This is a genomic window from Clostridium sp. AF27-2AA, from assembly GCF_003478505.1.
GTDB lineage: Bacteria > Bacillota > Clostridia > Lachnospirales > Lachnospiraceae > Brotaphodocola.
On the sequence record NZ_QUFI01000025.1, the window covers coordinates 1 to 44,897 of the forward strand.

The window sequence follows — 44,897 nt, forward strand, 5'->3', positions numbered from 1 at the left end:
GGCTTCGGACCTATATTGGTATTGCTCTTAAATTTTTATTATGCTGTATGGAACAGTTTTTCTGTCGGTATCTGCACCAGCAGCACCGCTGCAAACACAAGCACGCAACCGAACAGTTCCCGTCCGGAAAGCTTCTGCCCCAGGAGCATCCAGCCTGCCAGGACGGAAAATACAGATTCCAGGCTCAACAGCAGGGAGGCCACAGTCGGATCCACGCCGTTCTGAGCTACGACCTGCAGGGTGTAGCCGACGCCGCAGGACATCACGCCCGCGTACAGGATCGGTGCTGCTGCCGCAATGACAGCAGACATAGACGGGTGCTCAAAAAGCAGCATCAGCACGCTTGCAATCACACCTGCGGTAAAGAACTGCACGCAGGAAATCACCACACCATCTGCCTTCGGGGAAAAATGGTCGATCACCAGGATATGTACCGAAAATACCACGGAACACATCAGCACCAGCCGGTCTCCTGCTCCGATGGAAAAGGACTCCGTGATACATAAGAAATACATGCCCACTGCCGCGATCACCGCGCTGATCCAGATGTTGATGCCGATCTTTTTCTTTAAGAACAGCCCCATAAACGGTACGATAATGATATAAAGGGTTGTGATAAATCCTGCCTTTCCCACCGTGGTCTGAGCAATGCCAAACTGCTGCAGGCAGCTTGCCAGGCAGAGTATACATCCGCAGCAAATGCCGCCGATAATACCCATGCGGGTCTGCTCTTTCTTTTCTTTCTCAGACAAGGTCTGCCATGCGCTGTCTTTTCTGCCATGCAGGAAATAAATACACGGAATCAGAACCGCGCCACCAAGAATAAACCTGCAGGTATTAAACGTAAAGGCTCCTACATAATTCAGTCCCTCACTCTGAGCCACAAAGGCCACGCCCCATACCAGGGCCGCAAGGAGCAGCATACAGCTGTGCCTTGCCGATTTTTTTGTATTCGCTTCCACTCTCTTTTGTCCTCAACTTTCTACTGCCGTTCAGAAAACTCCTGACTGTAACTGCAGCCACTTTTTCATCCTCACTGATCTACATAAGCTCCGAAACCACTGCTCTGTGCCTCCGTTCCATCTGGATAGACCCACAGTGCTTCCACGCCATCCTGCGCTTCCACAAAAGCCATTCCCGTCTCCGGATCCATATTAAAGACCGCTGTGGACAGAGCGTCTGCCCTGGCGCTGTCATTACAGAGGATGGTAACAGAATCGTATGTGTTTTCCGGCATCAGGGTATCCTGATCAATGATGTGATGATACCGCACGCCGTCCACCTCATAATACCGCTGATATGTCCCGCTGGTAACCAGACAGGTATCGGTAAGCTTTAGTACATGCAGATAAGCCTTCGCCGCGCTGGTATCCGGGTTCTGTACTCCCACACGCCATGGCTTGCCGTCCGCCTTTGTACCAATGGTTTCCACATTGCCGCCAAGACTCAGGAGTGCCGAGGTCACCCCCGCTTCTTTCAGTTTCTCAGCCAGACATTTCGTGGCGTAGCCCTTTGCGATAGCTCCGACATCAAGGCTCATGTCCTCATCCGGCAGATAAACTGTGGACGCCTCTTCATCAATCTGCACCTCATCCAGATTTACATGCTCTGCCGCTCTCTGAAGTTCCTGCTGGCCAGGCACCTGCGCCCGGGATGGATTTTCGATTCCTGCCTCCCGGTAGTCATGCCAGACAGAGAGTACACTTCCCATGGCCACATTAATTTTTCCACCTGTTTCCTCATATTCCTGTCTGGAAAACTCCAGAAGCCTGATGATCTCCGGATCTACCGTGACCGGGGCAATCCCGGCGTTGTCGTTGATGGTTTTAATGTTATTTACACCATCATAATTATCGTAAATATCAAACAACTCATGATATTTCTCCATGGTATCTTCTGCCAGATGCTTATATTCCGCAAACTGTTCCTCACTCTCCGCGCAGATTGTAATGCTGGTAATGGTATCAAAATAATCCAGATACTGCGCGTCATAGGCAGTCAGCTTCGCACCGCTTCCGGCACAGCCAGACAGTAAAAATGCGGAAGCCACTGTCAGAAAAATGGCTTTTTTTGTATTCATAATTCACCTGTTTCTTTTCCTGTTTTGCACATACCCGTTAATCATAGCACAAAAAAAGAATGTTGGAAACCCAGCATTCTTTTTTCGTTATACCGCGATAACCCGCTTTTACAGTTTTTCCATCAGTTCCTTCAGATGCGCTGTCAGCTTTGTATTCTCTGCATAATCTACCGGACAGTCAATGATGACCGGCACGTTCTGCTCAAACGCCTTTTTCAGCGTTGGCACCAGATCTTCCGCTTTCGTGATGCGGTAACCGATGGCCCCCATGCTTTCCGCAAACTTCACAAAATCCGGATTTGTGAAATCTACACAGCAGCTCTTTCCGTACTGATCCATCTGCTTCCACTTGATCAGTCCATAACTGGAATCGTTAAAGACCAGCGTAACAAATGGCGTTTTTGCCCGCAGCGCCGTCTCAAATTCCTGACAGTTCATCATAAATCCGCCATCTCCGCACACTGCCAAAATCTTCTTTTCCGGATGAACCAGTTTCGCGCCGATAGCTCCCGGCACGGAGATTCCCATGGTTGCGAAACCATTGGAAATGATGCAGGTATTCGGCTCATAGCAGTTATAATGACGCGCGATCCACATCTTGTGGGCACCTACATCCGAAATCACAATGTCTTCCCGTCCCATGACCTTGCGCACATCGTTTAAGATCCGCTGTGGCTTCATAGGAAAGGAAGCATCGGATGCGTAAGACTCATGCTCTGCCACCATCATTTTCTTAAGTTCCAGGGCCCGCTCCGGCTCCTGGCGTCTGGAGGTTCTTCTTCCGATCTGTACCAGGGCATCGGCGATGTCACCCACCACTTCTACCTCTGGCTGATACAGCTTATTAATGTGGGCCGGGCGCATATCCACATGGACAATATCAATTTTTCCCTCCGGATTCCACTTGGCCGGCGCATACTCCACAATATCATAACCTACCGCAATCACCAGATCAGCCTCTTCCATAATCTTATTCTGGTAATCCTTCTGCGGGATGCCGATGGTCCACATGGAATACGGATTATCAAACGGGATTACGCCTTTTGCCATCATCGTATTGATCACCGGAATCTTCAGCTTGGTGGCAAACTCTGTCAGTTCCTTTGCGGCATGGCCCCGCACTACGCCGCTTCCTGCCAGAATAACCGGATTCTTTGCCTGGAAAATCATGCCTGCCGCATCCTGCACGGTGTCAAGCTCCGCATACTCCTTCGGCGCGATTTTCTTTCGCAGCGGCTTTTCTCCCTCTGAAACCGGCATTTTCGCCACATTTACCGGCATATCAATGTGTGTGGCTCCCGGCTTCTCACTCTCTGCGTATTTGAATGCCAGACGCACGATCTCACCTACCGTATCCGGACGCACCACCATCTTGGTCCGTTTTGTAATCGGTTCAAACATCTTGGTCAGATCCAGAAACTGATGTCCGGTAATATGCATCCGCTCGGTTCCCACCTGTCCGGTAATTGCTACCAGCGGTGCTCCATCACTGTCCGCGTCCGCTACACCGGTTACCAGATTGGTTGCGCCAGGGCCAAGTGTTGCCAGGCACACACCTGCCTTTCCAGTCAGTCTTCCATATACATCGGCCATAAAAGCAGCGCCCTGCTCATGCCGCGTAGTGATAAATTTGATAGGGGACCTGTCAATGGCATTCATAACCGCCAGATTCTCTTCTCCCGGGATTCCAAATATGTATTCCACGCCCTCTTCCTGCAGACATTCCACCAGTAAATCTGCCGCGTTTCTCTGCTTTATTTCTTCTTTCTGCTGTTTTTCCATGATGACATCCTCCTGTTCGTTCACCTGCACATGCTTCTATCTGTCCTCTCGTGCCGGCATCCGCATTCTGGCATTGTCTGAATCAAGTTCTCTGCCTTTATGATTCTGTAATATAATCCTACTTTTTCACAATTACAATCACCATTTTTATTACTCACCTCACAATCATTTTATTGTAATCGCCGCATTTTTTCACTTTTGAAAGTAATTTTCGAACAAAATAAAGTGACGGTCCTCTGCCCGGAAAAAATCAAGCAGAAAAACCGTCACTTTCAAAGAATCTGGCATTTTATATTTTTACTTTTTTACAAATCCGACGGAAGTCAGGAAGCGGCCAAATGCTTCCCGGCCCTCTGGTGTGCACTTGTATACACCCGCATCCTCCAGAACACGGGCAAATACCTTTCCGACCTCTTCTTTTAGGATGCCATCCACATTTTCCTTCGTGATGGATGCGTAATGATGCTTAAACTCATCTACCCAGTCCGCATGCTTTGCGAGCATCTCATCCGCACGGATGTCTTTTCCTTCCACAATCGCATCAGCCAGCTTTGACAGCTCATCCTTTAAGCGGGACGGAAGCACAGCAAGACCCATAACTTCAATCAGGCCAATGTTTTCTTTCTTAATATGATGCAGTTCCTGATGTGGATGATAGACCCCAAGCGGGAACTCTTCTGTGGTAATGTTATTGCGCAGCACCAGATCCAGCTCATAGCAGGCTCCATTTTTACGCGCGATCGGCGTAATGGTGTTGTGCGGCTCTCCATCTGTCTCCGCATAGATGAAAGCTGCCTCATCCGTATAACTGCGCCATGCAGTCAGCACCTTCTCGCCCAGGTCAATCAGGCGGTCCGAATTTTCACCGCGCAGACGTAACACCGACATCGGCCAGTGAACAATGCCTGCTTCCACGTCTTCAAAGCCCGGCATGGTAAATTTCTGCTCCATTTCAGCCTTCGCCATGGCAAAGGTATAGTGACCGCCCTGGAAATGGTCATGGCTTAAGATAGAACCGCCCACGATCGGCAGATCCGCATTAGACCCAAGGAAATAGTGCGGGAACTGTTTTACAAAATCAAACAGCTTCACAAAAGCGGAGCGGTCGATTTTCATCGGTGTATGCTGTCCGTTGAAGACGATGCAGTGCTCATTATAATATACATACGGAGAATACTGGAAGCCCCAGCGACTCTCATTCACCGTAATGCGGATAATGCGGTGGTTGTTTCTTGCCGGATGGTTCAGGCGGCCTGCATAGCCTTCATTCTCCATACAGAGCAGGCATTTGGGGTATCCGCTCTGCTTTGCCAGCTTCGCTGCCGCAATGGCCTTTGGATCCTTCTCCGGCTTAGATAAGTTGATGGTGATATCCAGATCTCCGTAAGGTGTACTGGTCACCCACTTCTGATCCTTGCATACCCGGTATCTGCGAATGTAATCGGAATCCTGGCTCAGTTTGTAGAAATAGCTGGTAGCAGCCTCCGGACCGCCCTCCTGATAACGGGTCCAGAAAACATGCTCGACCTCAGACGGCCGCGGCATCAGGCAGTTCATCAGCTTCGCATCGAACAGATCACGATAGGCAATGCTGTTTTCAATAATGCCCTGCTCACAGGCATAATCCAGAAGCTCTTTTAAAATATCTTCCAGATTTCCAGTTCCCACCGTATCCTGCGGCTCCTCATACTCTTCCAGTTTTAATGCCTCCAGAATCTGATTCGTTGCGTAAATACGGTCCGTCTCTGTGATCAGCCCTGTTTCCAGGCCATACTGCACCAGTTTCTTGATTGCTGTGTAAACCATAAACATCCTCCCCGTTCCCCATGTTTTCTGTGTTTTCATAAACATTTTCGCTGCCATCCCCACATGTTTTTACATGCTTCTGGTTCCCGCAGCTTCTGTTTTCAGTATAGTAGCTTTCCATAGAAAATTCCATAGAATAATCTTTGCCATATCTACAAATTTTTGCGGGACTACCGCCAGGTATCGGTCCACTACCGGCGCAGTCCCCGGATGACCGGCGCGATTCGCTCAGTCACCAGGCCGCCCAGCAGGCCAATGACTCCGCCCGTAATCACTCCAGCTATCAGAAGCACCGGCAGATAAGAAAACACCCCCGCAGTACCTGTAATCCAGGCCGCCATAGAAAGCTGGCCGATATTGTGGAACACACCACCTAAAATACTGACTCCGGTCTTCTCAAACCAGTCCATCCGTTTCATAAGCGCCATGACCGCAAGGCTTAAAGCACCTCCTGCCAGCGCGTACAGCATACTGCCCGGATTGCTGAAGGTAAAGCCCACCATCACAATGCGAACAAGCCCGACTATCATGGTTCCGGCTGCTCCCACCGTGTAGAGCCCTACCACATTCACCAGATTCGCAAGTCCCAGCTTAATACCCGGAACCGGAACAGGAAGCGGAATCAGCGCCTCTACGTAACTGAATATAAAAGCCAGAGCGATTAAAAGACCATACTGCGCAATTTTCCCGGCACTGCTGCGTCCATTGCCGTTCTGGCTGTTTTCCCTTTCTCTCAATTTGACATCTCCCCGCATCTATGCTATAGTTTCGATGCTGTTCACACGTTGTACAGACAGCAATCTTATTATAACATCAACCCCATATTTTAGAAAGAGGTGCTTCCATGACAAAAAAGAAGCGGGAAGTGATTTTGATTCTGGTTCTTCTGCTGGCAGCAGCCGCGGGATTTCTGGTCAACCAGACTATGCATAAAAAACCGGCCGCACAGGTAGAAATCACAGTAGACGGAAAACTTGTCCAGACCCTGGACTTAAACAAAAATGCCGATCTCATCATAGACGGCGTAAACGGCGGCACTAACCATCTGATCATTCAGGACGGCACAGCATGGATCAGCGAAGCCTCCTGTCCCGACAAAGTATGCGTGCACCAGGGAAAGGTTTCCTTAAACGGAGAGCTCATCGTCTGCCTCCCCAACCGCGTAATCGCCAAAATTGTGGCACCAGAACCATAATATAACAATTTAAAAGCAATAGCAATAAAGGTCCGAAGCCGGTAATCCCGGCATACCGCTGCGCAAAATATGGGTATTGTATTCGGACGATGCAGCTGACAGATGTTTGCGGATAGTCAGACAAGATGTCTGCCTCCCTCAAACAACAGTCGCTGCATAGCCGGACACGTATATCCATATTTATGCTCCGCGGAATGCCGGGATAACCGGCTTCTACTGTATTGGCCCCGCTATGAGAGAAATAAAATCAGCCAGAACGGTATGGATAAAAGCCATGATTTCCAGCTTTTACCAGTACCATTCTGGCTGTGTTTTTTATTACCGTAGAATAGCAGGAAAGCAGAAGCAGGCCGGGGCGGTAGCCCGCGTAGCATAAATAAAAGTGCAATGTGTCCGGCTATGTGGCGACTGACGTTTTCGGGAGGCGGACGGTCAGTCCGACTATCCGTAAACGGCTGTCAGCCACATCGTCCGAACACAGCACTTCTATTTTGCGCAGCGGGCTACCGCCCCGGCCTGCTTCGGACCTTTCGTAATTATTCTTAAATTTTTAGAGATATGACTTGAGTGCTTCTACTTTGTCAAGCTTCTCCCATGGCAGTTCTACGTCGGTGCGTCCGAAGTGGCCGTATGCTGCGGTCTGCTTGTAGATCGGACGGCGCAGGTCAAGCATCTTGATGATGCCAGCCGGTCTTAAGTCGAAGTTTTCACGGATCATCTCAACCAGCTTCTCGTTGGAAAGCTTTCCGGTTCCGAAGGTGTCTACCATGATGGAAGTCGGATGTGCTACGCCGATTGCGTAGGAAAGCTGAATCTCACACTTGTCAGCCAGTCCTGCTGCAACGATATTCTTTGCAACGTAACGTGCTGCGTAAGCTGCGGAACGGTCAACCTTGGTGCAGTCCTTACCGGAGAATGCTCCGCCGCCGTGACGAGCGTAACCGCCGTAGGTGTCTACGATAATCTTACGTCCGGTCAGGCCGCTGTCACCGTGCGGTCCGCCGATTACGAAACGTCCGGTCGGATTGATGAAGAACTTGGTCTCTGCGTCAACCATCTCTGCCGGAAGGATCTCATCGAATACATACTTCTTGATGTCTGCGTGAATCTGCTCCTGGGTTACTTCCTCATCGTGCTGGGTAGAAAGAACGACTGCATCCAGACGCTTCGGCTTGCCGTTCTCATCATACTCTACGGTAACCTGAGTCTTTCCATCCGGACGAAGATAACGAAGTGTGCCATCCTTACGGACCCTGGTGAGCTGACGTGCCAGCTTGTGTGCCAGCGCAATCGGGTACGGCATGTACTCCTCGGTTTCATTGGTTGCGAAACCGAACATCATACCCTGGTCACCTGCGCCGATAGCGTCCAGTGCGTCATCGTCCATAGTGTTCTCTTTTTTCTCCAGCGCTGTATCTACGCCAAGGGCAATATCCTTGGACTGCTCGTCCAGAGCTACGATTACGCCGCAGGTATCGCAGTCAAAACCATATTTCGCGCGGTCATAGCCAATCTCACGTACGGTCTCGCGCACGATTTTCTGAATATCTACATAGGCATTGGTGGTGATCTCACCCATAACCATAACCAGGCCGGTGGTGGTGCAGGTCTCGCATGCAACGCGGCTCATCGGGTCTTTTTCCATCAGCGCATCCAGGATCGCGTCAGAAATTGCGTCGCACATCTTATCCGGATGTCCCTCAGTAACGGACTCGGAAGTAAACAGTAACTTTTCCATGAAAATCCTCCTTAGAATAATAGTAAAATGAAACATAAAGAAAAGTCCGTAGCAACGCCGCGGACTTGATTTCTGATTCAATCAAATCCTCTTATTGCTCGATTTCTCGCTCAGGTTGGCACCTTCCGCACGCTCCTGCCAATGGCATTTCGTGAGGGGTTGCCGTGACTTCACAGATCCTTTGTATCTCCATCACTCTGAATAAGGGATTACGCACTTTTCAGTTGTTGGTTACAGCAGTCATCGCGTGACTGCGTGTCATATCTTAACAGATTCAGTATGCACTGTCAAGGACTTTTGTGGGATCCTTACACAAATATCGCGTAAATGAGAAAAGATCGACTGAAAAAGCCAAAAAGGAGCCCGCCTGAGCGGACTCCCTGAATTTTTATTCCGTATCCTGGATTAACGGGTCTTGCCCTTTACCCATATGCCGGATTCGTTTACATAGTAGCCATCTGGTGTCCAGGTATTGGTCACCATGTTGCCGTTGGTCAAATCGCAGTAGTAGTAGTTGCCGTCTCCTGCCTGAACCCAGCCGGTGCGCATATAGCCTACGCTGTCAAAGCAGTACCACTGGTTGTTGATCTGCAGCCAGCCGTTAGTCGGATAACTGCCGTCCGCATAACGATACCACCAGCCTACGCTGTCTTTGATCCAGGATGCCTGCTGGCTGTTACCAGGAGCATTGGTGGTACTTCCAGAGGAATTGGTGGTGCTGTTGTAGTTGCCTGCCTTGATGTTTGCAAGCATTTCATCATCTACATAGATGTAATCAGACTCGTACCAGTCACCCTTCTTGCTGTTGCTGTTTACGGCACGTACCTTAAAGTAATACTCACCCTCTCTGGTGATGCTGGATGCGAAGTTGTAATACTCGTTGCTGGTGCTCACTGCGCTTCCTACCGAGCTGCTGCCGCGGTATAAGCGAACCTGATAGCTCACTGCGCCTGAGGTGGTTTCCCAGGTTGCGATCGGTGAATTCTCATTCTGCCAGGTTACATCATCAATCTCCATGGTGCCTTCCAGATCATCTAACTTCACAGTAATGATCAGGGTGGAGCTGGAATCTTCTCTTCTGGAGGAAACGTAGGTTGCCTTGTCACCCTTTAAGGTTACCTTTGCCTTGCTCATGGAGGTGAAATAATAATCACCATCTGCTTCCAGAGTAATCTCGACTCTCGGAACATCTCCGTCTACCCACTCGCCATCATCATTCACGATGTCCACGTCAGTAACATCATAGTTGCTTCCGTTCGCGCTTGCGGTTACGCTTCCACCGCTGTCACCTACTGAGATATCAGAATCAATGGTGATGCTCACGCTTGTAATCTTGCTGCGGCTCTCTGCTGCCAGGGCAGTTCCCGTTGCCAGTGCTGCCAGCAATGCGGCGCCGATCATGCCGGCCAGTCCTTTTTTCCATAACTTCATACTTGTTCCTCCTTTTACTGTTCTTCTCATTGTGGTCCGTACAGCGCACGAACTGTAATCCTTTTTGATTAATTACAGGATATCGGAAAAACGTGTACAGTTTGTGTCCAGAACATGACGAATTTCCTACAGAATTTAACGATTTGTTTACAATTCTTATCAATATTCTGAATTTTATTGTGTCTGTTTTAAGAAACGGCTCAACCGGTCTTTAAGCGGAACTTCTGCGCTTCTTTTTCGGAATCCACCATCTCAATGGCTGCGCCAAGTGACTGGAGTTTTTCCTCGAATTTCTCATATCCACGCTGGATATAGCCGATTTCATCTACTACCGTGTAGCCTTGCGCGGATAAACCGGCAAGCACCAGAGCCGCGCCCGCACGCAGATCCGGAGACTCGACACGGGCTCCGGTAAAGCCCTTCACGCCGTCAATCACGGCCACGTTGCCCTCTACCTTAATGCTGCCGCCCATGCGGGCCAGCTCGTCCACGTATTTAAAACGGTTTTCAAAAATACTCTCGGTGATCATGCTGGTGCCCTCTGCCAGAGCCAGAGTCACGGCCATCTGCGGCTGCATATCGGTCGGGAAGCCCGGATACGGCAGTGTCTTAATATTCGTGGAACACTGCTTCGGTCTGCCTACCACACGCACCTCGTCATCTCCCTCAATAACCTCACAGCCAATCTCGATCAGCTTTGCGGAGATGGCCTCCAGATGTTTGGGAATCACATTCTTTACGGTAATATCCCCCCGGGTCACAGCTGCGGCACACATGAACGTGCCTGCCTCAATCTGATCCGGAATGATGGAGTAGTCGGTTCCGTGCAGGGTTCTTACACCACGGATGCGGATGACATCGGTACCGGCTCCCTTGATATTGGCTCCCATGCTGTTTAAGAAGTTTGCCACATCGACCACATGCGGTTCCTTGGCCGCGTTCTCAATGATGGTCATGCCCTCTGCCATGGCCGCTGCCATCATGATGTTGATGGTTGCGCCGACAGAAACCATATCCAGATAAATGTGCGCGCCCACCAGGTCAATGGCATGGGCATGGACAGCTCCGCACTCAATCTCAATCTTGGCTCCCAGAGCGCGGAAGCCTTTCAGATGCTGGTCAATCGGTCTGCTGCCAATATCGCAGCCGCCCGGAAGCGGTACCTGCGCACTCTTATATTTGCCAAGCAGCGCGCCAATAAAATAATAGGAAGCACGAATGCGGCGGATGTATTCATCATCTACTGCGACCTCGCGAATGGTAGAACCGTTAATCTTTACGGTATGACGGTCCACGCGGTCCACCCGTGCGCCAATTTCCTGGATTGCCTCCAGAAGGACGTTGATATCACGCACGTCTGGAAGATTTTCAATGATCACATCGTCATCTGTCATAATGGAAGCGGCCAGAATGCCGAGCGCGGCGTTCTTTGCTCCACTGATCACAACATCTCCAACCAGCGGACTGCCGCCTTTCATAATATACTGATTCATTACACACCTCTATATCAAAAGTAAACCTTTACGATTCTATTAAATCTTTATGATTATACCACAGATTCTGATTTTGTAAAGGGAAACTACGGCAGGCTCACTGCGCAGATAAAGTCATTTCCCCGCGCACGGAAAAACTCTGTGCTGTCATTTAAACCGGCCTTGTAAAGTTCCCCCGTCTGCGGATCAAACACCGTAACATTATACTGATCAAAGCCGCAGAGAATCAGGTACTGTCCCTCCCCGGTGTATGCAGCCACCGGAATGCCCTGATCGATAAAGTACAGCATCTGAGCCAGGCTGCTGCCCCGCGCGTTGAGAACCACCAGTCCCTCGTTCGGATACACCGTGCTCTCCGCAAAGGTTTCCAGATGACGCGCCAGTGGAGCAAACGCAGACTGCGGATCCCGGATATTGCGGATGTTTCCACGCTTCACACGATTCCAGAGCATGTTGCGGTCCTTATCTGTCACAAAACCCATCTGGTCGTAGGCGAGCTGCAATGCCTCCGAGAAGTCGGTCGTCACCTTCAGCAAATGTCCGCTTCCATAGGCATAAAATTCCATATCAGAAAGCTGATAATTGGATTTCAGCTCCAGGCGGTCCGACTGTTCATAGCTCACCCGCTTCGGAGCAAAGATTCGAATGCTCCGTCCATTTTTAATTTCTTCCTCCAGCTGGACAAAATATACTCGCTCCTTTTCCGGTGAAGCAAACCAGCCAATGCCGTCCAGTTTGCCATTTCCAAGATCCGCATTACAGACGATGGTATCCTCCGGACTGTCCGCATAATGGTTTGGACCGGTTTTCATGACACGCTTTAAATGAATCCGGCTCTCATCCACCGTAACCTCGGAAATGTAGTAGCCATTTTTCTCATAGCTGGTTTCCTCCTGCATCTGGTCATTGATGATGCGGATACTATACATAGGAAGATTTTCGGTCCGTCCATTGACCAGCCAGATGTCATCTGCCCGCGCCATACCGTATACCAGATCACGGCCTACAAAACCGAGTGTACGGACATATTCCCCGTCTCCGGCCCGGATTTCCCGGTTTTCACCGGTCTCCAGGTCCATCAGATGCAGCACTCCGGACTCATAGATGGTGCCTTCCTGCCATGCGATACGCTTTTTATCACTGCTGACCGCAAAGGTTCCTTCCGCCAGAGAGTCTGCCACCACCATATTCTCACGGCTGTTCATGTCAATGCCATAAATTGCGTGATCTACATACAGATACAGCATTCCTCCTGCAGTCTGGCAGGTCAGGCGGTCAAGGTCCGCCTCCAGCTGCTCATAGGAATCGGAATACGGAATGAAATAGCGCTCCTCCAGCGCATTTTCAGATGCCGTATAGTGATATCCGGCAATTCCATTCTCTCCCTCGTGATTTCCACGGTTCATATAGCCATATACAAGAAAATCCATATCCCCGTCATCTTCTACAGAAAGAATTCTGGTATCATGGTGGTCATAATTGCTGCGCACATCCGCGCTGTCATCATCCCGGAAGGAAAAGACTTTTACGGCGCGCCGGTCCGCCGGGTCATAGCTCCATAAGTCCCGGTTCACCCGGTATGCAAGAACCTTTCCACCCGCGCTCTTTACCAGCTCCACACGGTCATCTCCGGTAATGCCTAACAGGATTCTCTTTCCGGAATATTCACTGCGGTCCCCGGAGAAGATCTGGTTCACGGTACGGTCATACTGCATCATATAAATGCGCAGTTCATTCCATTTCATGGTAAAGTCTTCCTCTACCTCATAGATTTCCGTGCCGCCCTCTCCCTGGCGCTTTGCCTGATAGGAAAGTTGGATGCCACACATGACACCGTCCAGCTCCTTTAAGTGGATTTCCACATTTGCCTCTGGCTGCATGTCAAGTTTTCCCCAGGTCAGTTGGGAAAAGCTGGAATGAATGGAGGTATGTCCAAAGGTGCTGTTATCCTCAGACGGGCTGGTCTCCAGATATGTGGTCAGGCTTCTTGCCTGCTCATAGTCAAAGGTCTTCATGGAAAAATCCGCCGCCAGGTCCACCATGGCACGGGCGTTGTCTGCGGCATCCGTCCACAGAATGCGGGTGTAATAATAGACCGGTCCGAAATTTTCAGTATCCAGCTGGATTTTCAGCTGATATTCCCGCTCTTTTGTCAGCAGGTTCTGGATTGGGAGTACGGCAAGGATTCCATCGTCCGTCTGCCACCAGTCTGAAACCTCAGTCCGTTCCACCAGCCGTTCCCGGTCCATGCTGCGCACTTCATAGCTGATCCCGGTAACCGTTCCTTCTGTAATACGCACGGTAAGTGCCCGGTCCTCCGGCAGGATGGTCAGCGTTTCCCCTGCCGCTGTCGTATTCATCTCCTGACGATATCCGTAGAGCCGGTTCATATCCCGGTCCAGCATCTGTACCGTAACGCTGGGAAGAGAAGCTGCTTCCATGTCCATATATACGGCCTGGTCCTGGCCGCTGTTCCACCGGTTATTCGCGAAAAAAAAGACGCCCAGCGCCGCCGCGAATACCCCGGATAAAATTGCAATTCGTTTTACAATGTGATTCATATCCTGATTCTTTCCTTATTTTTTATTTATCATAAATATTCTACCCTGTTTTCTTCTTCCCTACAAGGAAATGTTTTCTTAAATTTCGCTTGCTATCCTTCTTCGTATCCCTTATAATAAAATTACACTTCCAATCAATTCATAATAAAAATCTGTAATTCATAACATTCTATTTTTTCCATTTTTATTATGTCCCCAATTTTTATAACACAGTTTATTCCGGCGCATTTTATATTTCAGCGGAGGTATTTTATGGTATACGAAACTTTTCTTGAAACAGTGACAAACAAACTGCAGGAGGCATTGGGTGATTCTTATCAGTTTACGCTTCGGCCTCTCCCCAAAAACAACGGTGTCACCCTGGACGGACTGACGATTCAGAGCCCGGGCTGCTCTGTTGCCCCTACGATTTATCTGAACCCCTACTACGAACAGTACCGGCACGGAACCGATATTTCTGAGATCGTGCACGATATTTTGCGGCTCTATCGCGCAACCCCGTCTCCATCTGCCCTGAGAGCCGACTCTCTGGAACATTTTTCCGATCTGCGTTCCCGCATCATGTTCCGGATGATCCACACTGCCTCCAATCAAGTACTCTTAAAAGATGTGCCCCATCTTCCCTACCTCGACCTCTCCATCGTCTTTTTCATTTCCCTGGAACGCAATGAATCCGGCCAGATGACCGCCCTTATCCATCATGAACATATCCGGCGCTGGAATGTGACCGTACAGGACTTATGGGAAGCCGCCAGCCACAACACTCCGCTGGAATACCCCGCACAGATTCAGAGTATGACAGATCTGCTTCAGGAGATTGCCCGGAAAAACATGGGAGAACACTATGACCCGGAGCTCATCGATGAACTGCTGGACTCAGATGAAGCGTCTCCGCTTTACGTGCTCAGTAACAGCAACGGTCTGTATGGTGCCAGCTGCATGATCTACCAGAACGTACTGAAGGACTTCGCAGACCGCATTCAGGCAGATCTCATTCTTCTGCCCTCCAGCGTCCACGAAGTCCTTCTGACTCCGAATCTTCCGGAAACCTCTTATGAAGCACTCAGTTCCATGGTCACTTCCATCAACCGTCAGGAGGTATCCCCGGAGGAACAGCTTTCCAACCAGGTCTACCTTTTTTCCCGCAAAGAAGGGAAGTTAAAAATCGTATCCACCGCACCGGAACTGGTGGGCGCGTCGGCACTTTCCTAAAAAATTCTGCTTCCAATCTGATAGATCAGTACTGCAAAACACCAGGCAAGAGCAATCTGAAACAGAACCATTTGCATCGTGAATTTTAATGACTTTGTTTCGCGCCGGATGGTTCCCACTGCAGCCACGCACGGAGAATACAAAAGACAGAATACTAACAGCGCATAGGCATTTGCCATGCCAAACCCTGCAATCCCCAGAACCCTGGAAAGCTCTGCCATGCCCGCCGCAGAGTTGATGTTGCTGATGCCGTAAAGCACGGAAAAGCTGGATACCACCACCTCTTTTGCGGACAAACCGGAAATCAAAGCCACCGCGATCTGCCAGGTACCAAGACCTGCCGGTCTTAATACCGGAACCAGAATACGTCCGATGGCTGCCGCAAAGCTCTGGGTCACGTCTGTCTCATAACCATGAACACCAAAGTTTAAGACAAACCAGAGTACAATGGATGCCACAAAAATAGTGGTGCCGGCCTTAGTCAGATAATCCTTCACCTTGTCCCACACATAGATGGTCACGGTTCTGGCATTCGGTGTCTTGTATTCCGGAAGCTCGATCAGCAGCGTGTCCTCGTCCTTATTCTTTTCTCGTTTATGCAGGATAAACGCAATGGTAATCGCCACAATGAGTCCGATCACATACAGGGAATAAGCCGCCAGCATAGCATGCTCTTTAAAAAACATCTCCGAAAAAAGTACATAAATCGGAAGTCTTGCAGAGCAGGACATGAACGGTGTAATGAGAATGGTGCGGCGGCGGTCCCGCTCGGTTGCCAGCGCACGGGATGCCATGACCGCCGGAACCGTACAGCCAAAGCCCAGAAGCATCGGCAGAAAAGCCTTTCCGGAGAGCCCCACACGGCCCATGATCTCATTCATAACATAGGCAACTCTGGCCATGTATCCGCTGTCTTCCAGGAACGCCAGAGCCAGAAACAGGATAAAGATGTTCGGCAGGAAGGTTAAAATGCCGCCTACACCTGCTACGATTCCGTCTACTACCAGGGAAATCAGCCAGTCAGATGCCTGCACATGCTGCATAGCCGCAAGCACCGCTCCGGAAAGCCATTCCAGGCCGGTTTCAAAGTATCCCTTCAGGAAATCTCCCACCGTGAAGGTCAGGAAGAACACCAGCGCCATAATGCCCAGAAAGATCGGTACACCAAACACCGGATGCGTCAGCCAGGAATCGATGCGGTCTGTGGATGCCGACTTTTCCTCGCGTCCCATCATGCATTCTTCCATAACTTCTTCTATATAATTGTATTTCTCATTGATGATGTCTTTTTCATAATTTTTTTCCGCAATATGACTGATATCCACCGGATGATCCTTCATGACTTCCGGGTCCTGCTCCAGAAGCTTAACCGCATGCCAGCGCATATTTTCCATTTCGCCGTATTTTGCCCTCAGGATCACCTCGATCTGGCGGATCTTCTCTTCCAGCGCATCATCATAACGCACCACAACGCCCTGCGGTCCTTCCTCATAGTGATGGACCACCGCGTGCATCAGCACATCCAGACCGGTGCGCTTTCTCGCGGAAACCGGTACCACCGGGATTCCGCCCAGCATCTCCGGCAAACGGTGCAGATCAATCTCCATTCCCCGCTCTTCTACAATATCCATCATATTCAGTGCCAGGATGACCGGTTTTTTCAGTTCCAGCAGCTGCAGAGTCAGATAAAGATTCCGTTCCAGGGAAGATGCATCAACTACGTTAATGATCACATCCACCTCGCCGTCCTCAATGCAGCGCCTTGTCACGATTTCCTCAATGGTATAGGAGGTCAGGCTGTAAATACCCGGAAGGTCAATGACCTTGATGGATCTCCCTTTATAACTGGTGCGGCCCTCTACACGCTCGACTGTCACACCCGGCCAGTTTGCAACCTTTAAGTTTGCGCCGGTAAAGGCGTTAAACAGGGTTGTTTTTCCACAGTTCGGGTTGCCCACAAAGCCGACTCGGATTTCCCGCTGGCTCTGTCCGGTTTGCTTCTTTTCCGGCTTCATACCGCCCGCCTGTTCCTGTGCCTGCTCCATCTGCATGTTTTTCTCAGCCATGGTTCTGCACCTCCATCTCCGAAATCTCAATGCCGTCACTGATTCGTTTGCCCACAGCCAGCCTGGTTCCGCGCACCTTAAAAATCACGGAGCCGCTTCCTTTCTTATTTAAAAGAGTCACAGGAGTCATGTTATTAACCCCCAGTGCCTCCAGACGTCTGGTAATCGTCTCATTCACTGCCACACTTTCCACCCGGTATGTGCGGCCGATGATGCCTTCATTTAGCTTCATAGATATTCTCCTTCTAGTTAGCAGTTCATAACTCGTGTAAAAAAAATATACCCTTATTGAGAATATTTGTCAATAAGGGTATATTTTTATCGAACTATCTGTTTTTTCAGGATTCCAGATCCAGTAATGCTTTTTTTACCTCCAGCATCCGGTCACGCAGCACGGCCGCTTCCTCGAAGTTTAACTCGGCTGCCGCCTGGTGCATCTTCCTCTGGATTTCCTTCACCAGCTTGTTCAGTTCTTTTTCGCTCATGGATTCCAGATCCTTTTCGTCCGCGGACGGCGCTTTCTCTGCCGCCTTGGAAATCGCGATCAGGTCACGCACTGCCTTTTTGATGGTGGTCGGCGTAATGCCATGTTCCTCGTTGTAGGCCCGCTGAATCTGACGGCGGCGGTTCGTCTCATCAATAGCCACCCGCATAGAATCGGTAATGGTATCCGCGTACATGATGACATGGCCCTCAGAATTTCGGGCCGCACGGCCAATTGTCTGGATCAGGGAAGTCTCTGAACGCAGGAAGCCTTCTTTATCTGCATCCAGAATCGCCACCAGCGTGATCTCCGGGATATCCAGGCCTTCTCGCAGCAGGTTGATGCCTACCAGCACATCGAACACATCCAGGCGCATGTCGCGGATGATTTCCGCGCGCTCCAGCGTATCAATGTCGGAATGCAGGTACTTGACCCGGATACCGATTTCTTTCATGTAATCCGTCAGATCTTCTGCCATCCGCTTAGTCAGCGTTGTGATCAGTACCTTGTGATGGCCTGCCACTTCTTTGTTGACCGCACTCACAAGATCATCAATCTGGCCTTCCACCGGACGGACCGAAATCTCCGGATCCAGAAGACCGGTCGGGCGGATGATCTGCTCGGCACGCAGAAGCTCATGGTCTGCCTCATAAGGCCCCGGCGTTGCCGATACAAACATCATCTGGTCAATCTTGCTCTCAAACTCGGTAAAGTTTAACGGACGGTTGTCTAATGCGGACGGAAGCCGGAAGCCATAATCCACCAACGTAGTCTTGCGGGAGCGGTCACCCGCATACATGCCGCGTACCTGCGGCAGCGTGATATGGGACTCATCCACAATGATCAGAAAATCATCCGGGAAATAGTCGATCAGCGTCCACGGCGGCTCTCCGGGCTTTCCGAAGTTTAAGTGGCGGGAATAGTTCTCAATGCCGGAACAAAAGCCAGTCTCCCGCATCATCTCCACATCAAAGTTGGTACGCTCGGAAATACGCTGCGCCTCCAGCAGCTTATCTTCACTCTTAAAAAAAGTCACCCGCTCCTTTAGCTCTTCCAGAATATTTTCTGTGGCAAGCTGCATCTTCTCCTTCGGCACGACATAATGAGAAGCCGGAAAAATAGCAATGTGATTTAACTGCAGCTTTGCCTCGCCGGTCAGCGTGTCAATCTCCATTATGCGGTCAATCTCGTCTCCGAAAAACTCCACCCGGTAGGCCACACTGTCAGAATAGGCCGGAAAAATCTCCAGGACATCTCCCCGCACCCGGAAGGTACCGCGGTGAAAGTCCATGTCATTGCGGGCATACTGAATATCGATCAGCTTGTGAATCACCTCATCTCGGTCCTTCTCCATGCCCGGACGAAGAGAAATGACCATCTCCTGATAATCGATCGGAGAGCCCAGACCATAAATGCAGGAAACCGAAGCCACTATGATCACATCCTTCCGCTCGGAAAGAGCTGCCGTAGCGGAGTGGCGAAGCTTATCAATCTCGTCATTGATGGCGGAATCTTTCTCAATATAGGTGTTCGTGGATGGCACATAGGCCTCCGGTTGGTAATAATCATAATAGGAGACAAAATATTCTACGGCATTTTCCGGAAAAAATTCCTTCATCTCCCCGTAAAGCTGTGCCGCCAGCGTTTTGTTGTGGGCAATGATCAGAGTAGGCTTGTTCAGTGCCTGAATGACATTGGCCATGGTAAAGGTCTTACCGGAACCGGTAACTCCAAGCAGCGTCTCAAACTGATTGCCCTCCCGGAAGCCCTCCACAAGTTCGGCAATGGCCTGGGGCTGGTCACCGGTTGGGGCGTATTCAGATACTAGTTTAAAATGGTCCATAATGATTCCTCCGAAATCATAGCTACAGATAATAAATAGGACATTGACCGAAACGGCCTTCCTCAACCTACTATAGCACATGGGCAATAAAAAGTATAGCATTTGCGAACGCACGTTCTTCCTAATATTGTATATCTATTCTCAAAACACCATCTGTACCTCTTCATTTCTGTGACATTGTCTGGAAATACAAAACAATTTCCATTTTTCTTAATAATTTGATAAGGATTTTCATATTTTTTTATTTTTTAAACACAATTTGGTCACATTTTTCCTTTATAGTATGTGTTTGTTCGAGGGGAATCCCGGACAGAGGAGGAAAAAATTATGATGAAGAAAGTATTTAACAAATCCATGATCGCTGTTGCAGCTGCTGCTATGGTAGCTATGGGAATCACCGCTTGCGGCGGAACCAAAGAGGAGACCACTGCTGCAGAGACTACTGTAGCTGAGACCACTGTTGCAGAGACTACCGTTGAGGAGTCCACCGAGGCTGAGGAATCTTCCGAGGAAGCAAAAGAAGAGTCTGTTGAGTCCGAGGATGCATCTGAGGCTGAGGAGTCTTCCGAGGAGGCTGAGGAGTCCTCTGACGAGGCTGAGTCCACCGAGGAAGCAGCTGAGGAAACCACTGCTGCAAACTAATCTGCAGACAGCATCATCTTTCACATAAGAAAATACCGAATGAACACAAAAACCGGCAGACCAGTTTTCACAACTGATCTGCCGGTTTTTATATTAGTCTACCGCAAAACGTTTCAGTGCTTCTATGTAATGCATGGCAAATTTTCCCGGCACCACCTGTTTATGCGTGATATATCCGATTTCCATATAATCATCTGCCTCCAGCGGCACCGCTACAATGTCCCTGCCATTCAGGGTTTCATTGATCACACCACTGCAGATGGTGTAGCCATTTAAGCCGATCAGCAAGTTAAACAATGTTGCCCGGTCACAGACCCGGATGTCTTTCCGGCTCTCCAGCGTACTTAAAATCTCCTCGGAAAAATAGAACGCATTGTGATCTCCCTGCTCGTAGGAAAGCCTCGGATATGGCTCCAGATCCTGCAGAGTGATCTTTTCCCGCTTGGCCAGCGGATTTCCCGATCCGACAAACACATGAGGCTTTGCCAGAAACAGCCGTTCAAATTTCAGATTATGCTCCTTGAAGGTTTTTCGCAGAACGTTCTCGTTAAACTGGTTTAAATAGAGCACCCCAATCTCACTTTTCAGCTTTGCCACATCCTCAATGATCTCATAGGTCTGGGTCTCCCGGAGCCGGAAATCGTAAGTCTTACCTCCGTAAGTCTTGAGCAGTTCCACAAAGGCCTCCACCGCGAAGGAATAATGCTGGGTAGAGACACAGAACTGATGACGCACCGGAGCCGCGCCGGAATAACGTTCCTCCATCAGGCTTGTCTGGGTAATGACCTGTCTGGCATAGCCGAGAAATTCCTCACCCTCCGAAGTCAGGATAATTCCCTTGTTGGTTCTCTGGAAGATGGTAATGCCAAACTCATGCTCCAGTTCCCGGATAGCTGCCGTCAGACTGGGCTGGGAAATATACAGCTTTTCAGCTGCCCTGCTGATGCTCCCGGCCTTCGCGGTCTCTACGATGTATTTTAGCTGTGTCAGTGTCATAGGTGTGTCCTCAAATTTCATAAATTATGATTTTTCTTTTAATTCTACCACATTCCACTGAAAAATAAAATTTTGTTTTCTCCTCTGTACACTGCTGTGCCCTGCTCTGTCTTACAGAACACTGTTAATATCTGCAGCCATATCAACAACTGCCTGTCTAGATGCTTCTGCGAAGTGCTCTGCACCAAACTTTGCGTATTTCTCCTGACGATACGCTGCAATAATGCCGCGTGAAGAATTGACAATTGCTCCAAGTCCATCTTCATTGAAACAATTCTTTAAATCTTTTGCCGTACCGCCCTGTGCACCATAACCAGGTACCAGGAAGTAGGTTTTTGGCATGAGTTTTCTTAAAATAACGCTCATCTCCGGGTAGGTTGCTCCTACGACCGCTCCGACATTACTGTATGCGCCATCCATAGATATCCTGCCCCACTCGACCACCCTGTCAGCAATATGCTCATAAAGCGGTTTACCATCAATCAGCCTATCCTGAAACTCCCCACTGGAGGGGTTCGAGGTTTTTACCAACACAAAAATGCCTTTATCCTCTGCATTGCAAACATCAATAAAAGGTTTTACTCCGTCACTTCCCAGATACGGGTTCACAGTAATAAAATCTGTATTGAATATAGAACAACTATTGTTTCCAACTTTCACTCTGCCCAGATGAGCTGATGCGTATGCTGCTGAGGTAGAACCGATATCGCCGCGTTTTGCGTCAGCAATAACCACAAGGCCTTTCTCATGGCAATATTTCACAGTCCTGTCATATGCCTTCAATCCTTCAATGCCAAACTGCTCGTACATGGCAATCTGTGGCTTCACAGCCGGAATCAGGTCCCAGGTATGATCCACGATCTCCTTATTAAAATTCCAGATAGCATCTGCTGCTCCTTCTAACGTCTCACCAAACTCTCTGAAGGACTTCTTTAAAATATATTCCGGAATATAATTTAACATCGGATCCAGTCCAACACAGATCGGTGCCTTTGTTTTCTGAATCTTTTCAATTAATTTCTGAATCATGGTCTTCTCCTTAGCAGCACGTACAACGTACCACATTCTTTTATTTTTCTTTATCCCGTAAAACAAAATTCAGCAATACATTCAGTCCCACACCACAAAGTACAGCAATAAAAACCGGTGAGGTGCACAACATATTTAAAAATGGAGGAAGGCTGTCTGCCCACTCTTTATAAGTAGATGTACACTGATACGGAAGCATAACTGCCAGCGTCAGAGTAATTCCTGCTACCAGCGTATTTCTCAGGGTTCTCGGTGATGACACAATGGAGTCAATTCCAGAAAACATAATGGAAGCCGCAGAGATCAGGAACACTGCCCCAATAACCGGTTTCGGAATTCCGGCAAGAATATATGCCATTTTCGGGCAAAAGCCATACAACAGGAATAAAACACCTGCATATTGGGTTACCCGCCTGGATGCCACGCCGGTAGCTGCAACAATGCCAATATTCTGCGTGTAGGAAGTACACGGCAAGCCTCCAAAGAGGGCTGTAATCATGCAGCCTAGTCCGCTGGCCATGATTCCTTTATCAATATGTTTCACACGGTAAATCTCATCACAGGCTGCGCAGGTTGCCGCATAATCCCCGACAGATTCAAAAATAGCTCCCATATAGCCGCTGAATCCACCAATAATGGCCGCTGCCGTAAACGTGATTACTGCGTTTGGCTGTCCTGACAGCCCTGTAAATGGAAATAAACGTGGAATCTTTATCCACGGTGCGGCATAAACTGCATTCCAGTCAAAAATTCCCAGAAATGAAGAAACCACAACTCCGACGATAACAACCGTAATAAGGATAAAGCCCTGGGATACCATTCCTTTCGTTTTAAATTTCAGTATAAGCGCCAACAAAAACGAAATCAGCGCAAGAACCAGATATAATGGTTCCTGTCTGGAAAAAGTCCACTGAACCGCGATTCTCGCTGCGACAAACCCAATTGCTGTCACCACAGAACCAACTACTACCGGAGGAAGGAAAGCTCTTACCTTGCTTACTGTCTTTGTAATTCCGAGGATTGTCTGAATCAAACCTCCAATCAGCGAGGCTCCCCACACTGCTGGCAGACCGTAAACAGCCGCAATGTTTCCCATGGATGACATAAGTGCGGAAGAGGATCCCTGAACAATGGGAAGGCGGTTACCTACCGTTGTCTGTAAAAATGTGCAGATTCCCATACAGAAGAAACATGCGCAAAGCAACGTCGGAACAAAATCCGGCTGGTCAATTCCTGCTAAAGAGGCAAACCCTGCTGCCCACATAAACGGTGTAAAATCTACCAGAGTAATCTGCAATGCAAAAAGAACGGCCTTCCAGCATGGTTTTGGCACATCCTCAATTCCATATGCAATTTCAATATTTGATTCAGGCTGTTCTTCAAAAACCGGCTGTTCTGGATTATACATAAAATCTCTCCCTTCCCATTTTAAATCTTCCTGTTCTTTATTAAACCATAGATATTTCTGTTCCAGTCCGGCCTTCAATTCCTTCTTCCGCTTTTTCAAGAAGCGTAATCAAAGCCTTTCTTCCATGACCGGATTTTGCAAAGGCGACCGCTGCCTCTACTTTCGGAAGCATGGAGCCCGGAGCAAACTGCCCATCCTCTATATAAAATTCTGCTTCTCTTACACTCATATGTTCCAGCCATTTTTGCCTTGGTGTGCCGTAAAAAATCGCAACTTTTTCAACAGCTGTTAAAATAATCAGGTAATCTGCATTTAACTCTTCCGCAAGTTTTTCTGAAGCAAAGTCTTTATCGATAATGGCTTCTGTTCCAAAATATCCGTCTTCCTCTTTTACTACCGGAACGCCTCCGCCTCCGCAGGCAATCACAATCTGTCCGTCTTCTACCATTTTCCGGATCGATTCCAGTTCCAGAATCTGCTGCGGCTTTGGAGACGGAACAACTCTGCGGATGCCTCTTCCTGCATCCTCCGCAAACTCAAATCCTCTTTCTTTTCTCAGAACTTCTGCCTCTGCTTCGGTGACATACGCACCAATCGGCTTAGATGGATTTTTAAACGCATCATCATTTGGATTTACTTCCACCTGCGTAAGAATGGTTGTAATGGACTTTAAAATTCCACATTTCTCGAGTTCATTGCGCAGTGCCCTCTGCAGATCCAGTCCGATATAGCCCTGGCTCATTGCAGTGCACACAGACAGCGGACAAAGCTCATAATGCTCCGGATCCTGCTTATGCAAAGCAGTCATTGCCTTCTGGATCATTCCGACCTGTGGTCCATTTCCATGTGAAATTACAACCTGATGACCGGCCCGAACCAGTCCGGCTACGGCCTTTGCAGTTCCTTTTACTACCTCTGCCTGCTCGGAAATTGTCTTACCAAGTGCATTTCCTCCCAGAGCTATCACAATTCGTTTTCCCATAATTCTTCTCCATTCGTTTTTATAAAAATAGTAATCCTACGGATATAATCACCAGAAGTGCCAGCAGACAAATCACACAATATCCCATAACATCCCTGACTTTCAGTTTTGCGACTTCCAGTACCGGAATCAGCCAGAACGGCTGAAGCAGATTACAGCAGGAATTGCCCCAGGAAAGTGCCATTGCTGCCTTTCCTTCCGACACAGCCGGCATAAAGCTCTGGACTGCCTGCATTACAATCGGCCCCTGAACCGCCCACTGGGCTCCGCCGCTTGGTACAAACAGCTTTACGATCACCGCGCTCAGGCAAGTGAAGAGCGGAAAGGTCTGCACATTGGAAATATGTACAAAAAATCCGGCAATCACCTGTGCGATGGAAACACCGGTTGAACCGCCGTGATAGCTGATCAATCCGGCAATTCCGGCATAAAACGGCATCTGAAGCACAACGCCAACCGCTCCGCCCAGAGATTTTTTTACTGCCGCTACCGTACGTACAGGAGTTTTATACATTGCGATCGATGCAAACAGAAAGATCATATTCACCTGGTTAATAGAAAGTGAAAATGACTGTTTTTTGATATAAAGAGAATCTACAAAACTCCAGATTACGCAGAAAAAGCCAATAAACGCAATCAGACCATTTAAAAGTACAGATGTTTCCAACTTTTCAGCCGGCGTCATCTCACTGCGTGGCCTGTACTGTTTTTCCACCGTCTCCTCAGCGAAGATTGCCGGATCCACAGTTTTTGTTTTTTCAGGAGACGGATGCATAGCCGTAATCAAAAGGCACAGCACAATTGCTCCTACCAGATAAATAAACAGATTGTATGGCGCAAATACCGTTTCACGAAATGGAATTCCCGTTGTACTCCATACCCCATCAAATGTCCAGCCTCCGGCAACATTGAGTGCAATCGTTCCGGATATTCCTACCAGGCAAAACGCGTTTCCAACATAAGCGGCCGCTACCAGAAGCGGATAATGAATTCCCTTTACCTGCTTTGCCACTTCCTGTGCCAGGACCGCGCATACAATCAAAGCGGCTCCCCACTGTAAAAAATACGCGACCATACCCACTGCGGAAACTAAAAGCAGTGCCTGTCTCGGAGTTTTCGGAATAGACGCAATCTTTACGATGATGCGGTGAACCGGTTCTGTATTGGCAAACATCGTTCCCGTCACCACAATCAGAACCATCTGCATCCCAAAGCCAAGAAGATTCCAGAAACCGCCATACCAGCCATCGTACACCAGATTCACCAGCCGATCCACCACGGTAATTCCCTCTGCCGGCGCAATTCCTGTAACTGGAACCGCAACCACAAACAGGATTACCGTAAGAAGCAGCACCAGAATATACGCATCCGGAAGAAAACGGCTGATTAATGCCACACTGCCATCTACCAGTGCATCAAATATTTTTTTCACAATTTTCACCTCGTTCTGCCCAAAAGTTTCCAATTTCCTGGTTCTAAGATTTTACAAGTAGAGCCGCCCTGTTTATAAGGCAGCTCTCACTTTTAATTCATAATCTTCTGAAATTTCTGGTAAAACTCCGGGAATGAAGAATCAAAACTTCCGGCACGATCCAGCATTTTTCCAAAAAAGCCGATCAGCGGAGCATTTACGATTGTTGCAAGAACTGTGTTTAATCCGACCATATTAAAAGCAAACCGGCGGAATAACACCAGCATAAGAACTACTGCAATCAAAAGCGCTGACAGATCAAACAGCCATTTCACTTTTGTCATATCTTTCTGATACGTATCCGTTACATCCTTTACGAACATTTCATAAGCTTCCTGAGGAAGATACGTTCTCAGGAAAAAAGCTATGGCCAGTGAAGTGATCAGAATTCCAAAAACACAAGCCATTCCGCGCTGCCAGTATACGGTATACTGTTCCGAACCTAATACAACATACCACAGATCCAAAATATTTCCGTAAATAAACGCCGTAACAAAAGATAACAGATACTTCCACTTAAAGCGCCGCACAGCAAAGGCCAGCACGATCAGCAGCAATCCCTGAAAGATATACTCTGATTTTCCAAAAGTAAACCAGGGAATTGTTTCTGAAATACGCAAATAAAGCACATAGGCCGGTGCAACTACCATTGACACGCCAAATCCGCTTTTCGCCGACAGGCAGACCCCCAGTGGGCACAGAATTATTCCCAGGACATACGCAATCTCTGCAAATCTTCCTTTCTTATTTTCCATATGCTTCTCCTTTTTGAAGCTGTTACTTTACGGTAATATCAACGCCGTTCTTAATAACATAAGCCGGTGCTGTGTGATGCCAGATTGCATGGTATACATCTTCGTCCTGAAGTACTACCAGATCTGCATCTCCGCCTTCTTTCAGTTCATGGTTTTTGATTCCAAGAACCTTTGCGGCGCTTGTTGTGATCATGTCGTAAAGCAGCTCCATATCGTCGAAGCTTACCATGTGGAGTAAATGGCTTGCCAGGAAAGCTACCTGAAGCATATTGCACTCACCGTATGGATAGTAAGCATCTGCTATATCATCCTGTCCAAGAGCAACCGGCACGCCTGCCTTCAGAAGGTCTTTGACTCTTGCATGCAGCGGGCCGGTATGCGGATCGGATACCACACCAATCTGGGCTTTCTTTAAGAGGGAAACGAGCTTTCTGAAGTAGTTCTCCGGATACAGCTCCATGGCACGGCAATGCTGTGCGGTTGCTCTTCCCTGCCAGCCCATCTCGATGACCTTTTTGCATAACATCTCCAGGGTTCTCTCCTCTGCATCACCTACATCGTCCAGAAGCATGGAAATGTCTTTGTCATACTCTTTTGCGTAGTTACACATAGAATTTACATGGTCTAACTCCTCTTCTTCAGTGAACTCGATCCACGGGATTCCGCCTACTACATCGGCACCAAGATCCATAGCCTGTTTGATCAGTTCTTTTGCTCCCGGCTCTCTGGCAACACCATCCTGCGGAAATGCAACGACCTGAATATCCAGGCGGTCCTTATATTCCTCTCTTCCACGGATAACACCTTTTACGCCTTCCAGTCTGGCTTTGCTGTCCACATCTGCAAATGCGCGGATATGGGTATTGCCGTATTTCACAGCAAGATCGCATGCCTTACGGACATTCTCAATGATCCACTTTTCATCATAGCATGCCTTGAAATCTGCTGCTCTCTCGATGGAAGTCATAGCACCGCCCATGTTATTGTCGTTGTACTCTTTTAATGCAGCCTGTCCGGCCATTTCCAGAGTATAAACCTTACACAGATGAAGGTGTCCGTTTACAAAGGACTCGGTTACCAGGTTTCCTTTTGCATCGATAACCTGCTTTGCCTCGCCCTCTACTGCAGACGCGATTGCCGTGATCTTTCCGTTCTCAATTCCGATCTCAACTAATTCTTTTCCGGTATTTCTTGTTTTTGCGTTCGTAATCTTAATATCCAGCATATGTAAACCTCCATTATTTTACATGATTCAACATTTTTGCTAACCAATATCCTCTTTCAGACTTTCAATCCTTGCGGATGCCCTGGTGAGAAGATCTTTTCCTACCTGGTTTACGTAGTCACGCTTCTCCTCTTCGCTTACCTTTGTAAGTTTTCCAGAAGATACTACTAATTCCCCATTTACTACTACATTTTTAACAAGACGAGGATCGCCGCTCTCTACAATGCATGCCACCGGATCATAGCATCCGCCTGCATAAGTCAGCTGATTCCAGTCCATCTGGGCGAAATCTGCTGCCATTCCAGGTGCCAGATAACCGATGTCATCCCGTCCAAGAACTTTTGCTCCGCCTGCCGTTGCCATATACAGATAATCATCCGGTGTTGCCGCCTTATCACCCCAGGTAAGACGATTTAACAGATATGCGCACCTGATTTCCTCCAGCATATTCGATGAATTGCTGCTGGCAGCTCCATCTACACCAAGACCAATTCTTGTGAGACCGTGTTCCAGATAAGAAGGCACCGGACATGCACCGGAACTTAAAAGCATATTAGAGATCGGGCAATGTGCCACTCCGGTTCCGGTCTCTGCCATCTGCGCAATTTCTTCTTCATTCAAATGAATGCAGTGGGCAAAATAAAACCGTTTGCCGAGCAAACGGTGCCGTTTAAACCACTCAAATGGCCGGCAACCCCAAGTCTTCAGCGTATATTCCACCTCATGCTGGCTCTCTGCCAGATGACCGTGAACCATAATGTCATACTCTTCTGCCAGATCTACTACAGCTTCAATGATATCTTCCGTTTCATACTGGGCAATGCTCGGAGCGATGCCAACCTGGCACATGGAAAAACGGGACCGGTCATGATATTTTTTCACCAGTCTGATCGTGTCTTCCACAACACTCTCTTTTGTATCCACAACTTCTGGCGGTACAATACTGCTAGGTACAGAGTGGAATCCTCTGGTCGGATGGAAACGGATTCCAATTTCTGCCGCGGCCTCAATTTCCGCGTCAACCAGATATTTTACTCCCACAGGATGCGGATACCAAAGATCATTGGATGTCGTACATCCAGTTTTAAGCATATCTCCCAGACCAGAATAAACACCAGCACGAGCCACATCCGTATTCAGATCTTTATAGATCTCATACATAACAGTCAGCCACGGTTCCAGCTTCAGTCCTCTTGTTGCCTGGATATTGCGGATCAGAGACTGCCATGTATGATGATGCACATTTACAAAACCCGGAAGAATCACCGTTCCTTCTGCCTCTACCACATGGTCAATCTTTAATGTTCCTTCATATTTTTTCTCCAGATCCGTTCCTACATCCAGAATTTCTTTTCCTGAAATCAGCAGATCACCATGACGGATTTTTTCTCTTTTCTCGTTCATGGTAATGATCCAGTCAGCATTTTTATATAGCGTTGTCCCCATACAGACTCCTCCTTTTCGTTCAGAGGGTTCCCCCACGAAACCCTCTGAACCGGCCTGTTACTGTTCTTTATACATCCTCGAAACCATCGAATGCCACGATACGGCTGATGCAGCTTTCTCCATCCTGGAACTTCCACGGGAAGCATCCGATTACAACACGCTTGTTGGACAACTTATCGATCTCACCTCCCATGCACTCTGCATGGATTGCCTCATACGGCTGGCCAAACAACTCTAAATGCATTGCCTGGTAATGCTCCGGCCACGGATAAATCTCATTTAAGGATTTGCCATATTTCTTGCGGAAAATAGCGTCGCACTTTTCAGCCTCCATCGGCTCCCAGTCACGGATCTTAGTATTCATCGGATGATCTGCGGAACCGCAGTCAACTCCCAGCCATTTAATCTTCTTTTCACGTACCCACTTGATAAAATCAAGAGACGGACCCGGGTGACGCAGCATATAGCGGCGCTCATCTGCCTCCGGCTGGTCAAATCCATACTTATGATAACCAGTGTTGATGATCAGGATATCTCCCTCACGTACCTCAACGCGCTTCTCGATATCTTCCGGGGTATAGATGCCGAAATCCTCTGCCATATCAGACAAATCAACTACAACACCCGGTGCACACAGCTTGGTTAATTCCAGAGCTGCAATATCTCTTCCTGCGGTGTCGAAATGACGCGGGCCATCCAGATGGGTTCCTACATGATTGGAATGGGTCACAAGCTGTCCGTTTGCTCCATTCGGTGCCAGACGCTTGAAATACTTCACCTGAAGCGGCTCATAGGTTGGCCACGGCGGAGTACTGATTCCAATCGGAATACTTAAATCGTAGATTTTGATGTCAGACCACTTACTCATAATTATAAATCCTCCTTAATATATAAATATTTTTATTATCTAGTTTGTCCATGCTTTTGCGCATGCTTCGATGGCTTTTGTAAAACAGCCTTCCGGCGGATTTACAAGACCTGCTCCAATCTGTCCAACGCCGTAATCCTTGTGAGCAATACCAGTATTGATGATCGGGCGGATTCCAGTCTCCAAAACCTTTACAATGTCGATTCCAGTTGCGCTGCCTCTGAAGTCCAGTACCGGAATTTTATAGGCATTTCCTTCCCCTTCTGTAATCTCGTACATCTGAGAAGAGTAGTTGATCGCATCCTGAACCTGGCCTCCTACAAACTGTACGATAGCTGGTGAAGCTGCCATACAGAATCCGCCAATTCCGGTTGTTTCTGTAATACAGCTATCTCCGATATCCGGATTTGCGTCCGCTTCGGAATATCCCGGGAAATAAAGGCCGCGGATATATTCGGACGGTGCCGTAAACCACTGGTCTGCGCCAAGTCCGGAAATCCGGATGCCAAATTCCACACCATTTCTGCACATGGTAGAAACAATGGTGCTGTACGGAATTCCCAGAGTCGGATCCATCGTAGCTTTACAGGACGGCATAGACAGATTCAGAAATGCATGGTCATTTCCATTGATAAATGCAATTGCCTCCTGCTGCTGCTCCAGCGGAAAATGGGTCTTGTAAACATCCGAAAGAATCTCACGGATAAACAAGGACGTGCCAGCCTTATTTCTGTTGTGCCCCTCGTCTCCCATCTGCAGAGCCTGCGCAATCATAACTTTCATATCGATCTCGCCATGGATTTCCAGTGCTTCTTTCAGTACCGGATAATAAACCTTTTCCATCTTTCTCAGGCGGTCAAATACCTCTTCATCACAAGCTCCAAACCGCAGTACCTTTCCAAGTCCTTCGTTCATAGTGCAGTACGCATCATTTCCGAAAGTTTTGTTTACCACATGCCATACCGGCATAGAATAAGTAACAATACCAACCATCGGACCTACTGCATTGTGATGATGGCAGGAATCAAAGGTAATCTTTCCGCTTCCGGCCAGTTCTTCCGCTTCCTTCATATCCTTTGCCAGTCCCTCATAGATCAGGCCGCCCATAACAGCGCCTTTCATAGGACCGCACATGTCCTCCCACTTCACTGGCGGGCCAGCATGAAGGATCGTCGTTTTGGTCATGCCAGGAATTGCTTCTCCGGCAGTTGACATTCCTACCAGCGCCGGCTGAGCCGCAAGGATTCTGCGAAGTGCCTCCTTGTTTGCGGCTGCGATCTTCTCTGCCAGATTCGGATCCTTTAACTGTTTTAAATAACCGGCAATCTTTTTATCTCCGCCAGCCACCGGTTTCCACGCAACATGGACCGATTTGACATTCTGCTTTTTCAGGTCCTGATAAAAAGACTCAATACCGAAATTGACTACGCATAATTCTTTCTCAAATAACTCATTTACCTTGCTCATGTTCTTCCTCCTCCCCTACAGATTTTTCGTGATCAGTTCTACAAATCTCGCTGCCTGTGCATTGGACGGAAGTACAATTGCCCCTGCTCCTGCCAGTTGGAGAGATGTTGCTGTACGGTTTTGCGGATCACCCTCTGTGCCGCATACAGTAGCTACCACAGACAGGTAACGGCCTTCTTTTGCTGCCAGTTCCTTTGCCTTCCGAATCGCATCGGATAAATCCTTTGCCGGATCCTCGTGGGAACCATAGCCAATCACACAGTCTACCAGGATCACAGCGGTTTCCGGATCCTTTGCCTCCTCGACCACACGCTCTGCTCTAAGGGATGGATCAATCATCGGATGCGGACGGCCAACAGTAAACTCATCATCTCCGAAATCCAGGAAAGTATTTTCCCGTGACTTTCCATTTCTTGCGTTTTCCAGTTTATCTTCCGCTTTCAGCGGGATATTGGAATAAATATGTCCCATACTTCCGATCAGAAGTTTCATTGCCTCATCGCAAATGGTTCCGCCGGTATAAAGGCCTCTCACATATTTCTGCCCCTGGATCATGCCGGCTCTTTCCTCTGCGGCCAGCGCTTCCGCTTTCTTAAGGCCCATGGTGAAATCTTCAAAATCCGATACAGCCTCTCCCTTTGCCAGTGCCACTGCCTTATGCGCTGCATCTTCCAGCGATACTGCTGCATATAATCCGGCTTTTTTAATTTTCTCTGCGTCACCGCCAATGAAGCAGACTACAACCGGCTTGCCAGCATTAGCAGCAATCTTTAAAATCTGATCCTCCACATCCTTTGCCGGCGGTTTAGACACCAGCACAATAATCTCTGTCTTCGGATCTTCAATTAGTGCGTTCAGGCACTGCTTCATCATGATTCCGCCAATCTCACTCTTTAAATCTCTTCCACCAGTTCCGAGGAGCTGGGAAACACCTTCACCAAGCTGGTCGATAATAGTGGAAACTTCCTGCGCACCGGTTCCGGATGCACACACAAGACCGATTTTTCCAGGCTTAATCACATTTGCAAATGCAAGCGGTACATGATTGATAACTGCGGTTCCGCAATCTGGACCCATCATCAGGAGTTCTTTGGATACTGCGTACTCTTTCAGTGCTTTTTCTTCCTCGATGGTGACATTATCACTGAACAGCATAACGTTGATATCACGATCCAGGCAGTCTTTTGCAACATCTGCCGCAAAACGTCCCGGAACTGAAATCACTGCCATGTTCAGATTTTTTTCCACTTTTATGGCTCCATCCAGAGTCGGCGGGAAATACTCTGCCTTGCTTTTTTCTGCTTTCTTGTTCAGCAGTTCATCTACCTTTTCCACTACTTTTTTGAAGCAGTTCTCGTCATCACAATCCGCTGCCACAAAAAAGTCATTTGCGGTTACATCCTCAAAGCCGTCTGCATCTAAGCCAAGATTTCCCGCAATCTCACGGTTCAGATCCGTTCCCATGCCTACCAGTGCTTCGGAAACACCTGACAGATTTTTTACATCTTTCGAGATGATCATCAGGGTTACTGAATCGTAATAGGTGTTTTTTCTGATTTCAAGCTTTACCACATCTGTTTCCTCCCATCTTATTGCTATCGATAACTCCATAATACATGCCGGTCAGGAAATCACATCCTGAGCTGCTTCCGAAACAGGCAACACGTTTCAGCGCTGTGCGAATCTGTTCTGTGTCGCAGTTTGCAAATCCTTCCAGAAGACCAAGAACATCCTCTGAAAACATTCCTTCGCCCGCATGTTTCAACAAAGATCCACTGACATCGTTTGTTCTGGATGCCGCTGCACCGGTGACTGTTTCCGCAAACCCTTCCCAGGGATAATTCTCTGGCCACGATACTATATAGCCACAGAGAAAATCATCGGAAGAAGGTGTCAGGCCCGGCCCTCCTCCAGCCAGCTGCCCTGCCGCATACACCGCTGTTTCCCGTTCCCCATTCTGCACTGCTTCTCGAAAGGCTTCGATCCTCGATGCAAGAAAAGCGGAAAACACATCCTCTGTTCTTCCTTCAATTAACCCATGAATTCCTTTTTCCTCCTGATGTGAAAGAAAACTTCGGATGAAATTGGCTGCTACCGGATTCAGGATCTCACTCTGCCTTTTCTTCAGATTCAGAATCTCAAACGTTTCAAACTCAAACACCTGATAAGTTCCAATCCAGAGCCCCTGCAGATTTAACCGCATTTCTGTTCCCCTGGAACGTACCAGTTCTTTCACAAACATGAAATCACCGCTCCAGTCGAGATTTAGGGAAAAAGGCTGAAGGCTCTTTTCTTTTGCAAGAAAGGTAACCAGGCCGTTTTCATATGCCATATTCATGGCTCTGTGAAAACAGGAATGTAAAGTTCCTTCCAGTGTCTGTTCCGACAGCGCTTCGTATAAGCGGCTGCAGATCCGAACCCGCACCTTCATTTTCCACTCCTCCCTTCTCCGTCTTGTGAACTCTTCACAATATTTTTTGTTTGCTTTGTTTTTTATCTTTGTTATGTTTCATATTATAATCACTAATTTTGTCATTTTCTATGTTGACTGTTCACAATAAACTTCTTATACTTTTGGTAAGCGTTTCAATTTTGAATGGAGGAAGCCCAGATGAACTACTATATTGAAGAAGCCTATTACCCAACCGTAAAGGAGCTTTTAAAACTCCCTATTTTTTCGACCAGCTATCTTGCTGCCGGTGAAAGTGGGTTAAACCGCACTGTTTCCGGCATTAACTTAAGCGACAACCCTGATTACGGACAGTGGATTTCCCCGGGTGAACTGATGATATCCACCTGTTTTTCTGTCTATCAGGACCCTGATGCCATGAATGCCTATATTCCTACTTTAGTGCAAAACCAGATGGCCGCATTCTGCATCAAACCTTCACAATACCTCGACAACGTTGTTCCCCCCATTATGATCCAACAAGCCAATGAAGCTGGCTTTCCGCTCATTGTACTTCCGCCCGACATGCAGTTTTCCCGTATTACCCAGGTACTTTCCGACGAACTGACCCGTCGCCGGACTGCGCTTTTGCGAAATACCCTTTCTGTAAACCAGATGCTGACCCAGACCATCACCGAGGGAGCCAATCTAGATGAGATTGCTTTCATGATTTCCCAGCTTACCGGCGGCAGTATCCTCATTGTAGACAGCGTCAACAACCGCCACAGTATCTTTCTTAAGGAAGAAGACCGCAGCGATTTTAAGGCAGACTCCGAATCTCAGATGATCAATACACTTATCCAGCGCTCCCAGGCGCACGATCTGACATTAGGGGACCACTCCTACGGCTGCCTTTATATCTGCAACCCGACCCAGTCTCCGGCGCTTCCCCCGGAGCTTTTATCGCAGGTTCTCACCGCCATTCCACTGGAAATCACGCGGGAACAAAGTGTCCGGGAACAGGGAGATTCTCTTTTCACCAGTTTTCTACTCCATCTTCTATCAGACCCTATCGTAGACCATCAGCTTGAACAAACCCGCGCCGATGAATTTAAGCTCACACTCGCTGACAACCACCTAATTCTGCGTTTAAAAACACAGATTCAGGATGAAAAAAATCAATATAAAAAAAATTTTCAGCACACACTCCTTATGGGCAATATCCGTTCTGTTTTTTCAAGGTTGGGACTGGACGTACGGATTGTCCCTACTTCCGATGATTACCTGATCCTGCTGAACGCCCCTGCATCCAGTTCTGATCTGGAACATTTATCACACCATATTCCAAAGCTGATCACATCACTTGCCCAGGAATATCCGGATCTTCATATTTCTGCCGGCTGTGGCCGCCCTCACCCGGGTATCCGCGGAATCGTCCAGAGCGATACTGAAGCCCGCACCGCACTGCGCACTGCGCTGCTGAACCAACAGACTGTTCTTGATTTTGAAAATCTCGGTCTGTTACGTCTTTTGTACGCTGCGGACCCAGAAAAAGAAACCAGCCTATTCGTCCAGGAACTGCTTGGTCCGCTGATTGAAACCGATTACCAGAAACACACAGATCTCTTAAAGACTCTGGATTATTATTTTGAATATGCCGGAAATGTAAAAAGAATCTCAGAAGAAATGTTTACGCATTACAATACCATTGCGTACCGCATCAAGAGTATCCAGGAAATTACAAAAAAAGACCTCCATAACAGGAATGATCATTTCCTGCTGGAGGCCGCTGTCTATCTTTATAAATTTAAGGTCCGGTTTTAACGTACTTCTACGATATAACCTTCTTTGCGGGGAGCTGCTTTCGGCTCCTCGCCTTCCAGGTATCCAAGTGCCACTGCACCGACACCTCTTAAGTTTTCCGGAAGATTCCACTGTTTCAGAAGCTTCTTTCCTTCTTCACTGTCAAAAATTTCTTTTTCCCTGTGTACCCATACACTGGAAACATCACATGCTTTTGCTGCCAGCATCAGATAGCAAAGTACGTTTGTACCATCTTCCACCCAAGTGCTCTTGCTGCCATCTGCCAGAACCAACGCAATAGCCGGTGCTCCATAGAACGGATCTGCATTCTCATCTCCCATGATCTTCGCGTTCAGATGCGCAATGTGATCTCGCATGGTTTTATCTGTAACTGCAATGATGACCGGTGACTGTCTCCCACCGCCTGTCGGTGCATAAGTTGCAGTCTCCAGAATCTCCTGCAATACATCTTCCGGGATCATAAGATCCTTTTTATAACTGCGCACAGAGCGTCTTTCCTTCATGATTTTCAACAGTTCCTGTTTCATGATCCTCATCCTCTCTTTGGGTTTTCTTTTAAGTTCATTGTAACAAATAAACTTTACAAATGTTCCCAAAAGAAAGGCTTTGAAATTGTGAAGTTTTATTTTCCGGTCCCAATCCACTTTCCCATTCATCCAGCGCGGCTTTCTCGTACTCGTCCAGTTCCTGTTTCCGCTCCGTCTGCCATGTCATCTCCTTCACCACCAGGCGGGCATCTGCTGCCATGTAAGGACAGTGCAGCACCTGTCCGGAACCGACACTGTTGTTTTCCGGCCAGTATGCCTTGATGTGTTCCATGCGGCAGGGCTCATAGCCTCAGGCAACCGCAAAGAATTCCAATTTGCTTTTTCTGCTAACTTCCAGCCCTGCTTCCGTTCATTTTCTCACTACTGATCCGCTTCGCTTCCCTTGGCCACCGCCCCGATCGGACAGATCTCATAACAGATTCCGCAGCCATCGCAAAAACGTAAATCGATCCGGTAATGTCCCTGACGCGGCACCAGCGCATGAAGTTGGCATTTCTGAGCGCATCGCCCGCAGCGGGTACAGCTGTCCAAAATATAGTATCCTGCTTTTTCCTTATGGGATTCCATTTTGTTTGTCATTTCGCTGCTCCTTCCTGCAATTTCTTTTCCGCATCCATCCATTCCTGCGCGGTATATTCTTCCACCGCTGTCGTTGTCACCCGTTTTATATGTTTTTCCTTCAGTCGCAGATACACAACTTCCCTGAAAACAGTATAACAAACAGATGCAAGCGGAATAAAGATGAGCATCCCCGCAATTCCCATAAGATTTCCGCCGATGGTAACTGCAGCAAGAACCCAGATGGACGGAAGTCCGACGGAACCTCCGACCACATGCGGATAGATCAGATTCCCTTCGATCTGCTGAAGCAGCAGAAATACAAGGATAAACAGCATTGCCTGCTTCGGACTTACCATAAAAATCAGAAAACAGCCCAATGCGCATCCGATAAACGCGCCAAAGATTGGGATCAATGCCGTAAAGGCGATCAGGATTCCGATCAGCAGTGCATAGGGCATTTTCAAGATGCTTAACGTGACGGCAAACATGCTTCCGAGGATCACAGCCTCTAAGCACTGTCCTGTAAGGAAATTGGCAAATGTCCGATAAATCAGGGAACAGATTTTAAGGAGTGCATTTGCTTTCTGTTTGGAAAGAAACGCAAAACATACCTTTCTTATCTGTATGTGTAATTGTTCTTTCTGAAAAAGAATATAGCAGGCAAAGGAAAATGCAATGAAAAAGGTGGCAAGTCCGCTGACGATCGAGCTCACTGCTGACATGGTCGTGCTCATCATATTCCCTGCTCCGCTGCCAAGAATGCTGATTCCCCACTGAATGGCCTGATCTGGCTGAAACTGGATCTGATTTACATAATTCATAATACTCTGGTTATTATGTGAAAAATCCCGAATCCAGCTTTGCATCTGCGGAATAAAATCGGCAATGCTCATCATCAGTGTTCCCATAGTCCGGGTGAGCTGCGGGATCACGCCAAACATCACCAGTACCATGACACCGACAGCCAGTATCATGGTCAGAAGAAGGCTTACCGGTCTGGCAAGCTTTTTGCTTTTTTTCTTTCCGGCTTTGATCTTCCCAAAGATCATCTTTTCCAGAAAGCTCATTGGCACGTTGATGACAAAAGCAATTGCGCCTCCCAGTGCAAAGGGGAATAGGATTCCCCATATTGTTTTCAGCACATCGATCACAACTTCAAATTTCCACAACGCAGCTGCCAGCAGTGCTGTGAAAATGATCAGTTCCCGAATTTTTTTCATAGATAGCTTACTGAAATCCATTATCTTTCTCCACTTTTTCCTAATTTCGTACGAATCCACTTCAGCAACTGAATGATCGGAAGACTGGCAAAGGCATACAGATATACGCAGCCGAGCTGTCCCGGATTGAGAGTCTCCACCTGAAATACACGATGAAGGCCGGGAACAGTCAATACTGCGGTGATCAGTACTGCGCCGAGCATAAAGGCTCCCTGCAGCCATGGATTGTTAAAGAACCGTTTTGTAAAGATAACCGGATGATCCGACTTACAGTTAAATCCATGGAACAGGCGTGCCAGGCAAAGTGTTCCGAAAGCATACGTACTGCCAAGCAGTGCGCCATCCTGGTGATATCCTGTCAAAAATGCGATCATTGTCATCGCACCGATCACAAAGCCCTCCAGACCGATTTTGCCGAGGAAATCCTTTGTCAGTATTGATTCGTCCGCTGATCTTGGTTTCTCATTCATCACATCACTGTCAGAAGGCTCCACGCCAAGTGCGATGGCTGGAAGGCTATCCGTCAGAAGATTAATAAACAACAGGTGTACCGGTGCGAACGGAACCGGAAGTCCTGCGACTGATGCATACAGAACCGCTAAAATTGCTCCAAAATTTCCCGACAAAAGGAACTGGATCGCATACTGAATGTTTCGATATAAATTTCGTCCATTTTCTACTGCTTTTACAATGGTTGCAAAATTATCATCGGTAAGCACCATGGCGGCAGCATCCTTTGCCACCTCGGTCCCGGTGATTCCCATTGCGACACCGATGTCCGCCTGCTTCAACGCCGGAGCATCATTCACACCGTCTCCGGTCATTGCAACGATCATTCCTTTTTCCTGCCATGCACGGACGATACGGATTTTATGCTCCGGGGAAACCCTTGCATACACAGATATATCCGGGACAAAATCCTTCAGCTCCTCATCACTCATTTTCTCGATATCCGCACCCTCGCAGGCTTCCGATAAATCATGCAGGATTCCAATTCTTTTTGCTATGGCCGCTGCCGTAATTTTATGATCTCCTGTGATCATGACCGGCCGGATTCCTGCTTTGATGCATTCTGCGACGGCGGCCTTTGATTCTTTTCTCGGCGGATCCATCATGGCAATGAGGCCGAGAAATACGAGATGAGCCTCATCCTTTGCTGTTAATACATGCTCCTTTGGAATTTCGCGATAGGTGAATGCCAGTACACGCAGGCCTTCCATTGAAAAATCACGGTTCTGCTGCTGTATGGTTTCTTTATCTGCTTCTGTGATTTCGCGGATTCCGTCTTTTGTCCAAATCCGTTCCGTCAGCTCCAGCAGACGGTCGACTGCTCCTTTTACGATCATCCGGTTTTCACCGTTTATCCTGTGAAGTGTTGACATCATCTTGCGGTCACTGTCAAACGGAAGCTCTCCTTCCCTCGGATAGCGGTTCCGTACGCTTGCGGCCTCGATTCCGTACCGGCTTCCCAAATTAATCAATGCGGTTTCTGTCGGATCCCCGATCTCTACTCCGTTTTCATTCGTCGAATCATTACATAAAATACTGCACTCCAGAAGATAGTTCTGTGCCGGATCTGCTATGTCAATCTCTGCTGCCGGGATTCGTTTTCCTTCTACATAGTAATCCTCAACCGTCATTTTATTCTGTGTCAGTGTTCCTGTTTTATCCGAGCAGATAACGGAAACACTTCCAAGACCTTCCACTGCCTGCAGTTTTCGGATGATCGCATGCTCCTTTGCCATCTTCTGTGTTCCGAAAGAAAGGACAATGGTTACGATCGAGCTTAACGCTTCCGGAATTGCCGCAACCGCCAGTGCTACGGCAAACATGAATGCACTGCTGATCTTTTCCCCGCGAAATACGTTGATCGCAAATAACATCCCGCAGAATACCAGGATCAAAACGGATAATTTCTTTCCAAACTCTTCCAGGCTCACCTGTAACGGAGTCTGCTTTTCGGAAGTTGACTTCAAAAGTCCTGCAATCTTTCCAACCTCCGTCTGCATTCCTATGTCCGTTACTACCGCCTTTCCGCGTCCATATGTCACAAAGCTGCCGGAAAAGAGCATATTGGTCCGATCTCCCAGTGGAGCCTCTGCCAAAATAGCCTCTAAGCTCTTTTCGACCGCAAGGCTCTCTCCGGTAAGAGCACTCTCATCAACCTTAAGACTTGCATTTTCAATCAGCCTTGCGTCCGCCGGGATCATGTCGCCTGCTTCCACCAGGATCACGTCTCCAACCACCAGCTCTCTTGCCGGAAGCTGGATCGTGGAACCATCACGCAGTACCTTGGCCTGCGGTCCTGCAAGCTTCTTTAAGCTCTGCAGAGACTGCTCCGCTTTTATGGTCTGCACAGTGCCCAGGATCGCATTGATCGTGATCACGATCAAGATCACGGCCGCGCTTTCCTCATCGCCAAGCATACCGGATATAATGGCCGATGCAATTAAGATCAGTACCAGAAAATCCTTATACTGTTCCAGGAAAATCTGCGGGATACTTTTCTTCTTTCCCTCTGCAAGTTCATTCCAGCCACACCTTTCCCGAGATTTTCCGGCCTGCTCACTGGTGAGACCTGTCTCTCTGCTTTCCACACGATCCAGAACCTCTTTCACCGTTTGCTGATAAAATTCCTTCATCATTTCTGCCTCCTCTTTCTAAGCATTTGTCCGCTGTATTTCTTATGCAATGAAGGCTTTTCGATAAAAAAGAGACCTTTATTGCACAATAATAATGCAATAAAAGTCTCACCGTTTCTTTGTGACACCGGATGCTTCCATCGTACTGACGACATCACAAACGCAGATTACCAGCGTAGGTTACTCCCCTTTATTAAGCTCATCATATACCAAAAACCGTGCGGATGTCAAGATGCTTTTTAACACCGCGCAGCCTCATCACCTACACCAGCAGCTCCGCAAATTCTTCCCGAAACTCTGCTTTCAGCATAAACCGGTCGATCATGCCGTTGTTTAAATACCATTCAAAATCAGGTCCGCTCTGCTCCGCAATAAGGATCAGGCGGATTTCCGGGTTAATACGGCGGATGACCTCGCACAGCTCAATGCCGTTCATGGTTGGAAGCGTATACTCCGCGATCACCAGCTCATATGCATCCGGATTTTTCTGAATCCGGTCAATCAGTGCCGCCGGATGTGCATACAGATCTACTGTTTTCTGCTTTTCGGCTGATAATCCCTTCCAGCTTTTTTCCGACGCTTCCCGGGAGACAATGGCAATCCTTCGTACCTGTTTTAAGCGTTTTCGGCTGTCCTTTTCTGTCTCAGATCGGCTCTGGGGGATTTCCAGAATAAAGGTCGTTCCGACATCTGCCCCGCTCTCCACCCGGATGCTTCCGCCAACGGATGTGACGATATTCTGAACCACAGAAAGACCAAGCCCGGTTCCCTGTCTGGAACCTTTTGTGGTGTAAAACGGTTCAAAAATTTTCTGCATGGCATCATTCCCGATACCGCAGCCCGTGTCGGAAACCTGCAGGCAGATCGTGTCGGGATCTTTCGCGCGCAGACGGATCCAAAGCTCTTTTCGTTCCGTTTTTTCCATGGCCTGAAACGCATTTTTGCAGAGGTTCATCAGGATATGCTCTGCCATACGTTTTCGCCCCAACGCATAAAGGGGTTCTTTTGTGAGCTCCGTTTTTACCGTGATCGCGGCCGGAGCCAGCTGCCTCACAACAGAAACCGCATGCTCCACCTCTTCCGTAAAATTCAGCAGCTCCAGGCGCACGCCGGTGTCCTGCCTGGAAAATGCCAGCAGCTCTCTGGAAAGGTTCGATGCCTTATCCACTGCTTCCGTAATTTCATGGATCATCTCCTGATTTTCTGCTGAAATGGAATCGTCATTTTCCAGAAGCTCCGCATAGATCAGCACGGGGGTCATGTAATTGTTGAACTCATGGGCAATATGGCTGGCCATCATGCCGAGGGACTGGATCCGCTGGTAATGCCGGATTTCATTGTTTTTCTGTGCCAGCATCTCCATGCCCTGATTGATCTCTTTTAAATAGGTGATTTCCTTCTGCTGAGTTTCCGCCAGAAAACGGTTTTTCAACAGAATGACCGTAGCTACAACCAGGAGCAGGATATACAGAAGTACTGCGCCGGTCAGCATGGTCATCATACTGTCCAGCGGCCTGGAAAGTTCCTGCACCGGAATCGTGGAATTGACGATCCAGCGCTCTCCCTGAATGTAAATGGACTGGAATGCCACCACGCGCTGTACTCTGGAAAGTCCCGGATCATCCCAGACATAGGTGTCGATCACACCGGTACCGGAGGTGTCCTGCGCCTGCTTTTTAATCCAGGCATTCATGCTGCTCAGATCCAGCTCCGGGTATTTTTTCATACGGTCATCAAATGCCTCCAGACCAATCTGATCCTTGGCGTGATGCATGATGATGCACATGTTCTGATCTTTGACACTGGAATAACCGTCTCTTCCAATTTTGACCGGAGCAATGATCTTTTGATAGATGGTTTCCAGATTCATGGCAAAGGTCAGTATACAGATTCCGTTCTCCGAAGGAACTTCCTTCCGGATATAAAGTTCATACCAGCCGGTCTGGCCGGAAATTGCCTTGCCAAAAATCCGGGAGGGCTGATCCGGAAGCTGATTTTTACCTTGCCGGATAGCTTCTTCTGCCTGCTCCCGAACTGCTTCTTTCCCCGGCTCGTACCGCAGGCTTGTCCCATCCGATTCCGTCACTGTAATCCAGTTATATAGGCCTCCGTTTTCCTTCAGAAAATACGCGGTCCGGGTCTCAATATCCTCCGGCGGCATGTTATTCTCAGAATCCGCCTCCTGCGCATAAAACAGGTCAATCTGTTTTAACTGCTCATCCAGATAGGTATTCAGATTGTTTCCAATGATTCCGGCCATCGTTAAGAGCTGGCTTTCCTCCGTCTGGATCACCTGTTTCCGGTACTGGCGGTAAAACCAGGAACCTGCAAATGCCATGGCCAGTGACAAAAGCAGCAGCAGGCATGCTGCCGTAAGCTCTGTTTTCCGTTTTCTGACGATTCTTCGGAATTTCTGCATCCTTCGTCTTTCCTTTCTTCCTGCATCCCCTGAAATGTCAAGCCACATCCGTGTATTTCAGTCCGATCCTGCTTCACACGTTACTGTTTACGCGTTGCGCAAACAGTAACGGATTTTGCCGATGCTTCGCATTCCAAATCGGCAAAATCTGCTGCCACCACGATATCATACGGCATTTTCAGTTCAGAAAATGCCTACCCGCGTACTCACACACTCAGCACATATCCGATTCCGCGCACCGTCTTCAGATACTGCGGCTGCTTCGGATCATCCTCAATCTTGTTCCGTATCCGCTTCACATAAACCGTGATGGTGTTATCGTCCACCACGGCCTCATTCCAGACCTGGATGTAAAGCTGTTCTTTTGTAAATACCTGTCCCGGATGCTCCATCAGGAACCGGAACAAGGTCATTTCCCTCGCCGTGAAATTCAGCGGTTCTCCGTTTTTCAGGCACTCCATTTTCAGGGTATCTACCGCAAACGGCCCTTTCCGGATTCCGCTCTCCGCGCCGCCCTGACTGTAGATCTGGCTGCGGCGGATCAGGGCCTTGGCCGTCTGGATCAGAACCGCCGTGTGAAAAGGTTTGGTAAGGTAGCTGTCCGCACCGAATCCAAGTCCCAGCACCTGGTCCATCTCATCGGATTTTCCAGACAGCATCATGACCGGCGTGTGGTCCCCCGCCGCCCGCATGGCCTGCAGCACCTCATAGCCGCCCACACGCTCCATCATCACATCCAGAATCACCAGATGAAACTGCTGCTTTTTCAGAAGCTCCAGCGCCTCACTTCCATCGGAGGCTTCCGTCACCTGCATCCCCTCCCGGGTCAGGGCCGTGCGCACCGCCAGGCGGATGGCACGCTCATCATCCACCAGTAAAATTCTTTCTGTATTCATACACATCTCCCTCATTCTATCTGGCCTAATTATATCATAATATAGCAAGAATAGTCACAAAAGGTCCGAAGCAGGCCGGGGTGGTAGCCCGCTGCGCAAAATAGAAGTGCTGTGTTCGGACGATGTGGCTGACAGACGTTTGCGGATAGTCGGACAAGATGTCCGCCTCCCGAAAACGTCAGTCGCCACATAGCCGGACACGTTGCACTTCTATTTATGCTACGCAGGATACCACCCCGGCCTGCTTCTGCTTTCCTGCTATTCTACGGTAATAAAAAACACAGCCAGAATGGTACTGGTAAAAAGCTGAAATTTCCGACTTTTTATCAATACCGTTCTGGCTGATTTTATTTTTCTCGTAGCGGGGCCAATACAGTAGAAGCCGGTTATCCCGACATTCCGCGGAGCATAAATATGG

At 48.4% G+C, this 44,897-nt stretch carries 36 protein-coding genes and 1 riboswitch; of the genes, 4 read left to right on the top strand and 32 right to left on the bottom strand.

The window, feature by feature from the left end; all coding sequences use genetic code 11:
- Window positions 1-38 precede the first annotated feature (38 nt).
- The 5 genes from DWY84_RS12815 to DWY84_RS12835 form a co-directional block, all read right to left on the bottom strand.
- The gene (locus DWY84_RS12815) at window positions 39-923 is read right to left on the bottom strand and encodes a DMT family transporter (RefSeq protein ID WP_118533772.1); all 885 of its coding nucleotides are present in this window, start codon (window positions 921-923) and stop codon (window positions 39-41) included.
- A 110-nt stretch (window positions 924-1,033) separates the two neighbouring features.
- Window positions 1,034-2,080, bottom strand: a complete 1,047-nt coding sequence (locus tag DWY84_RS12820; RefSeq protein WP_118533773.1) for an FAD:protein FMN transferase — start codon at window positions 2,078-2,080, stop codon at window positions 1,034-1,036.
- A 108-nt stretch (window positions 2,081-2,188) separates the two neighbouring features.
- A complete protein-coding gene (locus tag DWY84_RS12825) occupies window positions 2,189-3,862 on the bottom strand; it encodes an acetolactate synthase large subunit (RefSeq protein ID WP_118533774.1) in 1,674 nt (557 codons plus the stop codon).
- A 297-nt stretch (window positions 3,863-4,159) separates the two neighbouring features.
- Window positions 4,160-5,668 (bottom strand): UDP-glucose--hexose-1-phosphate uridylyltransferase, encoded by a 1,509-nt coding sequence (gene galT, locus DWY84_RS12830; protein ID WP_118533775.1) that lies wholly within the window; start codon window positions 5,666-5,668, stop codon window positions 4,160-4,162.
- Window positions 5,669-5,859: 191 nt separating this feature from the next.
- Entirely contained in the window at window positions 5,860-6,405 is a 546-nt protein-coding gene (locus tag DWY84_RS12835) for a Gx transporter family protein (RefSeq protein ID WP_243024853.1), read from the bottom strand.
- A gap of 107 nt (window positions 6,406-6,512) precedes the next feature.
- Between DWY84_RS12835 and DWY84_RS12840 the strand changes: the two genes are divergently transcribed.
- Window positions 6,513-6,863 carry a NusG domain II-containing protein gene (locus DWY84_RS12840; protein WP_118533777.1) on the top strand — a complete coding sequence of 117 codons (351 nt, stop codon included), beginning with the start codon at window positions 6,513-6,515 and terminating at the stop codon, window positions 6,861-6,863.
- 550 nt (window positions 6,864-7,413) lie between these two features.
- On the opposite strand, the gene metK is transcribed toward DWY84_RS12840, so the two are convergent.
- The 4 genes from metK to DWY84_RS12860 all read right to left on the bottom strand — a co-directional run bounded on the left by metK (window position 7,414) and on the right by DWY84_RS12860 (window position 14,086).
- Window positions 7,414-8,601, bottom strand: a complete 1,188-nt coding sequence (metK, locus tag DWY84_RS12845) for a methionine adenosyltransferase (RefSeq protein ID WP_118533778.1) — start codon at window positions 8,599-8,601, stop codon at window positions 7,414-7,416.
- A gap of 88 nt (window positions 8,602-8,689) precedes the next feature.
- Window positions 8,690-8,809: riboswitch (SAM riboswitch) on the bottom strand.
- Between the two features lie 197 nt (window positions 8,810-9,006).
- On the bottom strand, window positions 9,007-10,032 hold the full coding sequence (locus tag DWY84_RS12850) for a hypothetical protein (protein WP_118533779.1): 1,026 nt from the start codon (window positions 10,030-10,032) through the stop codon (window positions 9,007-9,009).
- 200 nt (window positions 10,033-10,232) lie between these two features.
- Window positions 10,233-11,525, bottom strand: a complete 1,293-nt coding sequence (locus DWY84_RS12855) for a UDP-N-acetylglucosamine 1-carboxyvinyltransferase (RefSeq protein WP_118533780.1) — start codon at window positions 11,523-11,525, stop codon at window positions 10,233-10,235.
- An 86-nt stretch (window positions 11,526-11,611) separates the two neighbouring features.
- A complete protein-coding gene (locus DWY84_RS12860; RefSeq protein WP_118533781.1) occupies window positions 11,612-14,086 on the bottom strand; it encodes a hypothetical protein in 2,475 nt (824 codons plus the stop codon).
- A gap of 252 nt (window positions 14,087-14,338) precedes the next feature.
- Between DWY84_RS12860 and DWY84_RS12865 the strand changes: the two genes are divergently transcribed.
- Window positions 14,339-15,298, top strand: coding sequence for a DUF5688 family protein (locus DWY84_RS12865; protein WP_118533782.1), 960 nt, complete (start codon window positions 14,339-14,341; stop codon window positions 15,296-15,298).
- On the opposite strand, the gene feoB is transcribed toward DWY84_RS12865, so the two are convergent.
- The 3 genes from feoB to uvrB all read right to left on the bottom strand — a co-directional run bounded on the left by feoB (window position 15,295) and on the right by uvrB (window position 19,691).
- Window positions 15,295-17,313, bottom strand: coding sequence for a ferrous iron transport protein B (gene feoB, locus DWY84_RS12870; RefSeq protein WP_243024857.1), 2,019 nt, complete (start codon window positions 17,311-17,313; stop codon window positions 15,295-15,297). The two genes, DWY84_RS12865 and feoB, sit on opposite strands and share 4 nt — an antisense overlap.
- Before the next feature lie 43 nt (window positions 17,314-17,356).
- The gene (locus DWY84_RS12875) at window positions 17,357-17,596 is read right to left on the bottom strand and encodes a FeoA domain-containing protein (protein ID WP_118533784.1); all 240 of its coding nucleotides are present in this window, start codon (window positions 17,594-17,596) and stop codon (window positions 17,357-17,359) included.
- A gap of 106 nt (window positions 17,597-17,702) precedes the next feature.
- Window positions 17,703-19,691, bottom strand: coding sequence for an excinuclease ABC subunit UvrB (gene uvrB / locus DWY84_RS12880; protein WP_118533785.1), 1,989 nt, complete (start codon window positions 19,689-19,691; stop codon window positions 17,703-17,705).
- Between the two features lie 327 nt (window positions 19,692-20,018).
- Here uvrB and DWY84_RS12885 point away from each other — a divergent pair, with 327 nt between their 5' ends.
- Complete coding sequence (locus DWY84_RS12885) at window positions 20,019-20,333, top strand: hypothetical protein (RefSeq protein WP_243024854.1); 315 nt, start codon at window positions 20,019-20,021, stop codon at window positions 20,331-20,333.
- 93 nt (window positions 20,334-20,426) lie between these two features.
- On the opposite strand, the gene DWY84_RS12890 is transcribed toward DWY84_RS12885, so the two are convergent.
- The 12 genes from DWY84_RS12890 to DWY84_RS12945 all read right to left on the bottom strand — a co-directional run bounded on the left by DWY84_RS12890 (window position 20,427) and on the right by DWY84_RS12945 (window position 34,411).
- On the bottom strand, window positions 20,427-21,329 hold the full coding sequence (locus DWY84_RS12890) for a LysR family transcriptional regulator (protein ID WP_118533786.1): 903 nt from the start codon (window positions 21,327-21,329) through the stop codon (window positions 20,427-20,429).
- Between the two features lie 111 nt (window positions 21,330-21,440).
- The gene (gene pyrF, locus DWY84_RS12895) at window positions 21,441-22,358 is read right to left on the bottom strand and encodes an orotidine-5'-phosphate decarboxylase (RefSeq protein ID WP_118533787.1); all 918 of its coding nucleotides are present in this window, start codon (window positions 22,356-22,358) and stop codon (window positions 21,441-21,443) included.
- 40 nt (window positions 22,359-22,398) lie between these two features.
- The gene (locus DWY84_RS12900) at window positions 22,399-23,766 is read right to left on the bottom strand and encodes a solute carrier family 23 protein (RefSeq protein WP_118533804.1); all 1,368 of its coding nucleotides are present in this window, start codon (window positions 23,764-23,766) and stop codon (window positions 22,399-22,401) included.
- Window positions 23,767-23,806: 40 nt separating this feature from the next.
- The gene (gene arcC / locus DWY84_RS12905; RefSeq protein WP_118533788.1) at window positions 23,807-24,748 is read right to left on the bottom strand and encodes a carbamate kinase; all 942 of its coding nucleotides are present in this window, start codon (window positions 24,746-24,748) and stop codon (window positions 23,807-23,809) included.
- Between the two features lie 19 nt (window positions 24,749-24,767).
- Window positions 24,768-26,180: a TIGR00366 family protein gene (locus DWY84_RS12910; protein WP_178716528.1), complete on the bottom strand. Its 1,413-nt coding sequence runs from the start codon at window positions 26,178-26,180 to the stop codon at window positions 24,768-24,770.
- A gap of 92 nt (window positions 26,181-26,272) precedes the next feature.
- Window positions 26,273-26,974: a DUF6198 family protein gene (locus DWY84_RS12915; protein WP_118533790.1), complete on the bottom strand. Its 702-nt coding sequence runs from the start codon at window positions 26,972-26,974 to the stop codon at window positions 26,273-26,275.
- 22 nt (window positions 26,975-26,996) lie between these two features.
- Window positions 26,997-28,199, bottom strand: a complete 1,203-nt coding sequence (locus tag DWY84_RS12920; RefSeq protein WP_118533791.1) for an amidohydrolase family protein — start codon at window positions 28,197-28,199, stop codon at window positions 26,997-26,999.
- A 39-nt stretch (window positions 28,200-28,238) separates the two neighbouring features.
- Entirely contained in the window at window positions 28,239-29,645 is a 1,407-nt protein-coding gene (locus tag DWY84_RS12925; RefSeq protein WP_118533792.1) for an amidohydrolase family protein, read from the bottom strand.
- A 67-nt stretch (window positions 29,646-29,712) separates the two neighbouring features.
- Complete coding sequence (locus DWY84_RS12930) at window positions 29,713-30,513, bottom strand: cyclase family protein (protein ID WP_118533793.1); 801 nt, start codon at window positions 30,511-30,513, stop codon at window positions 29,713-29,715.
- A gap of 39 nt (window positions 30,514-30,552) precedes the next feature.
- Window positions 30,553-31,980 (bottom strand): DUF1116 domain-containing protein, encoded by a 1,428-nt coding sequence (locus DWY84_RS12935; RefSeq protein WP_118533794.1) that lies wholly within the window; start codon window positions 31,978-31,980, stop codon window positions 30,553-30,555.
- A gap of 15 nt (window positions 31,981-31,995) precedes the next feature.
- Window positions 31,996-33,552 (bottom strand): acyl-CoA synthetase FdrA, encoded by a 1,557-nt coding sequence (gene fdrA / locus DWY84_RS12940; protein WP_243024855.1) that lies wholly within the window; start codon window positions 33,550-33,552, stop codon window positions 31,996-31,998.
- A complete protein-coding gene (locus DWY84_RS12945) occupies window positions 33,539-34,411 on the bottom strand; it encodes a DUF2877 domain-containing protein (RefSeq protein WP_118533796.1) in 873 nt (290 codons plus the stop codon). The genes fdrA and DWY84_RS12945 overlap by 14 nt, the downstream gene beginning before the upstream one ends.
- Before the next feature lie 180 nt (window positions 34,412-34,591).
- Here DWY84_RS12945 and DWY84_RS12950 point away from each other — a divergent pair, with 180 nt between their 5' ends.
- The gene (locus tag DWY84_RS12950; protein WP_182431750.1) at window positions 34,592-36,193 is read left to right on the top strand and encodes a PucR family transcriptional regulator; all 1,602 of its coding nucleotides are present in this window, start codon (window positions 34,592-34,594) and stop codon (window positions 36,191-36,193) included.
- Here DWY84_RS12950 and DWY84_RS12955 read toward each other — a convergent pair.
- From DWY84_RS12955 to DWY84_RS17580, 8 genes are all read right to left on the bottom strand, one after another.
- A complete protein-coding gene (locus DWY84_RS12955; RefSeq protein ID WP_118533798.1) occupies window positions 36,190-36,720 on the bottom strand; it encodes a nitroreductase family protein in 531 nt (176 codons plus the stop codon). The genes DWY84_RS12950 and DWY84_RS12955 overlap by 4 nt on opposite strands.
- A 34-nt stretch (window positions 36,721-36,754) precedes the next feature.
- The gene (locus DWY84_RS17455; protein ID WP_178716517.1) at window positions 36,755-37,012 is read right to left on the bottom strand and encodes a hypothetical protein; all 258 of its coding nucleotides are present in this window, start codon (window positions 37,010-37,012) and stop codon (window positions 36,755-36,757) included.
- An 89-nt stretch (window positions 37,013-37,101) separates the two neighbouring features.
- On the bottom strand, window positions 37,102-37,320 hold the full coding sequence (locus tag DWY84_RS12960; protein WP_178716521.1) for a 4Fe-4S binding protein: 219 nt from the start codon (window positions 37,318-37,320) through the stop codon (window positions 37,102-37,104).
- Window positions 37,317-38,543, bottom strand: a complete 1,227-nt coding sequence (locus DWY84_RS12965) for an AI-2E family transporter (RefSeq protein ID WP_243024856.1) — start codon at window positions 38,541-38,543, stop codon at window positions 37,317-37,319. Before DWY84_RS12965 ends, DWY84_RS12960 begins: the two co-directional genes overlap by 4 nt.
- Window positions 38,543-41,164 (bottom strand): cation-translocating P-type ATPase, encoded by a 2,622-nt coding sequence (locus DWY84_RS12970; protein WP_118533800.1) that lies wholly within the window; start codon window positions 41,162-41,164, stop codon window positions 38,543-38,545. The genes DWY84_RS12965 and DWY84_RS12970 overlap by 1 nt, the downstream gene beginning before the upstream one ends.
- A gap of 262 nt (window positions 41,165-41,426) precedes the next feature.
- A complete protein-coding gene (locus tag DWY84_RS12975) occupies window positions 41,427-43,583 on the bottom strand; it encodes an ATP-binding protein (RefSeq protein WP_178716519.1) in 2,157 nt (718 codons plus the stop codon).
- A 206-nt stretch (window positions 43,584-43,789) separates the two neighbouring features.
- Window positions 43,790-44,479 carry a response regulator transcription factor gene (locus tag DWY84_RS12980; RefSeq protein WP_118533802.1) on the bottom strand — a complete coding sequence of 230 codons (690 nt, stop codon included), beginning with the start codon at window positions 44,477-44,479 and terminating at the stop codon, window positions 43,790-43,792.
- A 214-nt stretch (window positions 44,480-44,693) separates the two neighbouring features.
- On the bottom strand, window positions 44,694-44,897 hold a 204-nt coding region (locus DWY84_RS17580), incomplete at its 5' end, for a hypothetical protein (RefSeq protein WP_207665132.1).

Coding starts and splice junctions, on each gene's coding strand:
- DWY84_RS12815 (WP_118533772.1), bottom strand. CDS start 923: ATGCTGCTCCTTGCGGCCCTGGTATGGGGCGTGGCCTTTGTGGCTCAG.
- DWY84_RS12820 (WP_118533773.1), bottom strand. CDS start 2,080: ATGAATACAAAAAAAGCCATTTTTCTGACAGTGGCTTCCGCATTTTTA.
- DWY84_RS12825 (WP_118533774.1), bottom strand. CDS start 3,862: ATGGAAAAACAGCAGAAAGAAGAAATAAAGCAGAGAAACGCGGCAGAT.
- galT (WP_118533775.1), bottom strand. CDS start 5,668: ATGGTTTACACAGCAATCAAGAAACTGGTGCAGTATGGCCTGGAAACA.
- DWY84_RS12840 (WP_118533777.1), top strand. CDS start 6,513: ATGACAAAAAAGAAGCGGGAAGTGATTTTGATTCTGGTTCTTCTGCTG.
- metK (WP_118533778.1), bottom strand. CDS start 8,601: ATGGAAAAGTTACTGTTTACTTCCGAGTCCGTTACTGAGGGACATCCG.
- DWY84_RS12850 (WP_118533779.1), bottom strand. CDS start 10,032: ATGAAGTTATGGAAAAAAGGACTGGCCGGCATGATCGGCGCCGCATTG.
- DWY84_RS12855 (WP_118533780.1), bottom strand. CDS start 11,525: ATGAATCAGTATATTATGAAAGGCGGCAGTCCGCTGGTTGGAGATGTT.
- DWY84_RS12860 (WP_118533781.1), bottom strand. CDS start 14,086: ATGAATCACATTGTAAAACGAATTGCAATTTTATCCGGGGTATTCGCG.
- DWY84_RS12865 (WP_118533782.1), top strand. CDS start 14,339: ATGGTATACGAAACTTTTCTTGAAACAGTGACAAACAAACTGCAGGAG.
- feoB (WP_243024857.1), bottom strand. CDS start 17,313: ATGAAGCCGGAAAAGAAGCAAACCGGACAGAGCCAGCGGGAAATCCGA.
- DWY84_RS12875 (WP_118533784.1), bottom strand. CDS start 17,596: ATGAAGCTAAATGAAGGCATCATCGGCCGCACATACCGGGTGGAAAGT.
- uvrB (WP_118533785.1), bottom strand. CDS start 19,691: ATGGACCATTTTAAACTAGTATCTGAATACGCCCCAACCGGTGACCAG.
- DWY84_RS12885 (WP_243024854.1), top strand. CDS start 20,019: ATGATGAAGAAAGTATTTAACAAATCCATGATCGCTGTTGCAGCTGCT.
- DWY84_RS12890 (WP_118533786.1), bottom strand. CDS start 21,329: ATGACACTGACACAGCTAAAATACATCGTAGAGACCGCGAAGGCCGGG.
- pyrF (WP_118533787.1), bottom strand. CDS start 22,358: ATGATTCAGAAATTAATTGAAAAGATTCAGAAAACAAAGGCACCGATC.
- DWY84_RS12900 (WP_118533804.1), bottom strand. CDS start 23,766: ATGTATAATCCAGAACAGCCGGTTTTTGAAGAACAGCCTGAATCAAAT.
- arcC (WP_118533788.1), bottom strand. CDS start 24,748: ATGGGAAAACGAATTGTGATAGCTCTGGGAGGAAATGCACTTGGTAAG.
- DWY84_RS12915 (WP_118533790.1), bottom strand. CDS start 26,974: ATGGAAAATAAGAAAGGAAGATTTGCAGAGATTGCGTATGTCCTGGGA.
- DWY84_RS12920 (WP_118533791.1), bottom strand. CDS start 28,199: ATGCTGGATATTAAGATTACGAACGCAAAAACAAGAAATACCGGAAAA.
- DWY84_RS12925 (WP_118533792.1), bottom strand. CDS start 29,645: ATGGGGACAACGCTATATAAAAATGCTGACTGGATCATTACCATGAAC.
- DWY84_RS12930 (WP_118533793.1), bottom strand. CDS start 30,513: ATGAGTAAGTGGTCTGACATCAAAATCTACGATTTAAGTATTCCGATT.
- DWY84_RS12935 (WP_118533794.1), bottom strand. CDS start 31,980: ATGAGCAAGGTAAATGAGTTATTTGAGAAAGAATTATGCGTAGTCAAT.
- DWY84_RS12945 (WP_118533796.1), bottom strand. CDS start 34,411: ATGAAGGTGCGGGTTCGGATCTGCAGCCGCTTATACGAAGCGCTGTCG.
- DWY84_RS12950 (WP_182431750.1), top strand. CDS start 34,592: ATGAACTACTATATTGAAGAAGCCTATTACCCAACCGTAAAGGAGCTT.
- DWY84_RS12955 (WP_118533798.1), bottom strand. CDS start 36,720: ATGAAACAGGAACTGTTGAAAATCATGAAGGAAAGACGCTCTGTGCGC.
- DWY84_RS17455 (WP_178716517.1), bottom strand. CDS start 37,012: ATGGAACACATCAAGGCATACTGGCCGGAAAACAACAGTGTCGGTTCC.
- DWY84_RS12960 (WP_178716521.1), bottom strand. CDS start 37,320: ATGACAAACAAAATGGAATCCCATAAGGAAAAAGCAGGATACTATATT.
- DWY84_RS12965 (WP_243024856.1), bottom strand. CDS start 38,543: ATGGATTTCAGTAAGCTATCTATGAAAAAAATTCGGGAACTGATCATT.
- DWY84_RS12970 (WP_118533800.1), bottom strand. CDS start 41,164: ATGAAGGAATTTTATCAGCAAACGGTGAAAGAGGTTCTGGATCGTGTG.
- DWY84_RS12975 (WP_178716519.1), bottom strand. CDS start 43,583: ATGCAGAAATTCCGAAGAATCGTCAGAAAACGGAAAACAGAGCTTACG.
- DWY84_RS12980 (WP_118533802.1), bottom strand. CDS start 44,479: ATGAATACAGAAAGAATTTTACTGGTGGATGATGAGCGTGCCATCCGC.